The sequence below is a fragment of the Paracoccus nototheniae genome (assembly GCF_004335005.1).
Taxonomy (GTDB): domain Bacteria; phylum Pseudomonadota; class Alphaproteobacteria; order Rhodobacterales; family Rhodobacteraceae; genus Paracoccus; species Paracoccus nototheniae.
In genome coordinates this window covers 1-55,709 of the sequence record NZ_RQRT01000013.1, presented here as the reverse complement: position 1 = coordinate 55,709, position 55,709 = coordinate 1, and the positions used below count along the sequence as shown (strand labels likewise).

Annotated in this window: 55 protein-coding genes and 1 pseudogene (1 of these 56 running past the window's edge); 17 read left to right on the top strand and 39 right to left on the bottom strand. The window is 67.6% G+C overall.

The annotated features are described in order from the left end of the window. From EG885_RS07580 to EG885_RS07560, 5 genes are all read right to left on the bottom strand, one after another. Positions 1-161, bottom strand: the beginning of a protein-coding gene (locus tag EG885_RS07580) for a xanthine dehydrogenase family protein molybdopterin-binding subunit (protein ID WP_131573874.1). It extends 2,056 nt beyond the left edge of the window; only the first 161 of its 2,217 coding nucleotides appear in the window; it begins with the start codon at positions 159-161; its stop codon lies off the left edge, out of view. Beyond that, positions 158-1,120, bottom strand: a complete 963-nt coding sequence (locus tag EG885_RS07575) for an FAD binding domain-containing protein (RefSeq protein WP_131573873.1) — start codon at positions 1,118-1,120, stop codon at positions 158-160. Before EG885_RS07575 ends, EG885_RS07580 begins: the two co-directional genes overlap by 4 nt. Beyond that, positions 1,117-1,644 (bottom strand): 2Fe-2S iron-sulfur cluster-binding protein, encoded by a 528-nt coding sequence (locus tag EG885_RS07570; RefSeq protein ID WP_131573872.1) that lies wholly within the window; start codon positions 1,642-1,644, stop codon positions 1,117-1,119. Before EG885_RS07570 ends, EG885_RS07575 begins: the two co-directional genes overlap by 4 nt. Positions 1,645-1,747: 103 nt before the next feature. Further along, the gene (locus EG885_RS07565) at positions 1,748-2,731 is read right to left on the bottom strand and encodes a bile acid:sodium symporter family protein (protein ID WP_131573871.1); all 984 of its coding nucleotides are present in this window, start codon (positions 2,729-2,731) and stop codon (positions 1,748-1,750) included. A 12-nt stretch (positions 2,732-2,743) separates the two neighbouring features. Continuing rightward, a complete protein-coding gene (locus EG885_RS07560) occupies positions 2,744-4,327 on the bottom strand; it encodes a gamma-glutamyltransferase family protein (RefSeq protein WP_242679549.1) in 1,584 nt (527 codons plus the stop codon). Positions 4,328-4,420: 93 nt separating this feature from the next. Here EG885_RS07560 and EG885_RS07555 point away from each other — a divergent pair, with 93 nt between their 5' ends. After that, positions 4,421-5,056: a GntR family transcriptional regulator gene (locus tag EG885_RS07555; RefSeq protein WP_165571069.1), complete on the top strand. Its 636-nt coding sequence runs from the start codon at positions 4,421-4,423 to the stop codon at positions 5,054-5,056. A 21-nt stretch (positions 5,057-5,077) separates the two neighbouring features. Here EG885_RS07555 and EG885_RS07550 read toward each other — a convergent pair whose 3' ends face one another. Together EG885_RS07550 and EG885_RS07545 are read right to left on the bottom strand one after the other, a co-directional pair. Beyond that, a complete protein-coding gene (locus tag EG885_RS07550; RefSeq protein WP_131573868.1) occupies positions 5,078-8,176 on the bottom strand; it encodes an efflux RND transporter permease subunit in 3,099 nt (1,032 codons plus the stop codon). Then, a complete protein-coding gene (locus EG885_RS07545) occupies positions 8,173-9,282 on the bottom strand; it encodes an efflux RND transporter periplasmic adaptor subunit (protein WP_131573867.1) in 1,110 nt (369 codons plus the stop codon). Before EG885_RS07545 ends, EG885_RS07550 begins: the two co-directional genes overlap by 4 nt. 177 nt (positions 9,283-9,459) lie before the next feature. Between EG885_RS07545 and EG885_RS07540 the strand changes: the two genes are divergently transcribed. Beyond that, positions 9,460-10,257 carry an inositol monophosphatase family protein gene (locus EG885_RS07540; RefSeq protein ID WP_131573866.1) on the top strand — a complete coding sequence of 266 codons (798 nt, stop codon included), beginning with the start codon at positions 9,460-9,462 and terminating at the stop codon, positions 10,255-10,257. Between the two features lie 41 nt (positions 10,258-10,298). Here the strand turns inward: EG885_RS07540 and EG885_RS07535 are convergent, their stop codons facing one another. Beyond that, the gene (locus EG885_RS07535; RefSeq protein WP_242679548.1) at positions 10,299-11,033 is read right to left on the bottom strand and encodes an FkbM family methyltransferase; all 735 of its coding nucleotides are present in this window, start codon (positions 11,031-11,033) and stop codon (positions 10,299-10,301) included. Between the two features lie 328 nt (positions 11,034-11,361). Between EG885_RS07535 and ribA the strand changes: the two genes are divergently transcribed. Genes ribA through EG885_RS07510 form a run of 5 tightly spaced genes read left to right on the top strand, consistent with a single transcriptional unit; the run spans position 11,362 to position 15,444 of the window. Next, positions 11,362-12,462: a GTP cyclohydrolase II gene (ribA, locus tag EG885_RS07530; protein ID WP_242679552.1), complete on the top strand. Its 1,101-nt coding sequence runs from the start codon at positions 11,362-11,364 to the stop codon at positions 12,460-12,462. Next, positions 12,459-13,403, top strand: a complete 945-nt coding sequence (locus EG885_RS07525; RefSeq protein WP_131573864.1) for a zinc-dependent alcohol dehydrogenase — start codon at positions 12,459-12,461, stop codon at positions 13,401-13,403. Before ribA ends, EG885_RS07525 begins: the two co-directional genes overlap by 4 nt. 15 nt (positions 13,404-13,418) lie before the next feature. Continuing rightward, a complete protein-coding gene (locus EG885_RS07520) occupies positions 13,419-13,814 on the top strand; it encodes a 6-pyruvoyl trahydropterin synthase family protein (RefSeq protein ID WP_131573863.1) in 396 nt (131 codons plus the stop codon). Positions 13,815-13,816: 2 nt separating this feature from the next. Then, positions 13,817-14,584, top strand: a complete 768-nt coding sequence (locus tag EG885_RS07515) for a class I SAM-dependent methyltransferase (protein ID WP_131573862.1) — start codon at positions 13,817-13,819, stop codon at positions 14,582-14,584. A gap of 23 nt (positions 14,585-14,607) precedes the next feature. After that, a complete protein-coding gene (locus EG885_RS07510; protein WP_131573861.1) occupies positions 14,608-15,444 on the top strand; it encodes a RibD family protein in 837 nt (278 codons plus the stop codon). Here EG885_RS07510 and EG885_RS07505 read toward each other — a convergent pair. Together EG885_RS07505 and EG885_RS07500 are read right to left on the bottom strand one after the other, a co-directional pair. After that, entirely contained in the window at positions 15,437-16,597 is a 1,161-nt protein-coding gene (locus EG885_RS07505) for a CaiB/BaiF CoA transferase family protein (protein ID WP_131573860.1), read from the bottom strand. The genes EG885_RS07510 and EG885_RS07505 overlap by 8 nt on opposite strands. Further along, positions 16,590-17,798, bottom strand: a complete 1,209-nt coding sequence (locus EG885_RS07500) for an acyl-CoA dehydrogenase (RefSeq protein ID WP_131573859.1) — start codon at positions 17,796-17,798, stop codon at positions 16,590-16,592. Before EG885_RS07500 ends, EG885_RS07505 begins: the two co-directional genes overlap by 8 nt. Positions 17,799-17,904: 106 nt before the next feature. Between EG885_RS07500 and EG885_RS07495 the strand changes: the two genes are divergently transcribed. After that, positions 17,905-18,828 (top strand): LysR substrate-binding domain-containing protein, encoded by a 924-nt coding sequence (locus tag EG885_RS07495; RefSeq protein WP_131573858.1) that lies wholly within the window; start codon positions 17,905-17,907, stop codon positions 18,826-18,828. On the opposite strand, the gene EG885_RS07490 is transcribed toward EG885_RS07495, so the two are convergent. The 12 genes from EG885_RS07490 to gmk all read right to left on the bottom strand — a co-directional run bounded on the left by EG885_RS07490 (position 18,825) and on the right by gmk (position 32,829). Then, the gene (locus EG885_RS07490) at positions 18,825-21,452 is read right to left on the bottom strand and encodes an AAA family ATPase (protein WP_131573857.1); all 2,628 of its coding nucleotides are present in this window, start codon (positions 21,450-21,452) and stop codon (positions 18,825-18,827) included. The two genes, EG885_RS07495 and EG885_RS07490, sit on opposite strands and share 4 nt — an antisense overlap. Then, entirely contained in the window at positions 21,449-22,570 is a 1,122-nt protein-coding gene (locus tag EG885_RS07485) for a metallophosphoesterase family protein (RefSeq protein WP_131573856.1), read from the bottom strand. The genes EG885_RS07490 and EG885_RS07485 overlap by 4 nt, the downstream gene beginning before the upstream one ends. Before the next feature lie 34 nt (positions 22,571-22,604). Next, positions 22,605-23,042: a DUF2141 domain-containing protein gene (locus EG885_RS07480; RefSeq protein WP_131573855.1), complete on the bottom strand. Its 438-nt coding sequence runs from the start codon at positions 23,040-23,042 to the stop codon at positions 22,605-22,607. A 125-nt stretch (positions 23,043-23,167) separates the two neighbouring features. After that, positions 23,168-23,491: a 2Fe-2S iron-sulfur cluster-binding protein gene (locus tag EG885_RS07475; RefSeq protein ID WP_131573854.1), complete on the bottom strand. Its 324-nt coding sequence runs from the start codon at positions 23,489-23,491 to the stop codon at positions 23,168-23,170. A gap of 130 nt (positions 23,492-23,621) precedes the next feature. Next, the gene (locus EG885_RS07470) at positions 23,622-25,250 is read right to left on the bottom strand and encodes a DegQ family serine endoprotease (protein WP_131573853.1); all 1,629 of its coding nucleotides are present in this window, start codon (positions 25,248-25,250) and stop codon (positions 23,622-23,624) included. Between the two features lie 215 nt (positions 25,251-25,465). Next, complete coding sequence (locus EG885_RS07465) at positions 25,466-26,731, bottom strand: SPFH domain-containing protein (RefSeq protein WP_131573852.1); 1,266 nt, start codon at positions 26,729-26,731, stop codon at positions 25,466-25,468. Continuing rightward, entirely contained in the window at positions 26,731-28,053 is a 1,323-nt protein-coding gene (gene hflK, locus EG885_RS07460) for an FtsH protease activity modulator HflK (protein ID WP_131573851.1), read from the bottom strand. The genes EG885_RS07465 and hflK overlap by 1 nt, the downstream gene beginning before the upstream one ends. A 115-nt stretch (positions 28,054-28,168) precedes the next feature. Then, entirely contained in the window at positions 28,169-29,560 is a 1,392-nt protein-coding gene (gene gorA / locus EG885_RS07455; protein ID WP_131573850.1) for a glutathione-disulfide reductase, read from the bottom strand. A gap of 4 nt (positions 29,561-29,564) precedes the next feature. Continuing rightward, on the bottom strand, positions 29,565-30,320 hold the full coding sequence (rpiA, locus tag EG885_RS07450) for a ribose-5-phosphate isomerase RpiA (protein ID WP_131573849.1): 756 nt from the start codon (positions 30,318-30,320) through the stop codon (positions 29,565-29,567). Between the two features lie 195 nt (positions 30,321-30,515). Then, a complete protein-coding gene (locus tag EG885_RS07445) occupies positions 30,516-31,568 on the bottom strand; it encodes a sensor histidine kinase (RefSeq protein ID WP_242679551.1) in 1,053 nt (350 codons plus the stop codon). 91 nt (positions 31,569-31,659) lie between these two features. Then, positions 31,660-32,193 carry a gamma carbonic anhydrase family protein gene (locus tag EG885_RS07440; RefSeq protein ID WP_131573847.1) on the bottom strand — a complete coding sequence of 178 codons (534 nt, stop codon included), beginning with the start codon at positions 32,191-32,193 and terminating at the stop codon, positions 31,660-31,662. Then, the gene (gene gmk, locus EG885_RS07435; RefSeq protein WP_131573846.1) at positions 32,194-32,829 is read right to left on the bottom strand and encodes a guanylate kinase; all 636 of its coding nucleotides are present in this window, start codon (positions 32,827-32,829) and stop codon (positions 32,194-32,196) included. Between the two features lie 213 nt (positions 32,830-33,042). Here gmk and EG885_RS07430 point away from each other — a divergent pair, with 213 nt between their 5' ends. Then, positions 33,043-33,843: a PAS domain-containing protein gene (locus EG885_RS07430; RefSeq protein WP_242679547.1), complete on the top strand. Its 801-nt coding sequence runs from the start codon at positions 33,043-33,045 to the stop codon at positions 33,841-33,843. 59 nt (positions 33,844-33,902) lie between these two features. Here the strand turns inward: EG885_RS07430 and EG885_RS07425 are convergent, their stop codons facing one another. From EG885_RS07425 to EG885_RS07385, 9 genes are all read right to left on the bottom strand, one after another. Beyond that, positions 33,903-34,886, bottom strand: coding sequence for a GNAT family N-acetyltransferase (locus EG885_RS07425; RefSeq protein WP_131573845.1), 984 nt, complete (start codon positions 34,884-34,886; stop codon positions 33,903-33,905). 4 nt (positions 34,887-34,890) lie between these two features. Beyond that, complete coding sequence (gene rnd, locus EG885_RS07420) at positions 34,891-36,060, bottom strand: ribonuclease D (RefSeq protein ID WP_131573885.1); 1,170 nt, start codon at positions 36,058-36,060, stop codon at positions 34,891-34,893. A 101-nt stretch (positions 36,061-36,161) separates the two neighbouring features. After that, the gene (mnhG, locus tag EG885_RS07415; RefSeq protein ID WP_131573844.1) at positions 36,162-36,611 is read right to left on the bottom strand and encodes a monovalent cation/H(+) antiporter subunit G; all 450 of its coding nucleotides are present in this window, start codon (positions 36,609-36,611) and stop codon (positions 36,162-36,164) included. Then, complete coding sequence (locus EG885_RS07410) at positions 36,608-36,895, bottom strand: MrpF/PhaF family protein (RefSeq protein ID WP_131573843.1); 288 nt, start codon at positions 36,893-36,895, stop codon at positions 36,608-36,610. Before EG885_RS07410 ends, mnhG begins: the two co-directional genes overlap by 4 nt. A gap of 4 nt (positions 36,896-36,899) precedes the next feature. Continuing rightward, positions 36,900-37,376 carry a Na+/H+ antiporter subunit E gene (locus EG885_RS07405; RefSeq protein WP_131573842.1) on the bottom strand — a complete coding sequence of 159 codons (477 nt, stop codon included), beginning with the start codon at positions 37,374-37,376 and terminating at the stop codon, positions 36,900-36,902. Next, positions 37,373-38,872 carry a Na+/H+ antiporter subunit D gene (locus EG885_RS07400; RefSeq protein WP_131573841.1) on the bottom strand — a complete coding sequence of 500 codons (1,500 nt, stop codon included), beginning with the start codon at positions 38,870-38,872 and terminating at the stop codon, positions 37,373-37,375. Before EG885_RS07400 ends, EG885_RS07405 begins: the two co-directional genes overlap by 4 nt. Continuing rightward, complete coding sequence (locus tag EG885_RS07395; protein WP_131573840.1) at positions 38,869-39,303, bottom strand: Na+/H+ antiporter subunit C; 435 nt, start codon at positions 39,301-39,303, stop codon at positions 38,869-38,871. The genes EG885_RS07400 and EG885_RS07395 overlap by 4 nt, the downstream gene beginning before the upstream one ends. A gap of 2 nt (positions 39,304-39,305) precedes the next feature. Next, positions 39,306-39,722: an MnhB domain-containing protein gene (locus tag EG885_RS07390; RefSeq protein ID WP_131573839.1), complete on the bottom strand. Its 417-nt coding sequence runs from the start codon at positions 39,720-39,722 to the stop codon at positions 39,306-39,308. A 1-nt stretch (position 39,723) separates the two neighbouring features. Next, positions 39,724-42,012 (bottom strand): putative monovalent cation/H+ antiporter subunit A, encoded by a 2,289-nt coding sequence (locus tag EG885_RS07385; protein WP_131573838.1) that lies wholly within the window; start codon positions 42,010-42,012, stop codon positions 39,724-39,726. A 443-nt stretch (positions 42,013-42,455) separates the two neighbouring features. On the opposite strand from EG885_RS07385, the gene EG885_RS07380 reads away from it, so the two are divergent. Next, positions 42,456-42,998, top strand: a complete 543-nt coding sequence (locus tag EG885_RS07380; RefSeq protein ID WP_131573837.1) for a biotin transporter BioY — start codon at positions 42,456-42,458, stop codon at positions 42,996-42,998. 142 nt (positions 42,999-43,140) lie between these two features. Then, on the top strand, positions 43,141-44,541 hold the full coding sequence (gndA, locus tag EG885_RS07375; protein WP_131573836.1) for an NADP-dependent phosphogluconate dehydrogenase: 1,401 nt from the start codon (positions 43,141-43,143) through the stop codon (positions 44,539-44,541). Between the two features lie 72 nt (positions 44,542-44,613). Here the strand turns inward: gndA and EG885_RS07370 are convergent, their stop codons facing one another. Beyond that, positions 44,614-45,135: a MarR family winged helix-turn-helix transcriptional regulator gene (locus tag EG885_RS07370; protein WP_131573835.1), complete on the bottom strand. Its 522-nt coding sequence runs from the start codon at positions 45,133-45,135 to the stop codon at positions 44,614-44,616. Between the two features lie 217 nt (positions 45,136-45,352). Here EG885_RS07370 and ectA point away from each other — a divergent pair, with 217 nt between their 5' ends. The 6 genes from ectA (at position 45,353) to EG885_RS22670 (ending at position 50,067) form a co-directional block, all read left to right on the top strand. After that, positions 45,353-45,889, top strand: a complete 537-nt coding sequence (gene ectA / locus EG885_RS07365) for a diaminobutyrate acetyltransferase (protein ID WP_131573834.1) — start codon at positions 45,353-45,355, stop codon at positions 45,887-45,889. Between the two features lie 56 nt (positions 45,890-45,945). Beyond that, entirely contained in the window at positions 45,946-47,238 is a 1,293-nt protein-coding gene (ectB, locus tag EG885_RS07360) for a diaminobutyrate--2-oxoglutarate transaminase (RefSeq protein ID WP_207392225.1), read from the top strand. A gap of 6 nt (positions 47,239-47,244) precedes the next feature. Next, positions 47,245-47,634: an ectoine synthase gene (locus tag EG885_RS07355; protein WP_131573833.1), complete on the top strand. Its 390-nt coding sequence runs from the start codon at positions 47,245-47,247 to the stop codon at positions 47,632-47,634. A gap of 3 nt (positions 47,635-47,637) precedes the next feature. Next, the gene (locus EG885_RS07350; RefSeq protein WP_131573832.1) at positions 47,638-49,065 is read left to right on the top strand and encodes an aspartate kinase; all 1,428 of its coding nucleotides are present in this window, start codon (positions 47,638-47,640) and stop codon (positions 49,063-49,065) included. 241 nt (positions 49,066-49,306) lie between these two features. Next, positions 49,307-49,882, top strand: coding sequence for an RBBP9/YdeN family alpha/beta hydrolase (locus EG885_RS07345; protein WP_131573831.1), 576 nt, complete (start codon positions 49,307-49,309; stop codon positions 49,880-49,882). A gap of 47 nt (positions 49,883-49,929) precedes the next feature. Beyond that, entirely contained in the window at positions 49,930-50,067 is a 138-nt protein-coding gene (locus EG885_RS22670; RefSeq protein ID WP_165571068.1) for a hypothetical protein, read from the top strand. Between the two features lie 28 nt (positions 50,068-50,095). Here the strand turns inward: EG885_RS22670 and EG885_RS07340 are convergent, their stop codons facing one another. The 7 genes and pseudogenes from EG885_RS07340 to EG885_RS07310 form a co-directional block, all read right to left on the bottom strand. Further along, positions 50,096-50,545 (bottom strand): response regulator, encoded by a 450-nt coding sequence (locus tag EG885_RS07340; RefSeq protein WP_131573830.1) that lies wholly within the window; start codon positions 50,543-50,545, stop codon positions 50,096-50,098. Further along, positions 50,542-51,657 (bottom strand): PAS domain-containing protein, encoded by a 1,116-nt coding sequence (locus EG885_RS07335; protein WP_131573829.1) that lies wholly within the window; start codon positions 51,655-51,657, stop codon positions 50,542-50,544. The genes EG885_RS07340 and EG885_RS07335 overlap by 4 nt, the downstream gene beginning before the upstream one ends. 128 nt (positions 51,658-51,785) lie before the next feature. Continuing rightward, a complete protein-coding gene (gene cysW, locus EG885_RS07330) occupies positions 51,786-52,634 on the bottom strand; it encodes a sulfate ABC transporter permease subunit CysW (protein ID WP_131573828.1) in 849 nt (282 codons plus the stop codon). Then, the gene (gene cysT, locus EG885_RS07325) at positions 52,631-53,479 is read right to left on the bottom strand and encodes a sulfate ABC transporter permease subunit CysT (RefSeq protein ID WP_131573827.1); all 849 of its coding nucleotides are present in this window, start codon (positions 53,477-53,479) and stop codon (positions 52,631-52,633) included. Before cysT ends, cysW begins: the two co-directional genes overlap by 4 nt. Beyond that, positions 53,476-54,468, bottom strand: coding sequence for a sulfate ABC transporter substrate-binding protein (locus EG885_RS07320; protein WP_131573826.1), 993 nt, complete (start codon positions 54,466-54,468; stop codon positions 53,476-53,478). Before EG885_RS07320 ends, cysT begins: the two co-directional genes overlap by 4 nt. Positions 54,469-54,574: 106 nt before the next feature. Then, the gene (locus EG885_RS07315; protein ID WP_242679546.1) at positions 54,575-55,555 is read right to left on the bottom strand and encodes a sulfate/molybdate ABC transporter ATP-binding protein; all 981 of its coding nucleotides are present in this window, start codon (positions 55,553-55,555) and stop codon (positions 54,575-54,577) included. Positions 55,556-55,596: 41 nt separating this feature from the next. After that, positions 55,597-55,709: pseudogene (locus EG885_RS07310) on the bottom strand (IS5/IS1182 family transposase); the annotation flags it as partial.

The window sequence follows — 55,709 nt, the reverse complement described above, 5'->3', positions numbered from 1 at the left end:
TCGGCGCAGTCGGTGCGGACATATTCGGCGGCATAGGTCGCCTGTCCGGACACCTTCAGCGGGCCTTCGGGACGGTCCAGCGGTTTGCCAATCACGCCCTGACGGGTGCGGTCCAGCATGTCGCGGGTGTCGGGGGTGTCATAGGTATCGCTCATCGTCATTCCCCCGTGGCTTCCGCCAGCACAGCCGCCAGCGCGCGGCGCACCAGCGGGATCTTGAAATCATTGCCGCCCTGACCCTGCGCCTTGTCCAAGAGCAGATCGGCGGCCTTGTCGAACAAGGCAGGCGTCGGGCGTTCGCCCACCAGCAGATCCTCGATCCGCGTGTCGGTCCAGGGCTTGTGGGCGATGCTGCCAAAGGCCAGCTGCGCGGCCTCGATCTGCCCGCCCGTCACCCGGATCGCCACTGCGACCGAGGCCAGCGCAAAGGCATAGGAGGCCCGGTCGCGCACCTTGCGATACAGCTGCCTGCCGCCAAAGGGCTGCGGCAGGGTGATCGCGGTGATCACCTCGCCCGCCTGCAGCACATTGTCGCGGGACGGATCATCGCCCGGCAGACGGTGGAAATCGCGCATCGCGATGTCGCGGCGGCCCTGCGGCCCCTCGACCGTCACGCTGGCCTTCAACGCCGCCAGTGCCACGGCCATATCGCCGGGATAGGTGGCGATGCAGGCATCCGAGGTGCCCAGAATCGCATGGTTGCGGTTGACGCCGCCGATGGCCGCACAGCCCGAACCCGGTTCGCGCTTGTTGCAGGCGGAACGGTTATCCATGAAATAGCCGCAGCGCGTACGCTGGCACAGATTGCCGCCCATCGTCGCCTTGTTGCGCAGCTGCGGGCTGGCGCCTGCCAGAATGGCGCGCGACAGCAGCGGCCAGTCGGCCCGGATGCGCGGATCGGCGGCGGCGTCGGAATTGCTGACCAGCGCGCCGATGCGCAGGCCCTGGTCGGCGGCCTCGATGCCGTTCAGGCCGATGCGGTTGATGTCCAGCAGCGCCTCGGGCGTCTCGACCTCCAGCTTCATCAGATCCAGCAGGTTGGTGCCGCCTGCGATCAGTTTGGCGGGGGCGCCCACGGCCTCGGCCACGTCGCCCGCGCGGGTATATTCAAAGCCCCTCATTGTGCGGCCTCCTCGGTGGCCATCGCTTCGCGGATGGCTGCGACGATGTTGTCATAGGCGCCGCAGCGGCACAGGTTGCCGCTCATCCGTTCGCGGATCTCGGTGTCGCTGATGGTCGGGGTAATCGCCGGATCGGCGGTGACGGCGCTTGGCCAGCCGTCGCGGATCTCGGCGATCATGGCCTGAGCGGAACAGATCTGGCCCGGCGTGCAATAGCCGCACTGAAACCCGTCATGCGCGACAAAGGCGCGCTGCAGGGTGGACAGCGCCTCGGGCGTGCCCAGACCTTCGATGGTGGTGATGTCGTCGCTGTCATGCATGACGGCCAGCGACAGGCAGGAATTGATCCGGCGACCATTCACCATGACGGTGCAGGCACCGCACTGGCCGTGATCGCAGCCCTTCTTGGTACCGGTCAGCCCGGCATCAAGGCGCAGGAAATCAAGCAGAGTGCGGCGGGGATCGCCTTGAAAATCGTATGATTGGCCATTGATGGACAACCTGGCGGCGGGGCGATGTGCCATGGGGGCTCCTTGATCCGCGGGCTTGGGTCAGAAGCAACGTGGTCCATGGCAGGCGGTTCCGTGACCCTTTGTCAGTCGGGCCGATGCCGCAGTCCGAGGGCGGTCACGACACCAGCGCGGTCTGCGCCCGAAGCGCCTGACGCTGCGCGATCATCGCGCAGATCAGCAGCTGCGCCATGTGATAGATCAGCACGGGCAGCACCGTCGCCCCCACCGTCTCGACGGGGAACAGCGCCGCCGCGATGGGCAGTCCCGAGGCGAGGCTTTTGGTCGAGCCGCAAAAGAACAGGACCGACCGATCCTCGGGCGGCAGACCACAGATCCGCCCCAGCCCGCCGATCAGCGCAAAGACCACCGCCAGCAGCGCCAGCATCACCGCGATCAGGGTGATCAGGCTGACGGGCGGGATTTCGGCCCACAGGCCCGACACGGTGCCCGCGCTGAAGGCGGAATAGACGATCAGCAGGATCGCGCCCCGGTCCACCACCAGCGTCAGCCGCTTGCGGGTGCGCACGAAATGCCCGACCCACGGACGCAGGATCTGGCCCAGCACGAAGGGCAGCAGGATCTGCGTGCCGATGCGGATCACCGCGTCCAGACTGATCCCGCCATCCCCGGCCTGCAGCAGCAGCGCGACCAGCGCGGGCGTCAGCACCACCCCCAGCAGGTTCGACAGCGACGCCGCGCAGATCGCGGCGGGCACATTGCCCCCCGACATCGACACGAAGGCGATCGAGCTTTGGATGGTCGAGGGCAGGACCGCCAGAAAGATCACCCCCATCGTCACCTGCGGCCCCAGCAGCGGGCCGAAAAGGGCCGCAAAGCCCAGACCCAAAGCCGGGATCAGCAGAAAGGTCGACCCGAATGTCAGCCCCTGCAGCCGCCAGTTCAGCATCCCGGCCTTGACGGATGCCGGGTCCAGCTTGGCGCCATACAGAAAGAACAGCAGCGCCACGGCCCAATAGGTGACCTGCCCCAGCCCGTCCGCCGCAATGCCGCGCGCAGGCAGCATCAGCCCCAGCAGCACCGTGCCCAGCAGCATCAGCATATAGCTGTCGATCCCGATCCGTCCCAGAAAGCGTCTCATGCTCAAAATCCCCTACAAGCCAATGGCCATGCCGTCCTTGCGGCTGTCCGACCCACCCTCCAGCAGACCCGTCGCGGTATCGATGCGGATCGCCTGCGCGCCGCCCATCGGGCCGGTCAGACGGCGGATCACATGACCCCTCGCGGCCAGATCGGCGCAGATGGCGTCAGACAGGGTCGGTTCGACCTGCAACACCCCCTCGGTCGCGAAGCTGCGCGGCTCGTCCATGGCGGCCTGCAGGGACAGGCCCCGGTCGATCACCGCCGACAGAAAAGCCGCGTGGCCCGTGGCCTGATACTGCCCGCCCATCACCCCAAAGGGCATCACCGCGCGGCCCCCTTGGGTGACCATGCCGGGGATGATCGTGTGCATGGGCCGCTTGCGCGGGCCGATCGCATTGGGATGACCGGGGATCAGCCGGAAGGACGCGCCCCGGCTTTGGAACAGCACGCCCGTCGCCGGGTCCAGCCGCCCCGAGCCGAAGCCGTGAAAGATCGAATTAATGAACGAGACCGCATTGCCCTGCGCATCGACCACGCACAGATAGATGGTGTCCTTGTGCTCCGGCTCGTCCCACAGGACCGGGGCCTGCGCGCGGGTCATGTCGATGCGCGCCCGCAAGGCGACAATCGCGGCGTCCGACAACAGCGTCTCGGTCACGCCGGCGCAATCGGCGGGATCGCCGATCAAAGCATCGCGGTGGTGATAGGCCAGCTTGGTCGCCTCGGCCTGCACATGGATGCGGTCGGCGGGCGGCAGGGCCGCCATGTCAAAGCCTTCGATGATCTTCAGGATCAGCAGCGCCGCCAGACCCTGCCCATTGGGCGGACATTCATGCACCTCGACCCCGCGATAGGATGTGCTGATCGGCGCGACCCATTCGGCGCCATCCGTGGCCTCGGCGAAATCCTGTTCGGTATGCAGCCCGCCAAGGGACCGCAGATGCGCGACCATCGCCGCACCCGTCCGGCCCTGATAAAAGCCCGCGGCACCCTTGGCCGCCACCTCCTCCAGCCGGTCGGCCAGCAGGGGTTGGGCATGGCGGGCGCCGGGCTGCGGAACGGGCAGGAACACCGCCGCCGCATGGGGATCGGTGCCGATCAGATCCGCGGCAGCGGCCCAGTCCTGCGCCACGCGCGGCGTGACCGGATAGCCATGGCGCGCATAGCCGACGGCGTCGCGGAACAACCGCGACAAAGGCATGGTCCCCAGATCGCCATGCAACCGGCACCAGGCCGAGATGGCGCCGGGCACGGTCACCGCATGGGGGCTGGTCTGCGGGATATGATCGGTCAGCCCCGCCGCCTGCAGCGCCTGAATGCTGGCGGCGGCGGGGGCGCGGCCCGATCCGTTCAGCGCCCGGACCGCCCCGCCCGCCGGCGCATACAGCGCAAAGCAATCGCCGCCGATCCCGGTCATCAGCGGATCGGTCACCGCCTGCACGGCGCTGGCGGCAATGGCTGCATCGACTGCATTGCTGCCCTCGGCCAGCACCGCCAGCCCCGCCGCGCTGGCCAGAGGATGAGACGTCGCGATCATCGCGCGTCCGGCAAAGGCGGGGGCACGGCGGCCCGACAGGAAATCATGGGCGGTCATCGGCAGGTCTCCGGTCGTGGCGGAATCGGTGGCAGGGAGTCGCGGATATGTATACATGTGGACGCCACCCGAATACAATTGACGGAAATCCCCATGTCCGCCTCCCGCTCGGCCGATCAGATCCATGCCACGCTGTCGTCGCAGATCGTGGCGGGTCATCTGCGCCCCGGCGATGCGCTGGCGGAAACGGCGCTGGCGGCGCGGTTCGGTCTGTCCCGCACCCCCGTGCGCGAGGCATTGCAGCGTCTGGCCGCCGAAGGGCTGGTCGAACGCGGCCCGCGCCGGGCCTTTGCCGTGCGCCGCATGACCACCGACGGGCTGCGCCACCTGTTCGAGGCACTGGCCGAGCTGGAGGCGCTGTGCGCGGGCATGGCCGCCCTGCGGATGACGCCCGCCGATCACGCGATGCTGGCGGGGATTCTGGACAGCGACGATCTGCCCGGTGCGGATTATGCGCAGCTGAACATCCGGTTTCACCAAAGCCTGCGTCAGGGGGCGGGCAATGACGTGCTGGCCGGGATGCTGGAGGATCTGAACCGCCGCAGCCTGCCCTGGCGCAATGCCCAGTTCGAGGCGCGGCAAGGCCGGATCGCCAGTTCCCGCGCCGAACACCGCGCGATCCTGACCGCAATCACGGCGCGCGACGACACGGCTGCCGCGGCACAGATGCGGGCGCATATGGGCGCCTCGCTTGGGGTGATTCTGGAGATGATCGCCGCGCGGGACTAGGCGCGCGCGACGATCAAAGGCTTATTCCGCCGGTTGCGGGACCGGACCCGGCGCCTCGGGTGCCGCATCGTCACGCACCGGGTCGTCGCGCCGTCCGATGCGTTCGACCAGCACGTAAATGACCGGCGTCAGCAACAGCGTCAGGATGAATGCCAGGCTCAGCCCGCCCACGATCACCGCCCCGATGGCGCGGCGGCTTTCGGCCCCGGCCCCGGATGCTGTGGCCAGCGGCACCGCGCCCAGAACCGTGGCAATGGTCGTCATCATCACCGGGCGCAGGCGCGTCACCGCCCCCTCGCGCGCCGCGCTGACCAGATCGCGGCCCTCGTCGCGCAGCTGATTGGCGAATTCCACGATCAGGATGCCGTTCTTGGCCATGATCCCGATCAGCAGGATCATCCCCACCTGCGAAAAGATGTTGACCGAGGCCCCCGTCAGCCACAGCGTCGCCACCGCCCCCGCCAGCCCCAGGGGCACGGTCAGCATGATCGTCAGCGGCGTGCGGAAACTTTCGAACTGCGCGGCCAGCACCAGAAAGACGATCATCAGCGCCATGGCAAAGACCGTGGCCACACCGCCCTGATTTTCCTGATAATCCGCCGCCTGCCCGCGCCAGACCAGCAGGGCGCCCGCAGGCAGGTCCACGGCGGCCTCTTCGACGATGGCGATGGCGCGGGCCAGATCGGTGCCCTCGACCAGATCGGCCTCGGTCTCGACCGAGATGAGGCGGTCATAGCGGTTGATTTCGGGGACGGTGGCGCCGGTCGCGATTTCGGCAAAGGCCGAAAGCGGGATCAGATCGCCCCGTGTGTTGCGGATCATCACCGACAGCATATCCTGCACTGAATCGCGATCCTCGGCGGCGGCCTGCAGGATGACCGGGTATTGCCGCCCGTCATTGCTGTATTCGCCCACCGTGCGCGATGCGAACAGCACCTGCAGGGTCTGGGCGACGGTTTCGCTGTCCAGCCCCAGATCCTGCGCGCGGGTGCGGTCGATGGACAGCGATGCGCCGGGCTGGTTGGCGGCGTAATCCACCTCGATCCCCGACAGACCCGGGGCGTCGGCCAGACGCGCGGCCACATCCTCGGACCATTGGGCGGCGCGGGCCAGATCGGGCCCGCCGATCGACCAGCTGATGCTGCCGCTGCCGCCGCCCAGTCCAAGCCCGCCCGACGGCCGGATCGAGGTCGACACCTCGGTCATCGCCTCCAGCCGGGGCCGCAGACCGCCGATCACCTCGTCCACGCCCGCCTCGCGGTCATCCCAAGGCGCCAGCGTCACGAAGATCAGCGAGCGGCGGGTATCGCCCCAGATCCCCACGATCGAGGTGGCGTTGTCGACGATGCCATCGTCGCGCAATTCGTCCAGCATCGCCTCGACCCGGCGGGTGGCGGCGTCGGTATAGGCCAGATTGGACCCCTGCGGCGCATTCAGCACGATGCGGAACCCGCCGCGATCCTCGTCCGGGGTCAGCTGGCGCGGCAATGCCTGATAGACCGACACCGCCCCCGCCACGGCAAAGACCGTCACCGCCAGAATCGGCACCGGACGCGCGATCATATGGCCCAGAACCCGGTCATAGCCGCGTTCCAGCCAGCCGATCACCCGGTTGACGCTGCGGGTCAGCAGGTTGGGGCGATCCTCGCGCGGCATCACCCGCGCGGCCAGAACCGGCGACAGGGTCAGGGCGACGAAACCCGACACGGCGACGGCCACGGCCATCACGATGCCGAATTCCGCGAACAGCTGACCCAGCTCTCCCTCCATGAAGCTGACCGGCAGGAACACGGCGATCAGCACGGCGGTGGTGGCGATGACGGCAAAGCTGACCTGTCCGGCGCCGCGTCGCGCGGCCTCGGCCCGGCTGGCGCCCATGGCGCGATGGCGCTGGATGTTTTCCAGCACGACGATGGCATCGTCCACGACCAGACCGATCGCCAGGATCAGCGCGAACAGCGTCAGGATATTGATCGAGAACCCCAAAAGCAGCATCATCAGCAGCGATCCAAGCGCCGAGATCGGGATCGTGACCACCGGCACCAGCGACAGCCTGAGCGAGCCGAGGAACAGGAAGATCACCGCCGTGACCAGCACCACGGCCTCGGCAAAGACCTTGATCACCTGCGCGATCGAGCTTTCGATGAACACCGCCTCGTCGGTGGTGATGCGCATCTGCATGCCCTCGGGCAAGGTCGGGCGGATGCGGTCCAGTTCCTGACGCACGGCGGTCGAGATGGCGACGGTGTTGGCCTGCGCCTGTGGCTGGACGCCCAGACCCAGGGCGATGACGCCATTGGCGCGATAGATGGTGTCGGTTTCCTCGGCCCCCTCTTCGATGCGGGCGACATCGGCCAGCCGCAGCGGGCGCCCGCCATCGTCGCGCAGCACGACCTGACCAAAGACGGCAACGCTGGTGAACCGGGTCTGCGCCAGAACCTGCAACTGCCGGGCGCCGGTCTCGATCTGACCGGCGGGCAGTTCGACATTGTTGGCCTCCAGCGCGGCGATGATGTCGCCGGTGGTGATGCCATAGGCGGCCATGCGCGACTGATCCAGCCAGATGCGCATCGACGGCGCCCGTTCCCCGAAGATCGAGGCATTGGCCACCCCCGGCAGCCGTGCCAGCCGGTCGGTGATGAACCGGTCGGCGTAATCGGACAGCTCCAGCGGGGTCATGTTCGGGCTGGACAGGCTGAGCCGGATGACCGGATCGCCCTCGTCATCGTTCTTTTCCACGCGCGGCGTGCCGGCGCCGTCGGGCAGATCGTTCAGCACCCGGTCGACCGCGGCGCGCACGTCATTGGCCGCCGCGTCGATGTCGCGCGACGGATCAAAGGTCAGCCGGGTGCGCATGCCGCCCCGGTCGGAATTGGTCTGCATGGCGGTCACGCCGCTGACGCCCGCAAGGCCGCCCTCGATGACGCTGGCCAGCTGGTTGTCCACCACATCGGGCGCGGCGCCGGTGTAATCGACACGCACCGTCACCTCGGCCGCCTCGACCGAGGGCAGTTCGCGGACCGGCAGGCGGGTGACGGCGACGGCGCCGATCAGCACGATCAGCAGGTTCATGACGGTCGCGAAGACCGGGCGGCGCAGGGCGAAGTCGGGCAGGCTCATCCGCCGGTCCCCGCTGCGGCATCCGCGGTGGCGGTGCGGTCGGGTTGCGGCGTGGCCTCGACCGGCGTGCCTGGCTGGACGCGGTGCAGGTTCGACACGATGATCGGGGTGCCGACCTCGATCCCGCCCAGCACTTCGATCACGCCGTCAGCCTGCTGACCCACCGCGATCTCGGCCCATTCCGCAACACCGTCGCGCAGGACCAGCACACGGTGGATATCGCCCTCGACGCTGATCGCCGATTCGGGGATCGAGGGCCGGTCGCCCTCGTCCAGCACCAGTTCGGCCTGCAGGAACATCCCCCCCGCCAAGGCGCGGTCGGGGTTGGGCATCTCGGCGCGCAGGGCGATGGACCGCGTGGCGGCATCGACGCGCGTGTCGATCAGCGTGACCTGCGCCTGAAACACCCGGTCGGGCCAGGCCGAGGATCGCAGCTGGACCCCCTGCCCTTCGGCCAGACGCGGCAGCAGCGATTCAGGCACGGCGAAATCGACCTCGATCACCGCAAGATCGTCCAGCGTGGCGATGGGGGTGCCGCTATCCAGCATCTGCCCCTCGACCAGATCGGTCAGGCCGATGATGCCCGCAAAGGGCGCGCGCAGCTGGCGATCCTCCAGCAGAACCTGCGCCCGGTCACGCTCGGCCTCGGCCCGCAGCAGTGCTGCGCGGGCGGTCTGAAAGGCCGCGTCCGAGGCGCTGCCGGTGCGGTTCAGCTGTTCCTGACGGGCAAAGGCGGCCTCGGCCTCGGCCAGGGTCGCCTCGGCGGCCATCAGGTCGGCCTGTTCGGCGCGGTCGTCCAGTTCCAGCAGCACATCGCCCTCGGCCACGCGGGCGCCGGGGCGAAAGGCGATGCGGGTGATGCGGCCGCTGGCCTCGGGCATCAGATCGACAGCGCTGCGGGCGCGGGCGGTGCCCACGGCGCGGATGCTGTCGGTAAATCGGGTCAGCTGCACGGGCACCGTCTCGACCGGGACCGGGCCCGAGGCGCTGTCGCCCCCCCTGACCTGCGTGTCGGGCGCGGCCAGCAGCCGGTCGGCCATGTTCATCCCCAGCACTCCGGCGCCGATGACGACGATTGCGCCGAGAATGGCTTTGGCAAAGCGCATGGTCGGTTACCTCTGATCCGTTGGCGAAAGACTGCGACGGGCTTGCCGATCCCTCTGGCTGCAGGCAGATTGACCGATCGGGCGGGGGCCGCAACTGATAATCGCGTGTAATCGTCCATTTGCGGCCCCCGATGCCGCCCCATCGGGCATGATCGCCCCCGCTGCAAAGGACCACCCATGACCCTGCAGGACGACCTGACACTGGCCATTGCCGCCGCCCATGCCGCAGGGGACGGGCTGTGCGCCGCTTGGGCCGACCGCAGCGGGTTGCAGATCGACACCAAGCGGCGGGGCGACTTCGTGTCGCAGGCCGATCATCGGGCCGAGTCGCTGCTGCGCGACCGCCTGCTGGGCGCCCGGCCCGGCGACGGCTGGCTGGGCGAGGAGACCGGCGCCAGTCCAGCCACCACCCCCGGCGCGCGGCGCTGGATCGTCGATCCGCTGGACGGGACCACGAACTTCCTGCGCGGGATCGCCCATTGGGCCGTGTCCATCGCGCTGGAACAGGATGGGGAACTGGTTCTGGGCGTCGTCCATGACCCCCTGAAGGCCGAGACGTTCAGCGCGCGGGCGGGCGGCCCCCTGCATCTGAACGGTGTGCCGCTGCACCCGGCGCCGCCGCCCGGTTTCGATGCGGCGCTGTTCGGCACCGGCCTGCCCTTTGGCGACATGCCCCATATCGACGATCACGCCGCCGACCTGACGCGGGTGCTGCCGCAGTCGGCGGGCGTGCGGCGGATGGGGGCGGCGGCGCTGGATCTGGCCTATGTCGCGGCGGGGCGGCTGGACGGGTTCTGGGAACGCCGCCTGCGCCCCTGGGACATCGCCGCCGGTCTAGTCCTGCTGCGCGCATCGGGCGCCCGGGTCGAAGGCTGGACCCCGTCCGAGCGCCCCGAGGAAACCGGCACCGTCATCGCCGCCCGCCCCGATCTGTTCCACCGCTTTGCCGCCAGCCTGCGCAATCCGTCCGCTTAGGGGCATCAGCCCGGTCTGTGCGATCAGGCCAACCTGCGCGATCAGTCCAGCCGCGCGTAAAGATCGCCCGATCCGGCATCCGGCGGCAGACCGGTCAGCCATTGGCGCACAGCATCCGGCCCGCGCCAGTCGTCCCATAGAAAGCCCCCGGCCTCGCCCGTGACCGGGTTGAAGCGATAGCTGCCCAGATCCTGCAGCCGGTCGATCACCGCCAGCGTCCGCTGGCCGAAGGCGGGCAGATATTCGACCGACAGCATCGGCAGCGGCTGGCTGAGGCCGGACAGCACGTCCAGCTCGAACCCCTCGACATCGATCTTGACGAAATCGGGCAGGCCGTGATCGGCGATCAGCCGGTCCATGGTGGTCATCTGCACCTGCTGGCTGCGGTCCCACCGGACATGACCAAAGCCCGGCAGCGCCGCCGCCTCGTCCGCGAAACTGGTGCTGAGCGATGAGACCGTCGGATGCAGCGACGACACGGCCATCTGTGCCATCGCCTCGGACGGGCCGACGGCCAGCTGCAGCAGGGTGATGTCGCGCGGCAGGCTGCGGCGCAGAAAACCCGCAAAGGGCTGCTGCGGCTCGCAGGCCACGACCCTTGCGCCTGCAGCCCGCATCGCGCGCGCGCGGCTGCCGACATGGGCGCCGATGTCGAAGGCCAGCGCACCGGGCGGCAGCAGCCCCGCGTAAAAAGCCCGCAACTGGCGCACCCGCCACGGGTTGTAATAGATCGCCAGCGACCGGATCAGTCCCAAGGTGGCGCGCATCTGCATCATGGACCCTTCATTCATCTGGCCGCGTTCGTCAGACGGCGTTCATCAGACGGTCAGCCTAGGGATTGCAGCCCGGGCCGTCCAGCGGGGGGGGCCGGGTGTCGCAGCCAGTCCCGTCGCCGCGACCAGGATCGGTGCCGCGCCGATGGTTTGCGACCCGGTTCGCGCGCGCCGCCCCATGCGGCCGGTCGTTGCGACATTGTGACACGCGGCTGCAACCCTTCCGGAACTGGCCCGTGTTTCAAGACGTTGCGAAGATCGTGACATCTGATCCCAAGGGCTTGAAGGTCGAACCATGCGCGTGTCTCCTCCCGTCTTTCCGGCCCCGTCGATGGTCGCCCCTGCCGCTGATCCGCTGGCCTTGCGTCTGGCCGAACGCGTGGCCCGCATGGTCGGCGACCTGCGCCTTGGCCTGCCCGTCGTGCTGACCGGCAGCGGCCCGGCGGCGCTGATCTATCCGGTCGAAACGCTGTCGCCCGAACGCTATGCCGCGCTTGGCGCGCATCACGATCTGGTCGTCACCGCCCGCCGCGCCGAGGCCCTGCGCCACCGCCCGCACGAGGGCGAGGTGGCGCTGCTGCCCGTGCCCCCCGGTGCGCGGCTTGACTGGATTCAGGCTTTGGCCGATCCCTCGCGCCGGATGCCTGCCCGCGACGCGGTGCCGCAGGCCCCGCACCAGACGCCCACCACCCTGCACCGCGCCGCGATCCGGCTGGTCAAGGCGGCCGAGCTGTTGCCCGCCGCGCTGATCGTTACCGGCCCGGATGTGATCGGCACCGCCCTTGGCCATGATCTGGGTATCCTGCCCGCCGATGACGTGCTGACCCAGCTGATGGCACCGCGCGATCCGCGCCCGGTGTCGAATGCGCGGGTGCCGATGCTGGCGGCGCGCAATGGTCGCCTGCACGTCTTTCGCAACCCCGATGGCGGCGCCGAACATTATGTGGTCGAGGTCGGCCAGCCCGACCGCAGCAAGCCGGTTCTGGTCCGCCTGCATTCCGCCTGTTTCACGGGCGATGTACTGGGCAGCCTGAAATGCGATTGCGGCCCCCAGCTGCAGGCAGCCCTGGCGGCGATGGAGGCCGAAGGCTCGGGCGTTCTTCTGTATCTCAATCAGGAGGGGCGCGGCATCGGTCTGGCCAACAAGATGCGCGCCTATAGTCTGCAGGATCAGGGCATGGACACGGTCGAGGCCAATCACCGCCTTGGATTCGAGGATGACGAGCGGGATTTCCGCACCGGCGCCGCGCTGCTGCGCCAGATGGGCATCGCGCAGGTGCGGCTGATGACCAACAACCCCGCCAAGATCGCCCGGCTGGACAGCGAGGGGATCGAGGTCGTCGAACGCGTCGCGCTGACGGTCGGACGCGGCCCCGAAAATACCCGCTATCTGGACACCAAGGCCCGCAAATCCGGGCATCTTCTGGCATGAGCGCGCAGGCCCTGTGGTGCACAGGCTCCGGCACCGCCGAGGCCCGCCTTGGCCAGATGGGCGAGGGCGTCCATGTCCGCACGCTGTATTCGGGCATCAGCCGGGGAACCGAACGGCTGGTCCTGTCCGGGCAGGTGCCCGTCAGCGAACAGGACAGGATGCGCGCGCCGTTTCAGGAAGGGGATTTCCCCTTTCCGGTCAAATACGGCTATGCCGCTGTCGGCATCGCGACCGAAGGGGCGCTGCGGGATCGGGCGGTCTTCGCGCTGTTCCCGCATCAGACCGAATTCCGCCTGCCTCAGGATGCGCTGATCCCCCTGCCCGACGGGTTGCCGCCTGAACGGGCCGTTCTTGCGGCGAATATGGAAACCGCGCTGAACATCCTGTGGGACAGCGGCGCGGGTGCGGGCGACCGCATTGCGGTGGTCGGCGGCGGGCTGGTGGGCCTGCTGGTGGCCAGCCTTGCCGCCCGCCTGCCCGGCGCCGAGGTCACCGTGATCGACACCCTGCCCGACCGCAAGGCTTTGGCCAAGGGTCTCGGCTGCGCCTTTGCCCATCCCGACGCGGCACCCGCCGATCAGGACGCGGTGATCCATACCAGCGCCACGCAGGCGGGGCTGGTGCTGGCCCTCTCGCTGGCCGCTCCGCAGGCCACCATCACCGAGGCCAGCTGGCATGGCGGAGCGCAGGTCGCGCTGCCGCTTGGCGGTGCGTTTCACAGCCGCAGGCTGCGCATCGTCAGCTCTCAGGTGGGGACGATCCCGCCCGACCGGGCGCCGCGCTGGACCTATCGCCGCCGGCTGACCAAGGCGCTGGCGCTGTTGGACGATGCCCGGCTGGACGCTCTGATCTCGGGTCAGACGGGTTTTGCCGATCTGCCTGCCGCCTATCCCGGCATTCTGGCCGACCCCGCCACGCTGTGCCACCGCATCCATTACTGACCATCAGGAGTTTCCATGTTCGCCGTCGAAGTCCGAGACCATATCATGATCGCCCATTCCTTCCCCTCGCCCACTTTCGGGCCGGCACAGGGGATGCATGGCGCGACCTTTACCGTCGACACGGCCTTTTTTGCCGAAGAGATGGATCACGAAAGTCTGGTCGTCGATATCGGCCTTGCGACCGAGGCGCTGGCCGCGACGCTGGCGCCGCTGCGGTATAAAAATCTGGACGAGATCCCGGAATTCGCAGGCAAGATGACCACGACCGAGTTTCTGTGCAAACATATCTTCGACCAGATGGCCGCCAAGGTTCGTGCGGGCGATCTGAAGGACGGCGGCCGGGTGAAAAAGCTGCGCGTGCTGCTGCATGAAAGCCATATGGCCCGGGCGTGGTTCGAGGGGGATCTGTAACCATGGGGTTTTCCGCCGAATGGCTGGCCTTGCGCGAACCTGCCGATATCGCGGCCCGGCATGCCGGGTTGCTGGCGCGGGCGGTGGCCGTGGCGGGGAATGATCCGGTGATCCTGGATCTGGGCTGCGGCACCGGATCGACGCTGCGCACGCTGGCGCCGCATCTGCCCGGCAACGCCCGCTGGCATCTGGTGGACAACGATCCCGAGCTGCTGACCCGGGCGGCGACCGAGGCTCCGGGTCGGGCGCAGACCCATGCGCTGGACCTGCGCGATCTGGACGCACTGCCTTTGGATGGGGTGACGCTGGTTACCGCCTCGGCCCTGCTGGATCTGATGCCCGCGCCGTGGATTGCGGCTCTGGCGGAAAGGCTGGCGGGTGCGGGTCTCCCGTTTTATGCGGCGCTGTCCTATGACGGGGTCATGGAATGGGATCCGGCGCTGCCGGGCGATGCCGCGATCACGCAGGCCTTCAACAGCCACCAGCGCGGCGACAAGGGCCTGGGCGCCGCTCTTGGCCCCGATGCCGCAGCCACCGCGCCCGCGATCCTTCGAAAGGCCGGGTTCACCGTCCATGACGGGTCCAGCCCCTGGCGCATCGGCCCGGACAGCGCGCCCCTGCATGCGGCGCTGGTCGAGGGGATCGCCGGGGCCGCTGCCGAGGCGGGCGCCGTTGATGCCGCCAACTGGGGCCGCATGCGCATCGCCGCCGCCCCCGCGACCGGATGCCTGATCGGGCATCTGGACCTGCTTGCCCTGCCCCCCACCTGACCCCACCCGAGGAGAGGACCGCCATGCACGCCGTCGACGTCACCCCCCGGGTCTGGGACCGCATCCTGTCCGTGCGCAGCGGCACCGCCTGCGCTTGCTGCGGGCGGTTCACCCCGGGCGAACGCGCGGCGCTGGATCTGTACGGTCCCGTGGCGCGGCGCGATCTGGGGCCAGTGACGCTGGCCCAGATTGGACAGTCGCTGGACGGGCGGGTGGCCACCGCCTCGGGCGATGCGCGCGACGTGTCGGGCCCCGAGGGGCTGGCCCATCTGCACCGGCTGCGGGCGCTGGTCGATGGCGTGGTGATCGGCGTCAAGACCGCGCTGCATGATCAGCCGCGCCTGACCGTGCGGCTGTGCAGCGGTCACAACCCCGCCCGCATCGTGATCGATCCGCGCGGACGGCTGCCCGACGGTGCCCCGGTGCTGACCCCGGACGGCGCCCGCCGGGTAATCGTGACCGGCGCCGACCGCAACCACCCGACCGGGGTCGAGGTGCTGCGCCTGCCCGCCCCGGGCGGTCGTCTGGACCCGGCCCAGATCCTGCAGGGCCTGCGCGGCATGGGTCTGGGATCGCTGCTGATCGAGGGTGGCGGCCTGACCATCACCGGGTTTCTGGAGGCGGGACTTCTGGATCGGTTGCAGGTCTCGGTCGCGCCGCTGATCATCGGGGCGGGGCCGCAGGGGCTGACCAGCCTGTCGCCCGTGGACCGGCTGAAGGACGCCTTGCGCCCGGAAACGCGGGTCTATGCGCTTGGCACCGATATCGTCTTCGACTGCGCACTTGGCCCGCAGGCCCGGATCGCCGCGCTGCCGCAGCATGCCCGGCAGGTTCTGACATCGGTCACCGCCGTCAACTGACCGCCGATCCGTCGCGGAACGCCCAATCCCCCTCGCCCAAGGTCGGCGCCGCCTTGTCCGAGACCGAGGCGCTGCGCGACAGCGTGATCGGCGTGCGCAGCCCCGCGATCCCTTCGGGCGCGATGACCATGCCGCGCGCTTCTGCCTGAGGATCGGCCAGCGCCTCGGACACGCGGTTGATCGGCCCCGCCGGAACCCCCGCCTGCGCCAATGCGGCGATCAGATCGGCGCGGCTGCGCGAGGCGGTCGCGCGCGCCAGATCCGCACATAAGACCGCGCGCGCCGCCACGCGCTGCGCATTGGTGGCAAGGGACGGATCTTCGGCCAGCGCCGGCAGATCCAGCGCCAGACACAGGGCGCGGAACTGCCGGTCATTGCCGCAGGCGATGATCAGATGCCCGTCGCGGGCCGGAAAGACCTGATAGGGCACGATATTGGGATGGGCATTGCCAAGCCGCGCGGGTTCCATCCCGCCCAGCAGGTGATTGGCCGCCTGATTGGCCAGCACCCCCAGGGCGCAATCGAACAGCGCCAGATCGACCTGCTGCCCCCGACCCGACAGCGCGCGTTCCGCCAGAGCCGCCTGAATGCCGATCACGCCATAAAGCCCCGTGAAGATGTCGATCCAGGCCACGCCGACCTTCTGCGGATCGCCCAAAGGATCGCCGGTCAGCTCCATGATCCCGCCCATGCCCTGGATCAGGAAATCATAGCCCGGCTGGCGGGCGCGCGGCCCGGTCTGCCCGAACCCGGTGACCGAGGCATAGACCAGCCCTGGATTGCGCGCCGAGACGCTGGCATAATCCAGCCCGAACCGTGCCAGCCCGCCCTGCTTGAAATTCTCGATCACCACATCGGCGCTGTCGATCAGATCCCGCAGCCTTGCCAGATCGCCAGCATCGTTGAAATCGCAGGTGACGCTGGTCTTGCCGCGATTGGCGGCGTGGAAATAGGCGGCGACCGTTTCCGAACCGCCATCGGCGCGGGGCCGGGTGATGAAGGGCGGGCCCCACCGGCGGGTGTCGTCGCCCTCGGGCGCCTCGACCTTGATCACCTGCGCGCCCAGATCGGCCAGCGTCTGACCGATCCACGGACCGGCCAGAATGCGCGCCAACTCGACCACCTTCAGGCCGGACAGGGGGCCGTCAGCCAAAGGCGGCCAGCCCGGTCTGCGCACGCCCCAGAATCAGGGCATGGACGTCATGCGTGCCCTCATAAGTGTTCACGGTTTCCAGATTCTGGGAATGGCGCATGACGTGGTATCCGATCTGGATGCCGTTGCCGCCATGCATGTCGCGGGCCATCCGCGCGATATCCAGCGCCTTGCCGCAATTGTTGCGCTTGATCATCGAGATCATCTCGGGCGCGAACCGGCCCTGATCCATCAGCCGACCGACCCGCAAGGACGCCTGCAGGCCCAGGGCAATCTCGGTCTGCATATCGGCCAGCTTTTTCTGATACAGTTGCGTGGCGGCCAGAGGACGGTCGAACTGCTTGCGGTCCATGCCATAGCGATGGGCGCGGAACCAGCAATCCTCGGCCGCCCCCATCACGCCCCAGCTGATGCCATAGCGCGCGCGGTTCAGGCAGCCGAACGGCCCGGACATGCCGCTGACATTGGGCAGCAGGGCGTCTTCGCCGACCTCGACATCCTGCATCACGATCTCGCCGGTGACGGACGCGCGCAAGCTCAGCTTGCCGTCGATCTTGGGCGCGGACAGGCCCTTCATGCGCTTGTCCAGGATGAACCCGCGGATCTTGCCGCCATGCGCATCGGACTTGGCCCAGATCACGAAAACATCCGCGATCGGGCTGTTCGAGATCCACATCTTGGACCCGTTCAGCACATAGCCGCCATCGGTCTTCACCGCCCGCGTCTTCATGCCCGCCGGATCGGACCCGGCATCGGGTTCGGTCAGACCGAAACAGCCGATCCATTCGCCCGATGCCAGTTTCGGCAGATACCGCATCCGCTGCTCTTCCGAGCCGTAGGCATGGATCGGAAACATCACCAGAGAGCTTTGGACCGACATCATGCTGCGATAGCCGCTGTCGATGCGCTCGACCTCTCGCGCGACCAGGCCGTAGGCCACATAGGATGCACCCACCCCGCCATATTCCTCGGGGATCGTCACGCCCAGCAAGCCGCTGGCGCCCATCTCGCGGAAAATCTCGGGGTCGGTCTGTTCGTTCAGATAGGCGTCCTGCACGCGGGGCGCCAGCTTGTCGGCGGCAAAGGCTGCGGCGGTGTCGCGGATCATGCGTTCGTTTTCGTCCAGCTGATCCTCCAGCAGGAACGGATCTTCCCAGACAAAGGCACTGCCCTTGTGGTCCACGGTGGTCTTGTCCAGCATGATCGGGCCTTCCCTGCAGGGGTCATCGTTGCACCGAACCTATCCCATCGGGGGCGTGACGAAAAACAGTATTTCCACATGAGTTCATGCGCCCTATGCATGAACCATGCGTCAACGCCGGTTCCTGCCCTCGCTGTCCCAGCTGATCGCCCTCGAGGCGGTGATGCGCCACCGGTCGGTCACCGCGGCGGCGGATGAGCTGTCCTTGACCCAAAGCACCGTCAGCCGCCTGATCGCCGCGCTGGAGGATCAGCTGGGCAAGCCGCTGTTTCTGCGCCAGCGCAAGCGCCTGATCCCCACCGCCGAGGCACTGGTCTATGCCGCCCACATCACGCAGGGGCTGGACCTGATCCAGCGTGCCAGCATGGGGCTGATCGCCAATCCGGGCGGCGGGACGCTGTCGCTGTCGGTGCTGCCGACATTCGCGACGCGCTGGCTGGCGCCCCGCATCGGGCAGTTCCTGTCGGACAATCCCGGCATCTCGGTCAATCTGTCGACCAAGATCCAGCGCGTCAGCCTGGCGACCGGGGCCTTTGATGCGGCGATCTATTTCGGGCAGGGCGACTGGCCCGACGCGCATCACATGCGGCTGTTCGATGAACGGCTGACGGCCTGCGCCGCCCCCGGTTTTCTGGCCCGCCATCCGGTGACCGGGACCGCCGACATGGCCGGTCTGCCGATGCTGCAGCTGGAAACGCGCCCGCATGGATGGCAGGCGTGGTTCGCGGCGCAGGGTGGCGGCGGGGTGGCGGTCCGGGGGATGGTGATGGATCAGTTCTCGATGATGATCCAGTCGGCCATCGCCGGGCTGGGGGTGGCGCTGCTGCCCAGCTATCTGGCCGAACCCGAGATCGCCGAGGGTCGCCTGCTGCCCCTGCTGCGCCCCGCCGTTCCGGGCGACGGCGCCTATTGGCTGGCCTGGCCCGACCGGCATCAGGGCGATCCGGCCTTCCTGCGCTTTCGCACATGGATCGCCGCGCAGGTCCGGGCCGCGTTTGGCGCCGATTCGGGGGATGGGCAGCCGGGCTAGATCGCCTCGATCCGGACATGGGCACGGGTGCCGCCAAGCGATTCAAAGGCGCGCTGGCGGCAGGTCAGGACCAGCACCTGCTGATCCGCGGCGACGCGGTGCAGGGCGGTGAACATCGCCTCGATCCGGTCATCATCGGTATGGACCAGCGCATCGTCCAGAATGACCGGCATGGGCCGACCGGCCTGCGCGAACAGCCGCGCAAAGGCCAGCCGGGTCAGGATCGCCACCTGTTCGCGGGTGCCGCCCGACAGCATGTCCAGCGTCTCGGCCTGCCCGTCGCGGGTCAGGGCATGGGGCAGCAGGCTGGCATCGTCGATCTGCAGCGCAGCACCGGGATGCAGGATCGCCAGCAGGGGCTGCAATTCCCGCAACACCGGCTTGAAATAGGCATCGCGCTGGCGGGTCCGGGCCTGATCCAGCGCGGCGCGCAGGCGGGTCAGGGCGGCCATCTCGGCCTCGTAGCGGGCGGCGCGGGCCTCGGTCGCGATGCGGCGACCGGTCAGATCGTCCAGCGTCTCCTCGATCCCCTCTTCGGCGAGAATCTCGATCCGGGTGTTCAGGCTTGCCTGTTCCTGACGCAGCAGCTCCAGATCGCGGCGGGCCTGTTCGGCGGCACTGGCCGCCCGGGTCAACGCGGCCTCGGCCGTGGCCAGATCGGGGGCCGAGGCGGTGAGATCCCGCATCAGCCGTCCCGCCTCGTCGCGGCGCGCAACCAGCGGCGGCAGGCCGGCGCGCAGGGCGTTCAGCCGCAGGGCCAGGTCGTCAGGTTGCCCGGCCTCGTCCAGCACATCCTCCAGCGCGCGGGCGGCGGAACGACGCTCTCCCTCGGCATCGGCGCGGGCTTCGCCTGCGGCAATGGCGGCGTCATGGGCGCCCCTGGCGGTGGCCTGCGCCTCGGCGGCCAGGGCCTCGGCCTCGGCCAGCAGAGGTTCCAGCGGGGCGGCGTCTTCGGTGGCGGCGACGTCTTCCCCGGCCATTGTGGTGGCGCTGGCGTGGGACTGGCGCAGGGCATCGATGCCGTCCGGGGCCAGATCGGCCAGCGTCTGCGTGACCTGCCGCAGGCCGTCGTCCAGACGCTGCGCCAGGGCCATCAGACGCCGCGCCTCGGGCAGGCTGGCCGCGCCGCAATCGGTCAGCGCCGCCGCCAAAGCCTGCTGCGCGGCGGTGAGAGAGGCCGCAACCCCCTGCCCCGCGCCCGGATCGACAATCAATGCGCCAAAGCCCGGCAAAGCCAGCCGCATGCGGGTCAGAACCGGCCACGGCCCCGCGACAGGTGCCGTGCCATCGGGCAGCAGCGCGGGCGGGCCGTCGGGCAGCAGCTCCAGCGTGACGGCCTGAGCCTCGGCCCGCGCGGTCAGGCGGTCCAGCGCGGTCTGCGCCGCCTCCAGCCGGGCCAGCGCGGCAGGCGTGACGACGATCTGCGCCCGCTGTTCGCGGTCGGCCTGCGCCTGCGCCTGCAAGGCCTGCGCCCGGTCCAGCGCGCGGGCCAGATCGGCGGCGCGGGCGGCGGCGGCCTGCGCCAGACGGGTCCGCTGCGCCAGCGCCAGCCGGGCACGCAGATCCTGCACCCTGGCCAGCGCCGCCTGCAGCAGGTCCGCCGCCTGACCGTCGCGCAGCGCCAGATCCCCGGCCCGCGCCTGCGCCTGCGCAGCCTGCGCCACCGCCGCGTCGCGCGCCTGACGCACCTGCGTGACGCGGGCCGACAGCTGTTGCAGCTGGTCGATCTGCTGGCGGGCATTGCCCTCGTCCATCTGCGCCAGCCGCAGATCGCGATCCGCCTGACCGATCCGGTCGGCATGGGCGCGGGCGGCCTGATGCGCCGCCTCGGCCCCGGACAGGGCCTGCGCCCGGCGCTCGGCGGCGGCAGGGTCGGTCAGCTGCGCCAGCTTGCGCGCCACTTCGGCCCGGCGGGCCAGATCACCCGACAGGCGCTGCGCCTTGTCGCGCAATTCGGCCTCGGTCCGGGTCAGGGTCGCCGCCTCGTCCAGCGCGCGGGCCCATTCGCCACCCGCTTTGGGACGCCCCGTCGCCGTGGCCAGCCGCGCCATCTCGGCCCCGACCCGGTCCAGAACGGCGTCCATGCGCCGCCCGCCGGTCATCATGTCGATCTCTCCGGCGACCGAGGACAGAAGATCGCGCCGCGCCCCCAAGCCCTGTTCCCGCGCTCGGCGATCATCCGCGCCCCCACCCTCGGGTTCCAGCCCCAGCAGCCCCTGCCGCACCCATAACAGCCCCGAGGGGCCTGCCAGATCGCCGCCCAGCAGGCGGTCGATCCAGGCCTCGGCCTCGTCCTCCTGCGCGATCAGGCGGCCTGCCGCGTCGGTGATGCGGGCCTGCGGGCGGGACAGGAACCGCTTGGACAGGCGGAACCGGCCTTCGGGCAGCTCGATCTCGACGGTGATCTCGGGCGCGCCGCCCGCATGGGGTTGCAGCGATTTGACCGGCGCGCGGCTGCTGCGATGGCGTTCGAAGAACAGCGCATGCAGCGCGTCAAAAAAGGTCGATTTGCCGAACTCATTGGGTTCCGACAGCACCGTCACCCCATCGCCCAGATCGGACAGGATCGCCCGGCGCCCGGCAAAGCGGCGGATATTGGTCAGCTCGATCCCGCGCAGCTTCATGCCCGGACCTCTTGCGCGAAACTGTACAGCCGCGACAGGGCCGCCGCCGCGATGTCGCGATCGGGCTGGGACAGTTGCGGATCATGGCTGTCGGCCAGCAGGGCCTCGGCTGCATGGCGCAGCGCGCCCGCGCGGTCGATCATGTCCAGATCGTCGGGCCGCGCCTCGACCTGCAGCGCCGACAGATCGGCCTGAAACCAGCCGTAATCGGGCGCCAGCGCCTGCACGCCCGTTTCCAGCGCGGCGCGGTCGGCCAAGGCCAGACGACCGGCGGCAGACAGGCTGACCAGATGATCGCGATGGCCCGATGCGGGCAGCGCGCGGGCCAGCCGGTCGGTCACATCCTCGCCCGGCAGCAAGTCCAGATGCGGGCTGATCCAGCGGAACTGACCGGTGGGCACCGGTTCCACACCGGCCGCCGCACCCGGTCCCGGCAGATCCACCAGCAGCGCCCCCGCCTTCCGGTCGTGCTTGAAGCCGTCGGCCTCGGGGGTGCCGCAATACCATGTGGCGGGGCCGATCTGCATCTGCCCGTGCCAGTCGCCAAGCGCCAGATAATCCAGCCCCGACCGCGCCGCCCGATCGGGAGGGATGATGCCGGAACGGGCCTCGCCCTCGTCGAAATCGGTGATCGGGCCGTGGCCCAGCCCGATGCGCAGCGCGCCTTCGGGGGTGGAGGCGTCCATCGCCTCGGTCAGGTCGCGGCCCGCGCGGCGTTGCGTGCAGGGGGCGGGCAGCAGCCAGACGCCCTCGGCCAGCGACAAGGGCGCGGCATGGGTCAGGGCGGTCAGGTTCGCAGGCCCATCGGCGGCGATCCGGCGCCACAGTTCCGACGCGGCCAGACTGTCGTGATTGCCCGGCAGCAGGAACCAGCGCAGATCGCCATGCCCCGCCATCGCCCGCAGGGCCTGACGCAGCGTGTCGGGCGCCGGAGTTTCGGCGTCAAAGCTGTCGCCCGCCAGCAGCACGACCGCCGCGCCGCCCTGCCGTGCGGACTGCGCCAGACGGTCGATCACACCGTGGCGCGCCTCTTTCAGGCGGTTGCGGATGCCTTCGGGATAACCGCCAAAGGGCTTGCCCAGATGCAGATCCGAGCTGTGCAGAAAGCGAAAGCGCATCGGGCGGGATCCTTTCGGACATCGGACGGGCAGGTCAGGGCTGCAGCTGAATGTCCACAAAGCCCGGATCAGCGCCGATGTCAAAGGCGGCCTCGTCAAAGCGCGGCGGACGCAGGCGCGGGGCGGCCTTGCCCGATACGCCCCAGCCCTCGACGGGCATGCCCAGCAGGTTCACATCCAGCTGCCCGTTGTCATTCGCGTCATGCATCACCGCCACCGCATAACGGCCCGGCGGCACATCGTCGAACCGGCACAGCCCCTGCCCGCCTTGGGGCGTCACGCGCTGGCGCGCAAGACCCGGCCCCTCGGGGAAACCGGCGGCCTCGGCGTGCAGGCTGCAGGCCAGATGGCCGCGATCGTCGGGGATGCCGGTCACCCGCACCTCAAGCCATGCGGCCTGTGCCGAGAGGGCTGTCGCGGCCAACGCCACGGGCGCCAGCATCACAAGATCGCAAAGGCGGGGGCACTGCATCCGGGTCCGGCATCCTTGTCGGTAGGGGCAGTCGCAGGTCACCACGAAATGCCGCCGCCGACAACCGCCCGGCCCCGAAACCGGCGCCCCCAACGATCATGTGACCGGACCGGAGGCGCGCCCGATCAGATCTGGCGTTCGGGCATCTGCACGACCAGACCGTCCAGATCCGGCGTCACCTTGATCTGGCAGGTCAGACGGGACCGCGCCGGATCGGGCTGATAGGCGAAATCAAGCATGTCGTCTTCCATCGCGTCGCGCGGCGGCAGCTTGTCGGTCCAGGCGGGATCGACATAGACATGGCAGGTCGAGCAGGCGCAGGCGCCGCCGCAATCGGCGTCGATACCCGGAATGCCATTGTCGCGCGCGCCCTCCATCACGGTCATGCCCGGACGGACCTCGACCACATGCGGGGTGCCGTTATGTTCGATATAGGTAATCTTTGCCATGTCGCTGGTTCCCTTAGGTCTTGCCGGCCCTTGTCCCCTGCAGGAATTAGGGGATCGGGGCCGGATTGAAAAGGGGGCAGCCCAACGGCCGCCCCCTTCGTTTCGCTTCGCCACGCCGCGGTTTCGTCGCTTACGGCGCAGCGTCCGCGTCGGGTGCGGCATCGGGTGCCGCGTCATCCGAACCCTCGGCCTCGCCCAGAGGCAGGGCCACGAACAGCGGCTCTCCGGCGCGCCGGATCAGCACCAGCACCGATTGGCGCCCGGCCTCGCGCGCCTCGTCCACGCGGGCGCGCAGATCGGCGACCGAGGTCACGGCCTGCTGGTTCACATCGGTGATGATGTCACCCGCGGACAGACCCTTTTCGGCGGCAGGGCCTTCAGGGTCGATATCGGTGATGACCAGACCGCGCGCATCCCGCGCAGCCCCCAGCTCGGCGGCCATTTCGGGCGTCAGCACGGTGACCGACATGCCCAGCAGCTCGCTTTCTGCGGGCTCATCGGCGGGGGTGGCAGCCTCGTCGCCGCCCTGGGCGGTCTCGCGGCGGCCAAGCGTCACGTCCAGCGTCTGTTCGTCGCCGTCGCGCATCACGATGACCTGCACCGTCTCGCCTGCCGGGGCCTCGGCCACGCGGCGGACCAATCCGCGCGTATCCTCGACCTCGGCCCCGTCAAAGCGGGTGATCACGTCGCCGGTCTGCAGACCCGCATCGCGCGCCGGACCTTCGGGCACGTCGGTGATCATCGCCCCGGCCGAGGCCTGCAGACCCATCGCCTCGGCCATTTCCGGCGTCAGATCCTGGATCATCACGCCCAGCCAGCCGCGCCGGGTTTCCCCGAACTCCTGCAACTGCGCCACGACCTGCGACACCACGTTCGAGGCCATCGAAAAGCCGATGCCGATCGAGCCGCCATTGGGCGACAGGATCGCGGTGTTCACGCCGATCACCTCGCCCTGCAGGTTGAACAGCGGCCCGCCCGAGTTGCCCCGGTTGATCGCCGCATCGGTCTGTAGATAATCGTCATAGGTGCCCGACAATTCGCGGTTGCGCGCCGAGACGATGCCCGAACTGGCCGAAAAGCCCTGCCCAAGCGGGTTGCCAAGTGCCAGAACCCAATCGCCCACACGGGCCGCGTCGCTGTCGCCGAAGGTGACAAAGGGGATCGCCTCGTCGCTTTCGACCTTCAGCAGCGCCACGTCGGTATTGGGATCGGTGCCCACCACCTCGGCCGGCAGGCGCTGACCGGCATAGAATTCGACCTCGATCTGGTCGGCGCCCTCGATGACGTGGTTGTTCGTCACGATATATCCATCCGCCGAGATCACGAAGCCCGAACCAAGCGCGTTCGAACGCTGCGGGCTGCGCGGACTGGGCATGCCTTCGGGCGCGCCGGGACCGCCCGGCATTCCGGGCATGCCGAACTCGCGGAACAGGTCGGAAAACGGGCTGCCCTCGGGAAAGGCGGGGCCGCCGGTCGGCTGCGACACGACCGAGGTCGTGGTGATGTTCACCACAGCGGGCGAGACCTGTTCGGCAAGATCGGCGAAGCTGCCCGGCATCACCTGCGCGGCATCGGCCTGACCGGCCTCGGTCCCAAGGGGTCGGTTGGCTTCGGCGGCCTCTTGGGCCTGCTGGCTGACTTCGGGGGCGACGTCGTCATTGGCGGGATCCGCCACCTGCTGCGCGCCCGCATAGCCAAGGCCCACCGTCAGCGCCAGGGCCGATGCGGTCAGGATATGGCGAGGAAAAAGCGGTTTCATGCTGGATGTCCTCATCTCTCGATGGCAGCCGGACAAGGCAGATGCCTTTGGCTGCCGGGTGGATATGAACGCGATATGGGGTGGGGTTGCAAATAAACCACGCTCTCGGGCTGTGAACAGATCGTGATTTTCATTGCAGACCCCATCAGTGGGCCGCGTCAACCGACAGGGCGAAACGGAAAACGGGCGGGGTGATCCCCCGCCCGTCGTCATGGTCAGTTGGCCGGGGCGGGTGCCGGTTCGGCCGCTGCGGGGTCCGCCTCGGCCTCGGGTGCCGCAGCCTCGGGGGCTTCAGCCTCCGGTGCGTCGGCCTCGGGGGTCGCGGCAGGCGCTTCGCCTTCGGGGGCGCCCTCTGCCGGTGCGCCTTCGATGGTCGCCTCGGGCGACAGGATCTCGGATTCCTGCTGCGGCGGGGTCGCCAAGCTTTCGGGAACCGGGGTCAGCCGGACGCCCGAGGTTTCGCCAAGCGGATTGCCCTCGCGGTCGGTGACCTCGGGCGTGACCAGCCCTTCTTCGTCACCCAGATCCGTCGCCTCGGGCGTATCGAACTGGGCTGCCGAATTGCCCGCAGGAACGGGGGTCGAGGCCGGGCTGGCCGCATCCCCGCCATCGGTGGACAGATAGGTGAAGAACTCGCTGTCCGGCTGCATCACGAACGAGCTGTTCTGCCCGCCCAAAGCCCGCTGATACGAGGTCAGCGAGCGCGTGAAGGCAAAGAATTCGGGATCGCGGCCATAGGCATCGGCATAGATCGCGTTTCGTTGCGCATCGGCCTCGCCTCGGACGATCTCGCCCCGACGGCGCGCTTCCGAGGTCAGCTCGACCATGGTCCGGTCGGCGGCGGCACGGATCCGCTGCGCGGCCTCGTTCCCGCGCGCGATCTCGTCGGCGGCCTCGCGTTCACGTTCGGCCCGCATCCGGCCATAGGTCGCGGCAAGGTTCTGTTCGGGCAGATCCGTGCGGGTCAGACGGATATCGATGATCTCGATCCCAAGCCCGCCGGAATTGCCACGCGCCTCGTCGCGGATCTGGTTCATCAGCGCAGTCCGGTCATCCGACAGAACGGCGGTCGAGGGCACGGTGCCCAAAACCTCGCGGATCGAGTTCCGCACGATCGGCTCCAGCCGCATCTGCGCGCTTTCGACACCGCCCGCGCCGACAGCCTGCCGGAAGCGGACCGGATCGGTGATCCGCCAGCGGGCAAAGGCATCGACGACCAGACGACGGTCATCCAGCGGCGTTACCTCCAGCGGGCTGGTGGGCATGCCAAGGATGCGGGCGTCATATTTGACGACATTGTCGATGAAGGGCAGCTTGAACCCAAGCCCCGGCGTTTCCTGAACATCGACGACCTGCCCGATGCGCAGAACCAGCGCCTTTTCACGCTCGTCCACGATGAAGATGGACGAGGCCGCCAGAACCGCCACGACGATCAGCGCGGGCACGGCCAGAGTGGTCAACAGCTTGCTGCGGGCGGCCATCAGTTCGTCCCTCCGGTGGTGGTTGCGGGGCTGGTGGTCGGCTGGCTGCCTGGCAGGGTGTTCAGCAGACCGGTCGTCGCATCACGCACGGCGGCGGCATTGCCCGCCGCATTGCCCGATGTGCCGGACCCTGTGCCGCGCAGCTGGTCCAGCGGCAGATAGGGCACGACGCCCGACCCGCCCTCGCCGCCACCGACACCCTCGCCGATGATGATCTTGTTCACATCGGCAAAGACCTGTTCCATCGTTTCCAGATACATCCGGCGACGGGTGACCTCGGGCGCGTTCACATATTCCTCGTAGATCGAGTTGAAACGCGCGGCCTCACCTGCGGCGGTGTTGACCGCCTCGGCCCGGTAACCCTCGGCCTGTTCCAGCACCTGCGCGGCATTACCGCGGGCCTGCGCCAGAACGCGGTTGGCATAGGCGTCAGCCTCGTTTTCCAGACGGTCGCGTTCCTGCTGCGCGGCCTGAACCGAGCGGAAGCTGTCGATCACCTCTTCGGGCGGATCGGCGCGGTCAAGGTTGACCCGGACCACGTTGATCCCCGACTGATAGGCATCCAGCGTCGACTGGACCGAGGTCTGCAGATCGGACGCGATCGCGCCCCGGTCGCGGTTCAGAATCGGCGCCAGCTCGGTCCGGGCGATAATGTCGCGCATCGCCGATTCCGCCACGGCACGCATCGTGTCCGCCGGATCGGCCAGATTGAACAGATAGGCCTGCGGGTCGCGGATGTTCCAGACGACCTGATATTCCATGTCCACGATGTTCTGATCACGGGTCAGCATCAGCCCGCTATCGGTCGATCCGGCCTGGCCGCGTCCGATCTCGGTCACGCGCTCGTTGGTGACGGGCACGACCTCGGCGGTGACAAAGGGCCAGGGGGCAAAGTTCAGACCCTCGGTGCCGACATTGACGGCGCGACCGAACAGAAACTCGACCGATTGCTCGTTCGTCTGCACCCGGTAGAAGCTGGCAAAGGCCCACAGGCCCACGACGACCAGACCGGCCACCGCCACGGTCGACCGGTTCAGGCCGAAATTCGGCCCCATCGGGCTGCGTCCGCCGCCCCCGCCACCGCCGGTGCCGCCCCCATTGCCGCGACCGCCCATCAGAACGCGCAGGCGTTCCTGGCCCTTCTTCATCAGGTCTTCGATCTCGGGCCGGTTCGGCTCTCCGCCCGGTCCGGGGCGGCGCGATCCGTTCGGCGGCTGCTGATCGCCCCAGGGACGACCTGCAGGCTTCTTGTCACCACGATCCCCGTCATCCCGGCCGCCATTTCCGCCGCCGCCTCCGCCCCAGGGGCCCTGATTTGCCATCCGATAGACCTTCTTTCGTTGGAATTTCCGTTAGTTGAAAACTGGGGCGCGGGGCCGAAAAGTCAACCCTGCGCCCCCCGTACAGGCGCGACCCAGCGCCGCGCCCACGCGATTGTCAGCCCTTCGCACCCCCCGCGGGCCCCTCATGGCGGCGGGTGGGCGTGCGCATCGTCACCAGCTCCTCGGCTGCGGTGGGATGGACGGCGATCGTCGCATCGAACTGCGCCTTGGTGGCGCCCATGCCGATGGGGATCGCGGCCAGCTGGATCATCTCTCCGGCTTCGGGGCCAAAGATGTGGCAGCCCAGCACCCGGTCTGTGGCCGGATCGACCAGCAGCTTCATCATCACCTTGGCATCGCTGCCCGCAAACATCGACCGCATCGGCCGGAAGGTGGTCGCATAGACATCGACCGGACCCTGCGCACGCGCCTCTTCCTCGGTCAGCCCGACGGTGGCCAGTTCGTGCGGGCGCAGATAGACGGCGCTGGCGACGATCGAATGATCGACCTTGCGCGGCTTGGCGCCAAAGACCGTATCGACAAAGCTGTGACCCTCGCGGATCGCGACGGGCGTCAGGTTGATCCGGTCGGTGACGTCGCCCACGGCAAAGATCGAGGGCACCGAGGTCTGCGACCAGTCATCGACCGCAATCGCGCCATTGGGTTTCACAGCCACGCCGGTCGCCTCAAGCCCCAATCCCCTTGTATAGGGATCGCGCCCGGTCGCCATCAGCACAGCATCGAAGTCTTCGCGGCTGCCATCGTCGAAGGTGACGGCGATGCCCTCGCCCGACCGCTCCAGCGCGGCAGGGGTCAGGCCAAGCCGCAGATCGACGCCCACCGCGCTCAGCTGCAGGGTCGCCAGATCGCGCGCCTCGCGGTCGAACCCGCGCAGCACCGCATCGCCGCGATAGGCCTGAACCGTGTCGACGCCCAGACCCGCCAGAATGGTCGCGAATTCACAGGCGATAAAGCCGCCGCCGACCAGCAGGATGCGACCGGGCAGCCTGTCCATCAGGAACAGATCGTCCGACACCATCGCCAGTTCCTCGCCCGGAATGCCGATGGGCGCGGGGCGCCCGCCGGTGGCGATCAGGATATGGCGCGCAGTCTTGCGGGTGCCGTCCGCCAGCGCGATCTCGTGATGCCCCACCAGCGTGGCACGCTGGTCGTGAACCTCGACCCCCGCCCGGCTCAGCCCGGCACGATAGATCAGCTCCAGCCGGGTCAGCTCGGCATCCAGCTTGTCTCGGAACGTCTCCCAGCTGAAGGGCCCGGCCTGTGCCTCGGCCCAGCCATAGCCACGCATCTCCTCGGCCATCAGCCCGGCCTGGGACGCAAAGATCATCAGTTTCTTGGGCACGCAGCCACGAATGACGCAGGTGCCGCCCATGCGGCTTTCCTCGGCCAGCCCCACCTTGGCGCCGTATTCCCCGGCGGCGATCCGCGCGGCGCGCACGCCCCCCGAACCGCCACCGATCACGAACAGATCATAGTCGAAACTCACAGCCTCAGTCTCCTTCATGGGCCAGCATGTCGGCATCGATGCCGTCGTCGCGGGCCAGTTCGACCACGCTGCCATCCTCGCGCCCGATGATCGCCAGATCGCACATACCCAGAAACAGCCCGTGCTCGACAATGCCCGGAATGCCCTGCAGCGCCCGCGACAGCGCAACCGGATCGGGGATCTGGCCCAGATGCAGGTCCAGAATGAAATTGCCCTCATCCGTCACCAGCGCATCGCTGCCGGTCAGCCGCTGCAACACGTCGCGCCCGCCCAGATCCAGTTCTTCCAGTGCGCGCCGGATCAGCGTGCGGGTCGTCTCGAACCCGAACTGCAAGACCTCGACCGGCAGGGGAAAGGCGCCCAGCACCTCGACCACCTTGCCGGGATCGGCAATGACGACCATCCGGTCGCTGGCAGCGGCCACGATCTTTTCGCGCAGATGGGCGGCGCCGCCGCCCTTGATCAGATGCAGATGCGGATCGACCTCGTCGGCGCCGTCGATGGTCATGTCCAGCCAGCCGATCTGGTCCAGCCCCTCGACCCGCAGGCCAAGGCTTTCGGCCAGCTGGGCCGTGGCTTTCGATGTCGCGGCACAGCGCAGGCTCAGCCCTTCGGCCGCCACCCGCGCGGCCAGTTCGCGCACCATCACGCTGGCGGTCGAACCGGTGCCAAGGCCCAGCCTCATCCCGTCCGCAACCAGCGCGACGGCGGCCCGCGCAGCGGCCAGCTTGGCCGGATCGGTCTGCAACGATTGGCTCATGACGACATCCCTTCCGCAACACTCGGCGCACTTATAGGCCAAGCCGCGCCCAAGCGCGAGAGCCGCAGCCCCCCTTCCCCACCCGAAAAAGACGCCCCACAACTCTTCTTCACGAAAATATCCTCGGGGGGAGTCCCGGAACGGGACGGGGGGCAGACAGCCCCCCCTTCAGCGCCCCCGGCAAGGCGCCACGCCTCAGCCCCGCGACAGCCCCTCGGGCAGGATCACCACAAAGCGGCTGCCCTCGCCGATCCGGCTTTCGATGCGCAGCCGGCCGCGGTGGCGGTTCACGATATGCTTGACGATCGCCAGCCCCAGCCCGGTGCCGCCCTGCGTGCGGGCGCGATGCGTGTCGACGCGGTAGAACCGCTCGGTCAGGCGGGGCAGGTGCTGTTCCTCGATCCCCTCGCCGCGATCCTCGACCGCCACCGCCCAGGCCGGACCGCGCAGCAGCGGCTCATGCGGGATGCGCGACAGGGTGACGTGCAGCGCCTTGCCCGAGGCCGCGTATTTCAACGCATTCTCGATCAGGTTCTGGAACACCTGCGTCAACTGGTCGCTATCGCCCGGCAGGCGCAGCGCCTGTTCCAGACCCGCGGTCGTGACCACGACACCGGCGGCCTCGGCGCGCGGAGCCAGCGTTGCCAGCACCCCGCGCAGAAGGCCCGGCAGATCGACCCGACCCGAGGGGCGGCGCCGTTCCTCGGCCTGCACGCGGCTCAGGGTCAGCAATTCGTTGATCAGCCGGTTCATGCGCCCGGCCTCGCGCTCCATGATATCCAGAAACCGGTCGCGGGCGCGGGCATCGTCGCGGGCAGGGCCGCGCAGGGTCTCGATGAAGCCGGTCATCGCGGTCAGCGGCGTCTTCAGCTCGTGGCTGACATTGGCGACGAAATCGCGGCGCATCTGTTCGGCCTCTTCCGCGACCGAGCGGTCGATCACCGCCACCGTCGCGCCGCGACCAAACGGCGCGGGCAGGGCCGCGACGGTCACCTCGGCCAGAATCTCGCGCCCGTCGGCGGCACAACTGGCCCGCAGGACGACCACACCCTCGGGCGGGGTGGGCAAAGCCGGATCGGGCATCGGCGCCGGACCAAGGGTCGGGTCCAGCACCCAGTCCAGCGCCTGCAGGATCGCCGGATGTCGCAGCACGGTCACGAACGGCCGCCCCGGCAGATCGGCCCCCAGCAGGGCGCCCGCCAGCGCATTGGCCGCAATCACCCGCGCCTCGCGGTCCACGGCCAGCATCGGCACCGGCACCCCGTCCAGAAACCCCGCCAGCCGCCGCGCGCCTGCGCCGGTCACCTCCCCTGCCTCTGCCCGGTCGCTCGCCACCGGGTCAGTCGGCCACGCCCGGCAGGGCCACCAGCCCGGCCCGGAACCGCGCCGCATTGGCCCGATAGCGGTCGGCGGATGCGCGCAGCTCGGCCATGGCCGCCTCGTCCAGCATCCGTACCACGCGGCCCGGCGCGCCCATAACCAAGGCGCCTGCCGGAATTTCGCGGCCCTCGGGGATCAGGGCGCCGGCGCCGATCAGCGCCCCCGCGCCGATCCGGGCGCCGTTCAGGATCGTGGCCCCCATGCCGATCAGCGCCCCGTCCCCGATCATGCAGCCATGCAGGATCGCCCGGTGACCGATGGTGCAATCCGCGCCGATGACCAGCGGATGGCCCAGATCGGTGTGCAGGCAGCACAGATCCTGCACATTGCTGCCCGGCCCGACCTCGATCACGTCATTGTCGCCGCGCAGCACCGCGCCGAACCAGACCGAGGCGCCCTCTGCCAGCGTCACCCGCCCCATCACCTGCGCATCGGGTGCCACCCATGCCCCCGCATCGATCTGCGGCGTGACGCCGTCCAGTGACCAGATCATTCAGACCTCCTCCTCGGCCATCAGCCGCTTGACGAAAGCGCCCAGCCCCGCCTGCCGGTCGCGGCGCAGCCGCTCGGCGGTCAGGATGGCGCGCAGGCGCATCTCGGTCTGGTCCAGATCGTCGTTGACCAGAACGTAATCATATTCGGCCCAATGGCTGATCTCGGACCGGCTTTTCAGCATCCGCCCCGCGATCACCGCATCGCTGTCCTGCCCGCGCCCGCGCAGCCGACGCTCCAGTTCCGGCAAGGACGGGGGCAGCACAAAGATCGACACGACATGCCCGCCAAGGGCCGATGCGCGGATCTGCTGGCCACCCTGCCAGTCCACGTCAAAGATCGTGTCGCGCCCGTCGCGCATCGCGCGTTCGACGGGGCCTCGCGGGCTGCCGTAGAGATTGCCGAAGACCTCGGCATGTTCCAGCATCTGATCGCTGGCGACCATCTGTTCGAAACCGCTGCGCGAGGTGAAATGGTAATGCACGCCGTCCACCTCTCCGGCGCGGGGCGGCCGGGTGGTGGCCGAGACGGAGAACCGCAGGCTGTCATCCCAGTCCATCAGCCGTCGCGCCAGCGTCGATTTCCCTGCGCCCGAGGGCGAGGACAGGATGACCATCAGGCCGGTGCGGTCGATCATGGCGGTCTTGGGCCCCCTGCGCGTCGTCATGTTCGTGCGTGGGATGCCCTGCCCTTGCGCAACGGTCAAGTCCCGGCCCCGCATGGGGCTTGCATCGGACGGATCTTAACCATTTGTTCATTATATGACTCGGCGAGCGGCACGAAGTGTCGTTATGGTTGCATTAAGGCTCATGGATATTCGGGTCTGACCCATGTGAAGGAAAGGTGCCCCGTGTCGGACCTGAAGGACGGATCAGACATCATGCCGGACCACCCGGCCACGGACAGGCCCGGGCGGGTCATCCATCTGCAGGATTACGAAACGTTCCGGCCCGAACGCGTCCTGCACGACATGCGCGATTACTGGAACAGCATCCGGCAGGGACGCGCCGTTCCCGCGCGGTCCGATGTCGATCCCCGCGCCATTGCCCGCATTCTGGACCATGCCTTCATTCTGGAACGGATCGCCCCCGGCGCCGGTCGCCTGCGTCTGGCGGGGCGGCATCTGATCGACCTGATGGGGATGGAGGTGCGCGGCATGCCGGTCTGTTCCGTGCTGAACACCAGTTCCCGGGGCCGGTTTTCGGATGTGCTGGAAAGCGTTTTCAAGGGGCCGCAGATCGCCCGCCTGACCCTGCAGGCCGAGGCCAGCTATGCCCGCCCCCTGCTGACCGCCCAGATGCTGCTGCTGCCGCTGCGGTCGGATCTGGGGGATGTGACCCGCGCCCTGGGCTGTCTGGTGGCCGAGGGCGATCTGGGTGTCGCCCCGCGCCGCTTTGATCTGCACGGCGACGAGGTAATGCCCATCATCGACGGAGGAGAGACCATCGCCCCCTCGCCCTCGTCCATCGGCTTTGCCGAAAGCCGCGCCGATTTCTCTGGCCCGTCCGGTCGCACGAATGGCCCGCCCCGTCGCGGCGCAGCCCCGCAGGGCGAGGACAGGGCACCGCAGAACAGCCCCACGGCCACCTCCCCGGAAGAACGCCGGGCCGGGTTCCGGCTGATCCAGACCGCCCTGACGGACGGACGCTGAAGACCGGAAAGGGGCCCGTGCGGATCAGCGGTGGCTGACCGACACGATTTTCGCATGGGTCAGGGCAGCAGGCCGGGCCGCCAGCGATACAGCGCCGCGTCGGCCTGCGCATCCCGACCGGGCGTGTAAAGCGCGATATCCTCGGCCCGGCGAAAGCCGAGGTTCTTCAGGATCTTGCGCGAGGCCGGATTGTCCAGAAACACATCGGCCACCATCTCGGTCGGGGCAAATCGGGCGACCAGTTCGTGAAACACGGCGGCGACCATTTCCTGTCCCAGCCCCTGCCCCGCCATTTGCGGGTCCAGAAAATAATGCAGGCGAGGCGGTGTTGCCGCGCTCAGGCCCACCGCTCCGATCACCTGCCCCTGATGACGCACGGCCAGCCGCAAGGGCAGCAACAGCCCGCTGTCGGACAGGACTGACGCGGCCTCGTCCAGATCCATGTCGGGGCGGAACCGCTGCATCATCCGCGCCACCTGAGGCTGCGTGACGATGCGGTGCAGCGCGGGCAGATCGGCGGGGACGATGGCGTCGATGACCAGACGGTCCGTGGTCAGCGCGATGGCGTGCCGGGCCTCGAATGTGGCGCGGTCCAGATGCATGGCCGTGGCGGCGACCGGTCGGCCCAGGGGTCGCGATTGCAGCGTGACCCGGCCCTGCGGCTGAAACCCCAGCCAGTCCAGCAGTCTGGCAGAGCGGTCATTGCCGATCAGCACATGGGCCTGAACGCCCGGCACGCCCGACAGGAACAGCCGAGACAGGGCCAGCACTCCGGCACGGCGACCAAGGCCCCGGCCCTGCCGGTCGGGCGCGATCCAGATGCCAAAGACCCGGCCCGCCTGCACCATGCCGACCAGCCGGTCGCCAAGCCGGATGGCATGTTCGTCAAGGCCCGCCACATCGATGAAATCGCTCGCGTCGGGCAGGCCATAGGGCCAGGGCAGCGTCGTCAGCCAGCGCACCGTGTCCCAATCCGCCAGGGCCGAGGCGATCGCCTCGGCGTCTTCGGGCCAGGGACGGGTCAGCGCCAGCGGCGGAGGCATGGGTCTAGCGCGCCGGAACGACCTTGACCGCGCCGCCCTGCGCGGACAAGGCGATCTCTCCGCCCGCCAGTCGCAAGGCGTCGCGGCCAAAGACCTCGGCCCGCCAGCCCTGCAGGGCGGGAACGTCCCGCTGGCCCGTGGCAATCGCGTCCAGTTCGCTGGCCGAGGCGATCAGCTTGGGCGCCACGCCCGCCGCATCGGCCTTGGCCTTCAGCAGCACGCGCAACAGATCCGACAGCGCAGCATTACCGGGGCGACCCGGTTCGTCCTGTCGCGGTACGGGCAGATCCTTGCTGTCCGTGCCGGCCTTGACGGCGGCCAGAATGCCTGACGCGATCTCTCCCTTGCGGGCCTCGCGCAGCAGCAGGCGCGACCGGCCAAGATCGGCCTCGGAGGTGGGCTTGGTCGAGGCCAGCTCGATCATCGCATCGTCTTTATAGACGCGGCTGCGCGGGATATCGCGATCCTGCGCATAGGATTCACGGAACCGCGCCAATTCGCGCAAAATGGCCAGAAAGCGCGGCGAATTGGTTCGGGTGCGCACCTTCAGCCAGGCCTCTTCGGGGCGGGTGATATAGGTCTCGGGGTCTTCCAGCACAGCGATTTCCTCGGCCAGCCAGGCCTGACGCCCGGTCTTGACCAGTTCCGCCGCCAGATATTCATAGATCACCCGCAGATGCGTCACATCGGCCAGCGCATAGGCCGCCTGCGCATCGGACAGGGGACGCCGCGACCAGTCGGTAAACCGCGAGGATTTGTCCAGATCGGCCTTGGCGATCTTGCGCACCAGCGTCTCATAGCCGACCTGTTCGCCGAACCCGCAGACCATCGCCGCAACCTGCGTGTCAAACAGCGGCGTCGGGAACAACTGCGCGTCGTGGAAAAAGATTTCAAGATCCTGCCGCGCGGCATGGAACACCTTGACCGTCCCGGTATGGCGGAACAGATCGTACAGGGGTTCCAGCGACAGCCCCTCGGCCATGGGATCGACCAGAACGGCGTCGCCGCCCGGCTGCTTGCCCGTCGACGCGGGCGGCACCGCCAGCTGGATCAGGCACAGCTTGGACCAATAGGTCCGCTCGCGCAGGAACTCGGTGTCGACGGTGACATAGGGGGCGCATTTCGCGGCCTCGCAAAAACGGGCGAGGTCTTCGGTGCGGGTGATCGTGGGGATGTCCTGGCTCATTCAGCTCTTTCAGATCAGGCGGTTCGTCCGCCAATCCGACAGATTTACGCCCAAGACACGGGTTTGGAAAGCCCCGATCACCCAAGCCCTCAGGGGGCCTCGCGCGGGGCGCCTCCGGTGGCCGGGGTGCCGCCTTCCGCCTGCGGATCGGCTTCGGGTTCGGCGGCCGGACCGGTTGCATCCTTGGGGTCGCGTTCGGGCGGACGCTTGCGCAGCGCCTCGGCCACGCCGTCTTCGCAGACGGTGCGATCCACCATCGGCACACCGGTGCGAAACGCCGCCCGGCCGATCAGATGCGCGGCCACAGGCGCGGTCATCAGCAGAAACATGATTGCCGCCACGGCGCGCGCGATCACCGTGCTTTCGGCAAAGGCCACCGCCACCGCCACAAGGATCAATCCCGAGCCAAGCGTGCCCGCCTTGGTCGAGGCGTGCATCCGTGTCAGCAGGTCGGGAAGGCGCAGCACGCCCAGCCCCGCCGCCAGACAGAAGATGCCGCCCGCCAGCACAAAGCCCGCCACGATGATGTCGCCGATCATTGCAGATCCTCCGCCTTCAGCAGGATGCGCCGTTCCAGATAGCGCGCCAGACAGACGGTCGCCAGAAAGCCGACCAGCGCCAGCACGACGGCCACGTCCAGAAAGCCCGCGCTGCGCGATTGCAGCGCCGCAAGGCCCCCGAACGACACCAGCTGCACCGTCATCACGTCCAGCGCGACGATGCGGTCGGCCAAGGTCGGCCCCCGCACCAGCCGGATCGCGGCAAAGGCGACGCCCAGAATCACCAGGGCAAAGCCGAACAGAATTGCGGTTTCCAGGATCATGATTCTACTCCGTCGCCTCGCGCACCCAGACCTCGAACCGGTCGCGGATCTGCGCCCGGATCGCGTCCGGATCCTCGCCGAACATCGCATGGATATACAGCATCTTGCGGTCCTCGCTGACATCAAGGCTCAGCGTGCCCGGCGTCAGCGAAATAAAATTGGCCAGCAGGGTGATCTGCAGGTCGGTCGTCACCGTGATCGGCACCGCGATCAGCGCCGGGTTCGACGACTGCCCCGGTGTGAACACGTCCACCACCACCGGGATCGAGCTGACGACCAGCTCATAGACGAACATGACGACCAGCCGGACCCAGTAATACAGGCGCCGGAAATAGACGCCGGTATCCGGAAACAGCGGCCGCACCAGCCACATCGCGGCCATGCCCACCAGATATCCCGTGACCAGCCCGCCAAGGGTCAGCCCCCCGGTCAGCGCCACCCAGCAAAAAGCCAGCACCATATTGACGGCAAAGAGGTTCATGGCTGCACCCCCAGAACGGTCGAGACATAGTCGGTCGGATCCAGAAGCTGCATCGCCGCGCGTTCGGCGAACAGAACGAAGGGCTCGGGGAACAGACCGATGATGCAGGTCAGTGCCGCCAGCCCCACGATCGGCCCCATCAGCGCGACGCGGTCGAACATAGGGATGTCGGACAGGCGCGGCTTGATCCCGTCGGGATGGGCCGGCCAGAAGGCCGCCCCCCAGATCTTGGTCATCGAAAAGATCGTCAGCAGGCCGACGGCCAGCGACACGCCCGCCACGAACCACATCTCAAGATCCAGCGCAGCCTTGACGACCACATATTTCGCCCAGAAGCCCGACAACGGCGGAAAGCCCGCCAGCGAGAATGCCGGGATCAGGAACAGGAAGGCCAGCAGCGGCGCATGGGCGTAAAGCCCGCCCAACCGCGCCAGATCGGTCGATCCGCCGATGCGCTTGGCCACGCCCGCGACAAAGAACAGGTTCGCTTTGACGATGATGTGGTGGACCAGATAAAAGACAGCCCCCATCAGGCCAAGCGGCGTATACAGTGCCAGACCCAGCACCATATAGCCGATCTGGCTGATGATGTGGAACGACAGGATGCGCCGGAAATCGTTCATCGCCGCGGCGCCCAGAACGCCGGTGACCATGGTCACCACGGCAAACCACAAAAGCAGGGTATGGGTGAAGCCCACATCATGATCGAAGACCAGCGTGAACATGCGGATCAGCGCATAGACGCCCACCTTGGTCAGCAGTCCCGCAAAGATCGCCGACACCGCGACAGGCGGCGTATGATAGGATGCGGGCAACCAGAAGAACAGCGGGAACAGCGCCGCCTTGACGCCGAAAGCCACCATGAACATCACCGCGATGGTGGTCAGCAGGCCGGTGTTTTCCACCTCGCGCACGGCCAGATGCAGGTCGGCCATGTTCAGCGTGCCGGTGATGCCGTAAAGCAGCCCGATCCCCGCCAGAAACATGATGGTCGAGACAAGGTTCAGCAGCACGTATTTGATGCCGCCATCCAGTTGTTCGCGCGTACCGCCCAGCACCAGAAGGCCGAAGCTGGAGATCAGCATGACCTCGAACCAGACATAGAGGTTGAACAGATCGCCGGTCAGAAAGGCCCCGCAGACGCCCATCAGCAGGGTCTGCAACAGGGCGTGAAAGCCAAGACGCTCCAGCCGTTCGGGGATTTCGGACAGGGTATAGATGACCGTCGCAAGCCCGGTGATCGCGGTGATCACCACCATCACGCCGCCCAGCAGGTCGGCGGCCAGCGTGATGCCGAAGGGGGCGCCCCAATCCGACATCTGCGCCGCGACCACGCCTTGGTCCAGCACTTCGGCCATCAGCATGATGCTGGCCAGCAGCAGCGCTGCGGTGCCTGCGACCGAAATCCAGCGCCCGGCCGGCGTGTTGCGGAACAGATAGGACAGCACCGCCGTCAGGACGGGGATGAGGATCGGATAGACCAGAAGCCAGCTCATATCCCGGCCTCCTGACCCGAGGCGGGTTTCTGCGGATCGGCCCGGCCCAGACCCAGCTTGCCCCTGTCCAGATCCTTGGCACCCATCGGCTCGGCCACGCGCATCTCATCGCTGTTGACGGTGCCCAGGGTCATGAAGGTGCGATAGACCAGCGCCAGCGTGAAGGCCAGCAGGCCAAAGCCGATGACGATGGCTGTCAGGACCAGCGCCTGCGGCAGCGCGTTGGCCACGACGCCGGTGGGCGATGACGCCCCTGCATCGATCAGCGGCGGCGCGCCGGCAGTCAGGCGCCCGCCCGCAAAGATCAGCAGGTTGACGGCATTCGACAGCAGCACCAGCCCGAACAGAAAGCGCAGGACGTTGCGGTCCAGCATCAGATAGACCGAGGTGGACACAAGGATGCCCAAGGTTATGGCAAGCAGCAGTTCCACGCTCAGATCTCCTGTTCCAGGGCAAAGACCAGGGTCAGGATTCCGCCGAAGACGGCCATGTAAACTCCGATATCGAAAATCAGGACAGTGGACAGGGGCACATAGCTGTCGCCGTCGCGAAACAGAAACCGCCATTGCCCGGTGAAGAACGGATCGCCCGCAAAGCCCGCGCCGATGCCGCCAAGTGCGGCAACGCCCACGCCCACCATCGCCAGATTGGACGGGTCGACGCGCAGCGCCGATCGCGCCTCGTCCACCGAGGTGGCGATGGTGTAAAGGATAAAGGCGGTGGCCCCGATCAGTCCACCGATAAAGCCGCCGCCGGGCAGGTTATGGCCGCGCAGCAGCGAATAGACCGAAAACAACAGCAACAGAGCCGCCATCAGACGCGTGGTGGTGGTCAGGATCAGCGACTGCATCTCAGCTCTCCTCCCCGGGTTTGCGACGGGTCGTCACGCCACGCAGCAGCGCCAGGGCGCCAATGGCGGCCATGACGACCACGACGATCTCTCCGAACGTGTCCAATGCCCGGAAATCGACCAGAATGACGTTGACGATGTTGCGGCCATGCGCCTCGGGATAGGACACCGCCTCGAAATAGCTTGTCAGGCGGCGGTCAAAGTCGCTGGACAGGACCGAGATCATCAGGAAGGTCGTGACCAGCCCCATGCCCCCTGCGATGACGGCATGGCCCGTGCGGAAGCTGGTCTTGGACCTGCGCGGCAGATAGGGCAGCCGCAGCATCGCAAGGCTGACCAGAACGACCACCAGAACCTCGACCAGCAGTTGGGTGATGGCAACATCGGGGGCACTGAACATGATGAAGATCAGCGCCACGCCGATGCCCGTCACGCCCATGGCCGCCACGGCCGTCATCCGGCTGTGCGTCCATACCGTCAGGATGGCACCGGCCGAGATCAGCCCCAGCACGGCCCATTGCACGGGATGCACCCCATCGGTCGACAGGCTGAGCCCGGCCTGAAACGCGCCCTTCAGCAGATAAGTGCCGCCGACCAGCACCACGAAGGTGGCGAAGGTCACCGCCATGTAACGCTGCAGGCTGCCGGTCTGGATCAGCCCGGTCAGCCATGCGGCAAAGGCCTTGAACCCGTCCAGAAGCCGGTCCCAGCCCGCATCGAAATCGATCGGATTGCGCGCCTCGAAGGCGGCAAGGCGGGTGCGGATCGCCTCGTGCCGGCGATAAAGCAGCCAGCCCGCAAGGAAGGTCAGCAGCGACAGGATCAGCGCCATGTTCACGCCGCCCCACAGATACAGATGCACCTCGCGCACCTCGCCAAAGACGGCATGGGTGGCGGGGCCAACGATGTAATGGCCCAGCACCCCCGGCACGAGGCCGAAGATCAGCGACAGTGCGCCCAGGACCAACGGCCCGGCCAGCATCGGCCATGGGCCCTCATGCGGGGTCATCGGCGTCGGGCGCAAGTCGCCGCGGAAGGGCTTCAGCGCCACGATGCCGCCCACCGCGAACATCATGACCGAGGCCGCAAAGATCATCACGGTGACCCAGATCGAGGCAAAGCCCTGCAGGCCCAGACCGGCCTTGTACATGAATTCCTTGCCGATGAAGCCGACCATCGGCGGGATGCCCGCCATGCTGATCGCGGCCAGCGCAGCGGCGATCCCGGTCAGCGGCATGGCCTTGGACAGACCGCCCAGGACCGCAGCCTCGCGCGTGCCGGTGGCGTGATCGACGATGCCGATCATCAGGAACAGCGCCGCTTTGTACAGCGAATGGACGACCAGAAACAGCATCGCCGCCATGATCGCGTAATGCGTGCCCGCGCCGATGAACATGGTCAGCGTGCCAAGCGCCATCAGCGTGGTATAGGCCAGCACCTGTTTGATATCCGTTTGACGCAGCGCCATGACCGAGGCAAAGACCGCCGTCACGCCGCCGAACAGCGTCAGGGTCCAGAACCAGGCCTGAGTTTCACCCAAGGCCGGGTTCATGCGGGCCATCAGAAAGACGCCCGCCTTCACCATCGTCGCGCTGTGCAGATAGGCCGAAACCGGCGTCGGCGCGGCCATCGCATTGGGCAGCCAGAAATGGAACGGCACTTGCGCCGACTTGGTGAAGGCGCCCGCCAGGAACAGCACGAGGATCGCGATATACCAGGGATGCGCACGGATCATGTCGCCCATGGTCAGGATCTGCGACAGCTCGAACGTGCCCGCGACGGTGCCCAGCAGGATCATCCCGGCCAGCATGGCCAGCCCGCCCGTCCCCGTCACCAGCAGCGCCTGCAGCGCCGAGCGCCGCGATTTGGCGCTGTCGGCATTGAAGCCGATCAGCAGATAGGACGAGATCGTCGTGATCTCCCAGAACACGAACAGCATGATCAGGTTATCGGCCAGAACCAGACCCAGCATGCCGGTCATGAACATCAGCAGATAACAGACAAAGCGCGGATAATCGGGGTGATCGCCCAGATAGCGGGCCGAATACAGCGTCACCGCCGTGCCGATCCCGGTGATCAGCAGCGCAAAGGTCAGGCTCAGCCCGTCCAGCAGCACCGACAGGCGGATGCCAAGCGAGGGCACCCAATCGATGCCCCGCAGCTGCGGCGCATCGGCGATCTGCGGCAAAAGCCCGATGAAATACGCAAACAGGATCGCCGGAACAGCGATGGAGATCCAGCCTGCGGGCCCGCCCATCACGCGATCAACCTTGGGATAGTCGTCAGCCATGTCTCGAACCCTTGTCGCGGCATGCAATTGGAGAGGGGTCTTAGCACCCTTCCCCGGTGGAAAACAGACGCCAGAGGGTGGGAAACCGACGATTGGGCAAGGAAAAGCATCGCCTTGCGGGGCAGCCCTCGCGCTTGTACGCGCGCATGCGCCGTTAAGAAGTGGGCCGGGTCGGACGGTCGCCCCGCGCACGCCCTGCCGGGTGTCGCGGGTCAGCCTCATGAACCGTCCGGTTGCGACGTTTTATCGCAGACCGGATGTGCAAATGTCGCGGGCAGGCGGCAGCGCCCCCTTCGTGTCAGCCGGGTGTGCCAGCCGGGCATGCCAGCCGGGGGCGGGGCATCTGCCCCCTTGTGCCCGAGGGGCGGTTGGGTGTTCCTTAGGCATCAAAGACTGCGGCACCGCCGCTGATGATTCGTGACAGACGACAAAGGGGACATTCCATGCTGCTTGCTCAGGACCGCATTGCCCGGCAAAGCCTGACCACCAAGATTGGCCTGACATTGGCCGCCGCCGCGTTGATCGCGCTTGGCGCCAAGGTCCAGCTGCCCTTCTGGCCGGTGCCGATGACCCTGCAGACGCTGGCCGTTCTGGTCATTGCGGCGGGGCTGGGGCCGCGCCTTGGTCTGGCCGCGATGGGCGCCTATATGGCGGCCGGGCTGGCCGGACTGCCGGTCTTTGCCGGGTCGCCCGAACGCGGGCTGGGACTGGCCTATCTGGCCGGGCCGACGACCGGCTTTCTGATCGGCATGGCGCTGGCCATGGTCGTGACCGGCGCGCTGGCGCAGGGGCGTGGCTTGGGCATGCGGGCCGTGGCGATGATCGCCGGGACCGTGGCCATCTATGTGCCGGGCCTGATCTGGCTGTCGGCCTTTGTTCCCGCAGATCAGCTGCTGGCCGTCGGCGTGGCGCCCTTTATTCTGGGTGATATCGTCAAGGTCGTGCTGGGCACGCTGGCCCTGCAACTGGGCCAGCAGCGCCGCTGATCTGATAGCGGGACTGAACCCGACGGGGCCGCTTGCGGCCCCGTTTTGCATGTCCGGCCCGCCGGAACGCCCCCCCCGTGACAGCCGTTTCTCGTTAGCGTAAACAACCGCAAACAGGTTACGGATGCGAAAGGCGCAGGCAATGGCACAGGCAGAAATCGGGCTGATCGGCTTGGGGACGATGGGGGCAGCCCTGGCGCTGAACATCGCGGAAAAGGGCTTTCCCATCGCCGTCTGGAACCGCACGACCGAGGTGACGCGCCGCTTTGCCGCCGAGGCAGGCCCGCTGGCCCCCCGCATCATCCCCGCCAACACGTTGGAGGCGCTGGTGGCCTCGATCGCCAAACCCCGCCGGATCATCCTGATGGTCCCGGCGGGCGAGGCGGTGGACGCCCAGCTTGACGCGCTGGCGCCGCTGCTGGACCCTGACGATCTGGTCATCGACGCGGGCAATGCCGATTTCCACGACACCAACCGCCGCGACGAGGCCGGCCTGCCCTTTCGGTTCCTGGGCATGGGCGTCTCGGGCGGGGAAGAGGGGGCGCGGCATGGCCCGGCCATCATGGGCGGGGGCGAGGCCGCCGATTGGGATCGCGTGGCCCCGGTGATGGCCGCGATCGCCGCCAAGGCCGAGGATGGCACCCCCTGCGCCGCGCGCATGGGCGATGCGGGCGCCGGGCATTTCGTCAAGATGGTCCATAACGGCATCGAATATGCCGACATGCAGATGATCGCCGAGGTTTACGGGCTGATGCGCGACGGGATGGGGCTGAAAGCCGATGCCATCTCGGACATCTTCAAGGGATGGAATCAAGGCGTTCTGTCCAGCTATCTGATCGAGATCTCGGCCAGCGTCACCGCCGCGCGCGACCCCCATACCGGCGCCGCCATGCCCGATGTCATTCTGGACCGCGCGGGTCAGAAGGGCACCGGCCGCTGGACCGCGATCGAGGCGCAGCACCTGTCCGCCCCCATCCCGGTGATCGAGGCCGCCGTCATGGCGCGCAATGTCAGCGCCCGGCTGGACGAGCGGCAGGCGGGCGAGGCGCGGTTCGGCAAGGGCGCAGGCCCCTGTCCGCTGGAGCCGGCAGCCCTGGAACAGGCGCTGATCGCGGGCAAGATCCTGTGCTATGCGCAAGGCTTCACGATGATCGCGGGGGCCTCGGGTCGGTTCGGCTGGACGCTGGATCTGCCCGAAATCGCGAGGGTCTGGCGGGCGGGCTGCATCATCCGTTCGACGATGCTGAACGACATGGCTCAAGCGCTGGCGGACGATCCGGGCCGCAATCTGATCATGGCGCCGTTCTTTGCCGATCTGATCGAAAAGGCGATGCCCGGTCTGCGGCAGGTCGTGTCGCAAGGGATCGCGGCGGGGCATCCTCTGCCGGCGCTGGCCTCGGGGCTGATGTGGTTCGACATGATGCGCACCGCGCGCGGGACCGCCAACATGATTCAGGCGCAACGCGATTTCTTTGGCGCGCATGGGTTCGAGCGGCTGGACGGGATCGACGATGCGCATGGCCCCTGGGGCAAGGCGGGCTGACAGGCCGGCAGGGGGGCGCTGCCCCCGTCCTGCGGACGCCCCCCGGGATATTTTGACCAAGATGAAAGGGCGTCAGGTCGGGGCGCGGCCGATCTCGCCCAGGGTCAGGACCGGCGAGGCGTCGATGCCCTGCGCGTTCAGCATGGCGGCGACGCGTTCCAGCGAGGCGACCAGCATCGCCTGTTCCCAGTCATGAAGCGCATGAAAGCCGGTGACGAAATGCTGTTGCAGCGCATCGGGCGCCTCGGCCAGTGCGGTGGCGCCGTTGTCGGTCAGGATCACATGCAACTGCCGCCGATCGGTGCTGGAGCGCTGGCGTTGCGTCAGGCCCAGCTTGTCCAGTTGATCGACCAGCGCGGTCACCGTCGCCTGACTGACGCCCATCTGCGTGGCCAGCGCCGTGGGTGTCGCCGTACGGTCGTCGCGCCCGGCCAGAATCTGCAGAACCCGCAACTTGGCCGGGGTCAGGCCGACGGCCTGTGCCAGATCGCGTTCATATTGTTCGGTCGCCCGCAGAATCCGGCGCAGCGCGATCAGCGCGGCGTCCGAGCGGGCGATGGCAGGGTCACGGGGAAAGACGGGATCGCGGGTCATGCGATCCTCTATGCCATTTCCGGCGGGGGCACGGCAATGGGCCCCAGACTGGTTCGCATTGCGAATGGGTTTCATCACGCACCCGTGTCCCTGGCGTGATATTTATCCATAGGTGCCGGTCAGTTAGCTGAAAAGTCCGTGGTTTTTGTCTGGACGGTTGAAACTTTGGCCATCTTTGGTTAGTTAGGGCCCCGAAGCAATCGAGGATCACGGACCCATGCCCAAGGATGTGCAGGACATCGAACGCCCCCGCCAGCTGACGCTGCGCAAGCCCGACCCGACCGACGGCGCCGCTGTCTGGGAGCTGGTGCGCGACTGCAAGCCGCTGGACGAGAACTCGATGTATTGCAACCTGGTGCAGGCCGAGCATTTCCGCGACACCTGTGTGGTCGCCGATCTGGACGGCGACGTCGTCGGCTGGATCTCGGGTCACATGATTCCGAATGACGACGCGCTGTTCGTCTGGCAGGTCGCGGTCAGCCCCCGGGCGCGCGGTCTGGGGCTGGGCCGCAAGATGCTGACCCATCTGGTCGATCGTGACGAATGCACCGAGGCCAACCGGCTGAACACCACGATCACGCGTGACAATGACGCATCCTGGGCATTGTTCCGCAGCCTTGCCCGCCATCTTGGCGGCGCGCTGAGCGATGACCCCCACTATATCCGCGACGAGCATTTCGACGGGCGCCACGCGACCGAGCATATGGTGACCATCACCCTGCCCCGTGCCGCCCCGCAGGCCCGCGCCGCCTGATCTGCTTCGCACCTCAAAGCAATTCGAATAACGCACATCGTGCGAAAGGACGTCCCATGCCTAAGGACATGACCACCCCCACCGCCGATACCGGCATTTTCACCCGTCGCGAAAGCGAGGCCCGGTCCTATTGCCGCGGCATTCCGACGCTGTTCGCCAGCGCCAGCGGATCGATCATGCGCGGGGCCGACGGGTCCGAGCATATCGATTTTCTGGCCGGCTGTTCGTCGCTGAACTATGGCCATAACGACCCCGACATGAAGGCCGCGCTGATCGATCATATCGCGGGCGACGGCATTGCCCATGGGCTGGACCTGCACACCACCACCAAGGCCGATTTCCTGCAGGCGTTCGAGACGCATATCTTGGCCCCGCGCGGCATGGATCACCGGGTGATGTTCACCGGCCCGACCGGCGCCAATGCGGTCGAGGCGGCGATGAAGATCGCCCGCAAATCGACCGGGCGCACGAATATCGTGGCCTTCACCAACGGCTTTCATGGCGTGACCATGGGCGCGCTGGCGGCGACGGGCAACGGCTATCACCGCGGTGGTGCCGGGATGGAGACGCAGGGCGTCACCCGAGTGCCCTTTGACGATTACGCCCAGGGGTTGGACAGCGCCGCCCTGCTGGATCAGATGCTGTCGGACAATTCGGGCGGCATCGATGCCCCCGCCGCGATCATGCTGGAAACCGTGCAGGGCGAGGGCGGGCTGAACGCCGCATCCGCCGAATTCGTGCGGGCGGTGGCCGATATCGCCAAGCGCCATGGCGCGCTGCTGATTCTGGATGATATTCAGGCGGGCTGCGGGCGCACGGGCAAGTTCTTTTCGTTCGAGGATATGGGCGTGGTGCCCGATCTGGTGCCGATGGCAAAATCGGTGTCGGGTTTCGGCCTGCCGCTGGCGATGCTGCTGGTACGGCCCGAACATGACGTCTTTGGCCCCGCCGAACATAACGGCACCTTCCGGGGCAACACCCATGCCTTCGTGACCGCCCGCGTAGCGATCGAGAAGTTCTGGGCCGACAAGGCGTTCGAGGCCGAGCTTGCCGAAAAAGCCGCACTGATCGAGGCTCGGCTGACCGAGCTGGCGGCTCTTGTGCCCGGCGCCTATCTGAAGGGGCGCGGGCTGATGCGCGGCGTCGATGTCGGCTCGGGCGATCTGGCGGGCGCGATCTGCAAGCGGGCCTTTCAGGGCGGCCTGATCATCGAAACCTCGGGGAACGAGGATCAGGTGGTCAAAGTTCTGGCGCCGCTGACCACGCCCACCGACCTTTTGACGCGCGGCTTCGACATCCTGCTGGATGCGGCGCGCGACGTTCTGTCCACCAAGATTGCTGCGGAGTAACATCACATGATCATTCGTGATTTCAATAAACTGAAGGACACCGACCGGTCGGTGTCGGATGCCAGGTGGAATTCGGTCCGCATGCTGCTGGCCGATGACGGGATGGGGTTTTCGTTCCACATCACCACGCTGGATGCCGGGTCGGAACATACGTTCCATTACAAGCATCACTTCGAAAGCGTCTATTGCATGTCGGGCAAGGGCTCGATCACCGATCTGGGCACGGGTGAGACGCATCAGATCACGCCGGGCGTGATGTATGCGCTGAACCTGAACGATCACCACACTCTGCGGGCCGACGAAACTTTGGTCATGGCCTGCTGTTTCAATCCGCCGGTCACCGGGACCGAGGTGCATCGCGAAGACGGCAGCTATGCGCCCGCCGAGACGGCCTGAGCCATGGCACACGCGACCCATACCGTCGAGAAGATCGGCGGCACCTCGATGTCGCGGGTCCATGAGCTGCGCGACACGCTGCTGATCGACGACCGCGCCGATCTTTATGGCCGGATCTTTGTCGTCTCGGCCTTTGGGGGCATTACCGATCTGCTGCTAGAGCATAAGAAATCCGGCGAGCCGGGCGTCTATGCGGCCTTTGCCAGCGGCGAAGGCGATCACGGCTGGCTGGCGGCGCTGGACCGCGCCAGCGCGGCGATGGGTGCCGCGCATCGTGTGGTGCTTGATCATCCCGGCGATCTGGAACGCGCCGACGCCTTTGTGCGCGACCGGCTGGTGGGCGCGAAGAACTGCCTGATCGATCTGCAGCGGCTGTGTTCCTATGGCCATTTCCGGCTGTCGGAGCATATGCTGCACACGCGCGAGCTGCTGTCGGGTCTGGGCGAGGCGCATTCGGCCTTTGTCACCACGCTGATGCTGCAGCGCGCCGGGGTCTCGGCCCGGTTCGTCGATCTGTCGGGCTGGCGCGATACCGGAGAGGTCAGCCTGGACGAACGCATCACCGGCGCCTTGGCCGGGATCGACGCGCAGACGGAAATGCCCATCGTCACCGGCTATGCCCAGTGCAGCGAAGGGCTGATGCGCGAATATGATCGCGGCTATTCCGAGGTGACATTCTCGCGTCTGGCGGCACTGACCGGCGCGCATGAGGCGATCATCCACAAGGAATTCCACCTGTCCTCGGCCGATCCCAAGCTGGTCGGCGCGGATGCGGTGCGCAAGCTGGGGCGCACGAATTACGACGTGGCCGACCAACTGTCCAATCTGGGGATGGAGGCGATCCACCCCAAGGCCGCCAAGACCCTGCGCCAGTCGGGCGTGCCTTTGCGCGTGACCAACGCGTTCGAGCCGCATGACCCCGGCACGCTGATCGACGATCAGCCCGCCGACGCGCCTGCGGTCGAGATCGTCACCGGTCTGGATGTCTTTGCGCTGGAGCTGTTCGAACAGGACATGGTCGGCGCCAAGGGTTATGACGCGGCCCTGCTGGAGGTGCTGACCCGGCACAAGGTCCGCATCGTCAGCAAGGTCTCGAACGCGAACACGATCACGCATTATGTGGACAGCAACCTCAAGGTGCTGCGGCGGGTCGAAAAGGATCTGGTCGAACGCTTCCCCTCGGCCTGCGTGTCGTCGCGGGCGGTGGCCATGGCCTCGGCCGTGGGGCGCGATCTGGACGGGCTGGCGGTGCTGAGCCGGGGCTTGAACGCGCTGGCCGATGCCGGGCTGTCGGCGATCGGCGCGTCGCAGGGTCCGCGTCAGGTCGATGTGCAGTTCATCGTCGAACGCGATGCGCTGTCGGGCACGATCCGTGCGCTGCACCGCGCGCTGGTCGAAAGCCAGACGCAAGAGGTCGCCCGCGCCGCCTGACCAGGCACGCATCGCCGCATCAAACGGCCCCTTCCCATCCTTGGGAAGGGGCCGTTGGCTGTTCAGGATGGGGATTTCAGCAGTCTGCCCGACGGGGCGGGCCTGAGACGCCGCCTGTGAAGGCATCAATCCTCCGCCCTGCCGGTGACAAGGATCGATCTTCTCTTTCATCGCCCGAATTTGGAACCACAATACACGACTTACATTGTAGTGTTATAGGTGATTGCAGAGGAGAAGCCAGATGACCAAGACCCTGATCGTCCCCGGCCTTGACGGATCACCCGCCCCGCATTGGCAGGACTGGTGGGCGCGCACCGATCCCGACGCGATGATGCTGGACATGGGCGACACCGCCCGCCCCGTGCGCGAGGTCTGGCAGGCCACGCTGGCCGTTCATGTCATGACCTATCCCGACAGCATCCTTGTGGGCCATTCGCTTGGCGCGGTGACCATCGCCCAATTGCTGGCGCGATGGCCGGGACTGCGTATCCGCGCCGCCCTGCTGGTGGCGCCCGTCGATCCCCGGGCGATCGACCGGATCGCCGGCTTTGGCGCCCCCCCGCGCGAGGCGTTTGATGTGCCGGCGCTGGTCGTGGCCAGCCGCAACGACCCGCTGGTCAGCTTTGACGCCAGCCGCCGGATGGCAGCGGATTGGGATGCGGATCTGTATGATCTGGGCCATGCGGGGCATATCAACACGGCCTCGGGGTTCGGCCCCTGGACCAAAGGCAAAGAACTGCGCGACCTGCTGCTGGCCCGAACACGCCGCCCCTCGGCCCTGCGGCGGATGTTCGGCGCGTTTCGCCAGCCCGCCTGACCCGTCCAAGACCCTGACCCATTCCCGGATCAAAACCCGAGGTTGCTATGTTCGACATCCAGACCGAAGCCTATCTGCGCCGCACCCATCCCGCCGATCGCGATGAGGGTGGCGCACCGATCATCCCGGCCGCCATCGCGGTCAGCCTGATCCTGTGGACGGGCGTGCTGATCAGCGCGCTGTGATCCTGCGCGCCTTGTCCGCTGACCCGGCCTAGCCCCACTGGGCCGCAAAGGCGGGCGAGGCGACAAAGCTGCCCGGCCCCGACGAGACGGGGGGCGGGTCGCAGACCCCTTCCTCCAGGTATTTCAGGGCCGCGACAAAGCCGCTGGACGAAAACGGTTTCGCGATCACCCCCGAGGCACCAGCGAAATCGTCGGGGATCTTCTTGGGATTGGCGGTGACAAAGACGACGATCGTCTCTGGCCAGCGGCTGCGGATCTCGGCATTGACCTCCAGCCCGGTGCTGCCTTGCGCCAGTTGCATGTCAACCAGCGCGACATCGGGCGCATCCCCGACCGGCAGCGCCTTGACCGCGTTCAGCGACGCAGCGGTGGCCAGCACCCGGTGGCCGCAATCCTCGATCATCATCTCGATATCCATCGCGATGATGAATTCATCTTCGACCACAAGGATCGACAGCGGGGGCTTTGGCGGGTTCATGAGACCTCTTTGTCGACAGCGACGTTCACCTGGGTGGCCCCGCCCTCGCCCGTCGACCAGGACACGGTGGTCCGGGTCTGCGCGGCAAGGCGCGAGATGATCTGTTCGGTGACGCCGGTGGGATTGTAATGGGGCAGAACGGCCGCGCCCGAGGCGGTGCCGAAACGGATGGTCAGCCCGACCCGGCCCGCCTGCGTCTGCGTCTGCGACGAGATGTCGAACACCCCGCCGCGGTCGCCGTCGATGGGGCGGATCATATGGGTCAGAATTTCGTTGATGATCAGCCCGATGGCCGAGGCCTGCCCGGCGGGCACCTCGGCACGGCCTAGATCGGCGCGGATGCGGATGTCGCAATCGCTGCGGCTTTGCGTCAGATCCGAGGCGAGGTTGACCGAATAGGATCCGATATCGAACCGCGTCACATCGTCGGACTGGTACAGATGCCGGTGCACCGTGGCCAGCGCGTCGATGCGGGTCATCATCGCGCGCAGCAGGTCCACCGTCTCGCTGTCCTTCGCCTCGCGCAGTTGCAGGCGCAGGATCGATCCGATCATGGTCATGTTGTTCTTGACCCGGTGATCGACCTCATGCAGCAGCAGCCGCTGCGCATCCAGCGATTCCCGCAATTCGGCGACGCGGCGGGTGACCTCGGTTTCCACCCGCGCCTTTTCGCGCGCCATGCGCGACTGCACGTCGATCCGGTCGGTCACATCCAGCTGCGAGGCGAAAAAGAACTGGATCCGGCCCTCATCGTCGCGCACCGGGCTAAGATACAGCCCGTTCCAGAACGACGATCCGTCCTTGCGATAATTCAGGATATCGACGGCGACATCGGTGCCCGCATCGACTGCCGCGCGGATGCGGGCGACGGTTTCGGGATCGGTCTGCGCGCCTTGCAGAAAGCGGCAATTGCGCCCGATCAGGTCTTCGCGGTCATAGCCGGTCAGCTTTTGAAAGGCATCATTGGCAAAGATGATCGGATTGTCGGGCAGGTTCGGGTTGGTGATGATCATCGACATGCGGGTCGAGCGGACGGCGGCGGCAAAGGGATCGCCCCGCCCCTGATCGTGATGCAGCGCCCCGGTCAGGGTCCAGTCGTCCCGGTCGTCCACGTCCTGTCCCCGTCGCTTTCATCCGCTTCATCGTCGCGGTGACAAGCATTTGCGGAACTGTTTGGTTCCCGCCAGCAGGGCGAAGGGACCGGCCTGCGTGGCAGCCCGGCCCCCCTTCAACCGCCACCTCAGCCGCGCCGCGCCTCCAGCGCCGCCTTGATGATCAGCGCGACCAGCGCGATCAGCGTCAGGGTGGATGCGGCGGCAAAGGCGCCCACAGCGTTCAGGTCGTTGAACAGCAATTCGACATGCAACGGCAGGGTATTGGTCTGGCCCCGGATATTGCCCGACACGACCGAGACGCCGCCGAATTCCCCCACCGCACGGGCCGTGCACAGCACCGCCCCGTACAGCAGCGCAAAGCGGATATTGGGCAGGGTCACGCGGCGGAACACCTGCCAGCCCGAGGCACCAAGCGTCACGGCGGCCTCTTCCTGTTCGGTGCCCTGCGCCTGCATCAGCGGCAGCACCTCGCGCGCGACAAAAGGCGCGGTGACGAACATCGTCACCAGCACGATGCCGGGCAGCGCGAACATGACCTGCAGATCGACCTCGCGCAGCCAGGGGCCCAGCAGGCCCTGGCGCCCATAGAGCAGCAGATAGCAGATCCCCGCGATGATCGGAGAGATCGAGAACGGGATCTCGATCATCGTGACCAGAATGCTCCGTCCCGGAAAGCGGTGCTTGGACACCGCCCATGCGGCGGCAATGCCAAAGGCGATGTTCAGGGGCACCACGATCACCGCGACAAGGCTGGTCAGCCAGATCGCATGCAGCATCGCGGGGTCCATCAGATTGGCCGCATAGACCCGCCAGCCTTCTGAAAAGGCGCGGGCAAAGATATAGGCCAGCGGCGCCACCACGATCAGCAACGTCAGGACGACCGCCAGCCCGATCAGGGCGCGGGCGCCGTTGGTGCGTGCAGGGCGGCCATGGCCGGTGGCGGAACCGGGGGCGATAAGGTCGGGCACGCTCATCTTGTGGCCTTTCGGTGGCGCGCGGCCCAGCTTTGCAGGATGTTCGACAGGATCAGCAGCACCAGCGCAAAGCCCAGCAGCACCAGCGCGATGGCGGCGGCGCCGTTATAATCGTATTCCTCCAGCCGGATATAGGCCAGCAGGGCCGCGATCTCGGTCTGGCCGGGCAGGTTTCCGGCGATAAAGACGATGGCTCCGAATTCCCCCAAAGACCGCGCAAAGGCGGTCGTGCATCCTGCCAGCCATGCGGGCAGGATGGCGGGAAAGACCACGCGGGCAAAGATCTGCCAGCGCGTTGCGCCAAGCGTCTCGGCGGCCTGTTCCAGCGAGGGGTCCAGATCCTCCAGCACCGGCTGGACGGTACGCACCACGAAGGGGATCGAGGTGAAGGCCATCGCCAGCGCGATCCCCCAGATCGTATAGACGACCGGAAGGCCCGCCGGATGCAACCATGTCCCGAACCAGCCATTGGCCGAAAACAACGCCGTCAGCGACAGCCCCGCCACGGCGGTGGGCAGGGCAAAGGGCACATCCATCAGCGCGTCCAGCACCCGCTTGCCCGGAAAATCATGGCGCACCAGCACCCAGGCCATCAGCAGGCCATAAACCGCATTGAAGGCCGTGGCGATCGCCGCCGCCATCAGGGTGATGCGAAAGGCCGCGATCGCGCGGTCGGAACTGACGATCGCCCAAAAGGCGGCGGGGCCGATCTCGGCCCCCTTCAGGATCAGCGCCGCGATCGGGATCAGCACGATCAGCACCAGATAGAGCAGCGTCGTCCCAAGGCTGAGCGTAAAGCCCGGCAGGACGCGCTTGGCGCGGAAGGGGGCGGTGGCGTCGCTCATCTGTTGACGAAGACCTGATCCAGAATCCCGCCATCGGCCAGATGGTCCTGCGACACGGCATCCCATCCGCCGAACACGTCATCGACGGTGACCAGTTCGACCGGGGCCTGCGCATCGGCGAATTCGGCGGCGACGGTCTCGTCCGTGACACGATAGTAGCGCTCGGCCAGCATCCGCTGCGCGTCGGTGGTGTACAGCCATTCCAGATAGGCGGTGGCCACCTCGGTCGTGCCATTGTCTTCGGCATTCTCGGCCACCACGGCCACCGGGAAGGCGGCGAAGAGGCTAAGCGAGGGGGTCACGCGCTCCAACCCCTGGGCCGCGTATTCGGCGGCGATCTGACCGGTCTCGGCCTCAAAGGTCACCAGCACGTCGCCGATGCCCCGTTCCGCGAAGGTCTGGGTCGAGGCCCGCCCGCCCGTGTCGAACACCGGCACATTGTCAAAAATGGACCGCACGAAATCCTGCGCCGCCGTCTGGTCGCCACCGTTCTGCGCCAGCGCATAGGCATAGGCGGCCAGATAGGTATAGCGCCCGTTACCGCTGGTCTTGGGGTTGGGGAACACGGGCGCGACATCCTCGCGGGCCAGATCGTCCCAGTCCTCGATGCCCTTGGGATTGCCCTCTCGCACCAGAAAGGCGGGCAACGAATAATAGGGCGAGGCACCGTTCGGAAAGGCATCGCGCCAGTCCTCGGGCAGCAGGCCGCTGTCGGCCAGCACGTCGATGTCGGTTTCCTGGTTGAAGGTCACCACATCGGCGGGCAGCCCTTCCAGAATGGCACGGGCCTGACGCGACGATCCGCCATGCGACATGTCGATGGTCAGGGTGCGGCCCGTATCGGCCTGATATTGCGCGGCAAAGACAGGGTTCAGCGCCTCGAACAATTCGCGCGCGATGTCATAGCTGACATTCAGCAGACGATCCTGCGCGGCAGCGGGGCCGGCCAGGATCAGGGCCAGGGCGGTGGCAAGGACGGGCAGTTTCATCGGGCGATTTCCTTCGGCAAAGGCAGGACGGGGGTGGCGGTGGCGGGGCGGGCGTCGGGAAAGACCGCCGCCGCCTCGACCGTTAAAGTGATGGGGGCGCCTTTGGTCAGGGCGGGGGCGCGGCGCCGGGCATCTGCGCCTCGGCCTCGGCGCCGTCGCTGCGGGTCGCGGTCAGGCGCAGTTCGGCCCCGGTGCTGGCAAGGCTGGTGACGTGCCAGACGCCCGCCGGATCGGGCATCGCGCGAATGTCGGCGGCGCGCGCGAACAGCCGCGCCGTCCCGTCGGGCAGCGCCCGGCGCGGCAGGGCGGTCAGGTCCAGCCCCGGCGCGGTTGCGCGGCCTGCGGCCAGCGTGACCGGCAGCTCGACCGTGGCACCCATGAAGCGGGCGACAAAGGGCGTGGCGGGATGATCATGGATCTGGTCGGCATGGCCGGTCTGTTCGATCAGCCCCTGCCCCATGACGACCACGCGGTCGGCCAGCTCGAACGCCTCTTCCTGATCATGGGTCACGAAGATGGTGGTCGATCCGGTCGCCTCGTGCACGCCGCGCAGCCAGCGGCGCAGATCGCGCCGGATCGCGGCGTCCAGCGCGCCAAAGGGTTCGTCCAGCAACAGCACGCGCGGCTGGATCGCCAGCGCCCGGCCAAGCGCCACGCGCTGGCGCTGCCCGCCCGACAGCTGCGCCGGATAGCGGTCGGCCAGCGCGTCGATCTGCAGGAATGCCATCAGTTCGTCCACGCGTGCGGCGATCAGCGCGGGGGCGGGACGATCGGCCCGGGGGCGCACGGTCAGGCCAAAGGCGATGTTGTCGCGCACGCTCATATGCGGGAACAGGGCGTAATGCTGAAACACAAAGCCGATGCGCCGGTCACGCGCGGCCAGTTGCAGCCAGTCCTGCCCCGCCACCGTCAGCCGCCCCGCATCGGGCCATTCCAGCCCGGCGATGATCTTCAAAAGCGTCGTCTTGCCGGACCCGGATGGCCCCAGCAAAGCCACCAGTTCGCCATCGGCCACGTCCAGATCGATGCCGCGCAGCACCTCGGTCGGTCCGAACCGCTTGGTCATCCCGGCAATCGTGATCGACATGGCGCACCCCTTATCCTGAACCTGCCAGCTAGGGTCAGGATTCATAACCAATAGATGACGGTTGCTGCGAGGGCGATGGCCGAGAGGAAGATCTTCGGACATCTGTCATATCGCGTTGCCACGCGCCTCCAATCCTTGAGCCTGCCGAACATGA

What these genes read in the sequence shown, in the direction of transcription:
- EG885_RS07575 (WP_131573873.1), bottom strand. Translation starts at nt 1,120, where the DNA reads ATGAGGGGCTTTGAATATACCCGCGCGGGCGACGTGGCCGAGGCCGTG.
- EG885_RS07570 (WP_131573872.1), bottom strand. Translation starts at nt 1,644, where the DNA reads ATGGCACATCGCCCCGCCGCCAGGTTGTCCATCAATGGCCAATCATAC.
- EG885_RS07565 (WP_131573871.1), bottom strand. Translation starts at nt 2,731, where the DNA reads ATGAGACGCTTTCTGGGACGGATCGGGATCGACAGCTATATGCTGATG.
- EG885_RS07560 (WP_242679549.1), bottom strand. Translation starts at nt 4,327, where the DNA reads ATGACCGCCCATGATTTCCTGTCGGGCCGCCGTGCCCCCGCCTTTGCC.
- EG885_RS07555 (WP_165571069.1), top strand. Translation starts at nt 4,421, where the DNA reads ATGTCCGCCTCCCGCTCGGCCGATCAGATCCATGCCACGCTGTCGTCG.
- EG885_RS07550 (WP_131573868.1), bottom strand. Translation starts at nt 8,176, where the DNA reads ATGAGCCTGCCCGACTTCGCCCTGCGCCGCCCGGTCTTCGCGACCGTC.
- EG885_RS07545 (WP_131573867.1), bottom strand. Translation starts at nt 9,282, where the DNA reads ATGCGCTTTGCCAAAGCCATTCTCGGCGCAATCGTCGTCATCGGCGCC.
- EG885_RS07540 (WP_131573866.1), top strand. Translation starts at nt 9,460, where the DNA reads ATGACCCTGCAGGACGACCTGACACTGGCCATTGCCGCCGCCCATGCC.
- EG885_RS07535 (WP_242679548.1), bottom strand. Translation starts at nt 11,033, where the DNA reads ATGATGCAGATGCGCGCCACCTTGGGACTGATCCGGTCGCTGGCGATC.
- ribA (WP_242679552.1), top strand. Translation starts at nt 11,362, where the DNA reads ATGGTCGCCCCTGCCGCTGATCCGCTGGCCTTGCGTCTGGCCGAACGC.
- EG885_RS07525 (WP_131573864.1), top strand. Translation starts at nt 12,459, where the DNA reads ATGAGCGCGCAGGCCCTGTGGTGCACAGGCTCCGGCACCGCCGAGGCC.
- EG885_RS07520 (WP_131573863.1), top strand. Translation starts at nt 13,419, where the DNA reads ATGTTCGCCGTCGAAGTCCGAGACCATATCATGATCGCCCATTCCTTC.
- EG885_RS07515 (WP_131573862.1), top strand. Translation starts at nt 13,817, where the DNA reads ATGGGGTTTTCCGCCGAATGGCTGGCCTTGCGCGAACCTGCCGATATC.
- EG885_RS07510 (WP_131573861.1), top strand. Translation starts at nt 14,608, where the DNA reads ATGCACGCCGTCGACGTCACCCCCCGGGTCTGGGACCGCATCCTGTCC.
- EG885_RS07500 (WP_131573859.1), bottom strand. Translation starts at nt 17,798, where the DNA reads ATGCTGGACAAGACCACCGTGGACCACAAGGGCAGTGCCTTTGTCTGG.
- EG885_RS07495 (WP_131573858.1), top strand. Translation starts at nt 17,905, where the DNA reads ATGCGTCAACGCCGGTTCCTGCCCTCGCTGTCCCAGCTGATCGCCCTC.
- EG885_RS07490 (WP_131573857.1), bottom strand. Translation starts at nt 21,452, where the DNA reads ATGAAGCTGCGCGGGATCGAGCTGACCAATATCCGCCGCTTTGCCGGG.
- EG885_RS07485 (WP_131573856.1), bottom strand. Translation starts at nt 22,570, where the DNA reads ATGCGCTTTCGCTTTCTGCACAGCTCGGATCTGCATCTGGGCAAGCCC.
- EG885_RS07480 (WP_131573855.1), bottom strand. Translation starts at nt 23,042, where the DNA reads ATGCAGTGCCCCCGCCTTTGCGATCTTGTGATGCTGGCGCCCGTGGCG.
- EG885_RS07475 (WP_131573854.1), bottom strand. Translation starts at nt 23,491, where the DNA reads ATGGCAAAGATTACCTATATCGAACATAACGGCACCCCGCATGTGGTC.
- EG885_RS07470 (WP_131573853.1), bottom strand. Translation starts at nt 25,250, where the DNA reads ATGAAACCGCTTTTTCCTCGCCATATCCTGACCGCATCGGCCCTGGCG.
- EG885_RS07465 (WP_131573852.1), bottom strand. Translation starts at nt 26,731, where the DNA reads ATGGCCGCCCGCAGCAAGCTGTTGACCACTCTGGCCGTGCCCGCGCTG.
- hflK (WP_131573851.1), bottom strand. Translation starts at nt 28,053, where the DNA reads ATGGCAAATCAGGGCCCCTGGGGCGGAGGCGGCGGCGGAAATGGCGGC.
- rpiA (WP_131573849.1), bottom strand. Translation starts at nt 30,320, where the DNA reads ATGAGCCAATCGTTGCAGACCGATCCGGCCAAGCTGGCCGCTGCGCGG.
- EG885_RS07445 (WP_242679551.1), bottom strand. Translation starts at nt 31,568, where the DNA reads ATGCTGGCCGTGGACCGCGAGGCGCGGGTGATTGCGGCCAATGCGCTG.
- EG885_RS07440 (WP_131573847.1), bottom strand. Translation starts at nt 32,193, where the DNA reads ATGATCTGGTCACTGGACGGCGTCACGCCGCAGATCGATGCGGGGGCA.
- gmk (WP_131573846.1), bottom strand. Translation starts at nt 32,829, where the DNA reads ATGATCGACCGCACCGGCCTGATGGTCATCCTGTCCTCGCCCTCGGGC.
- EG885_RS07425 (WP_131573845.1), bottom strand. Translation starts at nt 34,886, where the DNA reads ATGCCTCCGCCGCTGGCGCTGACCCGTCCCTGGCCCGAAGACGCCGAG.
- mnhG (WP_131573844.1), bottom strand. Translation starts at nt 36,611, where the DNA reads ATGATCGGCGACATCATCGTGGCGGGCTTTGTGCTGGCGGGCGGCATC.
- EG885_RS07410 (WP_131573843.1), bottom strand. Translation starts at nt 36,895, where the DNA reads ATGATCCTGGAAACCGCAATTCTGTTCGGCTTTGCCCTGGTGATTCTG.
- EG885_RS07405 (WP_131573842.1), bottom strand. Translation starts at nt 37,376, where the DNA reads ATGAACCTCTTTGCCGTCAATATGGTGCTGGCTTTTTGCTGGGTGGCG.
- EG885_RS07400 (WP_131573841.1), bottom strand. Translation starts at nt 38,872, where the DNA reads ATGAGCTGGCTTCTGGTCTATCCGATCCTCATCCCCGTCCTGACGGCG.
- EG885_RS07390 (WP_131573839.1), bottom strand. Translation starts at nt 39,722, where the DNA reads ATGCAGTCGCTGATCCTGACCACCACCACGCGTCTGATGGCGGCTCTG.
- EG885_RS07385 (WP_131573838.1), bottom strand. Translation starts at nt 42,012, where the DNA reads ATGGCTGACGACTATCCCAAGGTTGATCGCGTGATGGGCGGGCCCGCA.
- EG885_RS07380 (WP_131573837.1), top strand. Translation starts at nt 42,456, where the DNA reads ATGCTGCTTGCTCAGGACCGCATTGCCCGGCAAAGCCTGACCACCAAG.
- gndA (WP_131573836.1), top strand. Translation starts at nt 43,141, where the DNA reads ATGGCACAGGCAGAAATCGGGCTGATCGGCTTGGGGACGATGGGGGCA.
- EG885_RS07370 (WP_131573835.1), bottom strand. Translation starts at nt 45,135, where the DNA reads ATGACCCGCGATCCCGTCTTTCCCCGTGACCCTGCCATCGCCCGCTCG.
- ectA (WP_131573834.1), top strand. Translation starts at nt 45,353, where the DNA reads ATGCCCAAGGATGTGCAGGACATCGAACGCCCCCGCCAGCTGACGCTG.
- ectB (WP_207392225.1), top strand. Translation starts at nt 45,946, where the DNA reads ATGCCTAAGGACATGACCACCCCCACCGCCGATACCGGCATTTTCACC.
- EG885_RS07355 (WP_131573833.1), top strand. Translation starts at nt 47,245, where the DNA reads ATGATCATTCGTGATTTCAATAAACTGAAGGACACCGACCGGTCGGTG.
- EG885_RS07350 (WP_131573832.1), top strand. Translation starts at nt 47,638, where the DNA reads ATGGCACACGCGACCCATACCGTCGAGAAGATCGGCGGCACCTCGATG.
- EG885_RS07345 (WP_131573831.1), top strand. Translation starts at nt 49,307, where the DNA reads ATGACCAAGACCCTGATCGTCCCCGGCCTTGACGGATCACCCGCCCCG.
- EG885_RS22670 (WP_165571068.1), top strand. Translation starts at nt 49,930, where the DNA reads ATGTTCGACATCCAGACCGAAGCCTATCTGCGCCGCACCCATCCCGCC.
- EG885_RS07340 (WP_131573830.1), bottom strand. Translation starts at nt 50,545, where the DNA reads ATGAACCCGCCAAAGCCCCCGCTGTCGATCCTTGTGGTCGAAGATGAA.
- cysW (WP_131573828.1), bottom strand. Translation starts at nt 52,634, where the DNA reads ATGAGCGTGCCCGACCTTATCGCCCCCGGTTCCGCCACCGGCCATGGC.
- cysT (WP_131573827.1), bottom strand. Translation starts at nt 53,479, where the DNA reads ATGAGCGACGCCACCGCCCCCTTCCGCGCCAAGCGCGTCCTGCCGGGC.
- EG885_RS07320 (WP_131573826.1), bottom strand. Translation starts at nt 54,468, where the DNA reads ATGAAACTGCCCGTCCTTGCCACCGCCCTGGCCCTGATCCTGGCCGGC.
- EG885_RS07315 (WP_242679546.1), bottom strand. Translation starts at nt 55,555, where the DNA reads ATGTCGATCACGATTGCCGGGATGACCAAGCGGTTCGGACCGACCGAG.